General features: G+C 38.6%; 50 protein-coding genes, 1 tRNA gene, 3 pseudogenes and 1 riboswitch (1 of these 55 running past the window's edge). Of the genes and pseudogenes, 7 read left to right on the plus strand and 47 right to left on the minus strand.

The features are described 5' to 3' along the window. Positions 1-276 precede the first annotated feature (276 nt). The 7 genes from DD627_RS01995 to ykzS all read right to left on the minus strand — a co-directional run bounded on the left by DD627_RS01995 (position 277) and on the right by ykzS (position 6,829). Positions 277-1,308, minus strand: coding sequence for a lysylphosphatidylglycerol synthase transmembrane domain-containing protein (locus DD627_RS01995; RefSeq protein WP_260274953.1), 1,032 nt, complete (start codon positions 1,306-1,308; stop codon positions 277-279). 4 nt (positions 1,309-1,312) lie between these two features. Beyond that, complete coding sequence (locus DD627_RS02000) at positions 1,313-2,320, minus strand: glycosyltransferase family 4 protein (protein WP_057785040.1); 1,008 nt, start codon at positions 2,318-2,320, stop codon at positions 1,313-1,315. A gap of 24 nt (positions 2,321-2,344) precedes the next feature. After that, positions 2,345-3,520, minus strand: coding sequence for a glycosyltransferase family 4 protein (locus DD627_RS02005; protein WP_260274952.1), 1,176 nt, complete (start codon positions 3,518-3,520; stop codon positions 2,345-2,347). A gap of 87 nt (positions 3,521-3,607) precedes the next feature. Beyond that, positions 3,608-4,387 (minus strand): alpha/beta fold hydrolase, encoded by a 780-nt coding sequence (locus DD627_RS02010; protein WP_057785037.1) that lies wholly within the window; start codon positions 4,385-4,387, stop codon positions 3,608-3,610. Positions 4,388-4,482: 95 nt separating this feature from the next. Further along, positions 4,483-6,204 (minus strand): phosphoenolpyruvate--protein phosphotransferase, encoded by a 1,722-nt coding sequence (gene ptsP, locus DD627_RS02015; protein ID WP_260274951.1) that lies wholly within the window; start codon positions 6,202-6,204, stop codon positions 4,483-4,485. Further along, positions 6,204-6,470 (minus strand): phosphocarrier protein HPr, encoded by a 267-nt coding sequence (locus tag DD627_RS02020; protein ID WP_057774159.1) that lies wholly within the window; start codon positions 6,468-6,470, stop codon positions 6,204-6,206. The genes ptsP and DD627_RS02020 overlap by 1 nt, the downstream gene beginning before the upstream one ends. Positions 6,471-6,631: 161 nt before the next feature. Continuing rightward, the gene (ykzS, locus tag DD627_RS02025; RefSeq protein ID WP_068805831.1) at positions 6,632-6,829 is read right to left on the minus strand and encodes a protein YkzS; all 198 of its coding nucleotides are present in this window, start codon (positions 6,827-6,829) and stop codon (positions 6,632-6,634) included. Between the two features lie 248 nt (positions 6,830-7,077). On the opposite strand from ykzS, the gene DD627_RS02030 reads away from it, so the two are divergent. After that, the gene (locus tag DD627_RS02030; RefSeq protein WP_260274950.1) at positions 7,078-9,318 is read left to right on the plus strand and encodes an ATP-dependent Clp protease ATP-binding subunit; all 2,241 of its coding nucleotides are present in this window, start codon (positions 7,078-7,080) and stop codon (positions 9,316-9,318) included. A gap of 64 nt (positions 9,319-9,382) precedes the next feature. Here DD627_RS02030 and DD627_RS02035 read toward each other — a convergent pair whose 3' ends face one another. The 10 genes from DD627_RS02035 to recX form a co-directional block, all read right to left on the minus strand. Next, entirely contained in the window at positions 9,383-11,521 is a 2,139-nt protein-coding gene (locus DD627_RS02035) for an LTA synthase family protein (protein ID WP_260274949.1), read from the minus strand. 216 nt (positions 11,522-11,737) lie between these two features. Further along, positions 11,738-13,315: a peptide chain release factor 3 gene (locus tag DD627_RS02040; RefSeq protein ID WP_068805840.1), complete on the minus strand. Its 1,578-nt coding sequence runs from the start codon at positions 13,313-13,315 to the stop codon at positions 11,738-11,740. 10 nt (positions 13,316-13,325) lie between these two features. Continuing rightward, entirely contained in the window at positions 13,326-15,344 is a 2,019-nt protein-coding gene (locus DD627_RS02045) for a CDP-glycerol glycerophosphotransferase family protein (RefSeq protein WP_260274948.1), read from the minus strand. Between the two features lie 17 nt (positions 15,345-15,361). Next, on the minus strand, positions 15,362-15,640 hold the full coding sequence (locus DD627_RS02050) for a hypothetical protein (protein WP_286984568.1): 279 nt from the start codon (positions 15,638-15,640) through the stop codon (positions 15,362-15,364). A gap of 138 nt (positions 15,641-15,778) precedes the next feature. Then, positions 15,779-16,201: a hypothetical protein gene (locus DD627_RS02055; protein WP_260274946.1), complete on the minus strand. Its 423-nt coding sequence runs from the start codon at positions 16,199-16,201 to the stop codon at positions 15,779-15,781. Positions 16,202-16,296: 95 nt separating this feature from the next. Beyond that, a complete protein-coding gene (gene tagD, locus DD627_RS02060; protein ID WP_057784569.1) occupies positions 16,297-16,701 on the minus strand; it encodes a glycerol-3-phosphate cytidylyltransferase in 405 nt (134 codons plus the stop codon). 109 nt (positions 16,702-16,810) lie between these two features. Beyond that, positions 16,811-17,917, minus strand: coding sequence for an AI-2E family transporter (locus tag DD627_RS02065; RefSeq protein ID WP_260274945.1), 1,107 nt, complete (start codon positions 17,915-17,917; stop codon positions 16,811-16,813). A gap of 260 nt (positions 17,918-18,177) precedes the next feature. Continuing rightward, positions 18,178-18,735 carry a DUF402 domain-containing protein gene (locus tag DD627_RS02070; RefSeq protein ID WP_068805852.1) on the minus strand — a complete coding sequence of 186 codons (558 nt, stop codon included), beginning with the start codon at positions 18,733-18,735 and terminating at the stop codon, positions 18,178-18,180. A 300-nt stretch (positions 18,736-19,035) separates the two neighbouring features. After that, positions 19,036-20,238 carry a serine hydrolase domain-containing protein gene (locus DD627_RS02075; RefSeq protein WP_260274944.1) on the minus strand — a complete coding sequence of 401 codons (1,203 nt, stop codon included), beginning with the start codon at positions 20,236-20,238 and terminating at the stop codon, positions 19,036-19,038. 31 nt (positions 20,239-20,269) lie between these two features. Then, the gene (recX, locus tag DD627_RS02080) at positions 20,270-21,085 is read right to left on the minus strand and encodes a recombination regulator RecX (protein ID WP_068805858.1); all 816 of its coding nucleotides are present in this window, start codon (positions 21,083-21,085) and stop codon (positions 20,270-20,272) included. Positions 21,086-21,170: 85 nt separating this feature from the next. On the opposite strand from recX, the gene DD627_RS02085 reads away from it, so the two are divergent. Beyond that, positions 21,171-21,632, plus strand: coding sequence for a flavodoxin (locus tag DD627_RS02085; protein WP_260274943.1), 462 nt, complete (start codon positions 21,171-21,173; stop codon positions 21,630-21,632). Between the two features lie 38 nt (positions 21,633-21,670). Here the strand turns inward: DD627_RS02085 and DD627_RS02090 are convergent, their stop codons facing one another. Together DD627_RS02090 and wecB are read right to left on the minus strand one after the other, a co-directional pair. Then, positions 21,671-22,090 (minus strand): GtrA family protein, encoded by a 420-nt coding sequence (locus DD627_RS02090; protein WP_260274942.1) that lies wholly within the window; start codon positions 22,088-22,090, stop codon positions 21,671-21,673. Positions 22,091-22,095: 5 nt separating this feature from the next. After that, positions 22,096-23,220: a non-hydrolyzing UDP-N-acetylglucosamine 2-epimerase gene (gene wecB, locus DD627_RS02095; protein WP_260274941.1), complete on the minus strand. Its 1,125-nt coding sequence runs from the start codon at positions 23,218-23,220 to the stop codon at positions 22,096-22,098. 296 nt (positions 23,221-23,516) lie between these two features. Here wecB and DD627_RS02100 point away from each other — a divergent pair. After that, a pseudogene (locus DD627_RS02100) lies at positions 23,517-23,705 on the plus strand (aminopeptidase); the annotation flags it as partial. Positions 23,706-23,761: 56 nt separating this feature from the next. Here DD627_RS02100 and DD627_RS02105 read toward each other — a convergent pair. The 3 genes from DD627_RS02105 to DD627_RS02115 all read right to left on the minus strand — a co-directional run bounded on the left by DD627_RS02105 (position 23,762) and on the right by DD627_RS02115 (position 27,662). Further along, on the minus strand, positions 23,762-25,111 hold the full coding sequence (locus tag DD627_RS02105; protein WP_260266958.1) for a nucleobase:cation symporter-2 family protein: 1,350 nt from the start codon (positions 25,109-25,111) through the stop codon (positions 23,762-23,764). Between the two features lie 67 nt (positions 25,112-25,178). Further along, a riboswitch (purine riboswitch) is annotated at positions 25,179-25,278 on the minus strand. Positions 25,279-25,436: 158 nt separating this feature from the next. Continuing rightward, the gene (locus DD627_RS02110; protein WP_260266959.1) at positions 25,437-25,670 is read right to left on the minus strand and encodes a heavy-metal-associated domain-containing protein; all 234 of its coding nucleotides are present in this window, start codon (positions 25,668-25,670) and stop codon (positions 25,437-25,439) included. Between the two features lie 120 nt (positions 25,671-25,790). Further along, a complete protein-coding gene (locus DD627_RS02115) occupies positions 25,791-27,662 on the minus strand; it encodes a heavy metal translocating P-type ATPase (protein WP_260266973.1) in 1,872 nt (623 codons plus the stop codon). A 181-nt stretch (positions 27,663-27,843) separates the two neighbouring features. Between DD627_RS02115 and DD627_RS02120 the strand changes: the two genes are divergently transcribed. Further along, positions 27,844-27,917, plus strand: a tRNA-Arg gene (locus DD627_RS02120). A 240-nt stretch (positions 27,918-28,157) separates the two neighbouring features. Here the strand turns inward: DD627_RS02120 and DD627_RS02125 are convergent. The 6 genes from DD627_RS02125 to DD627_RS02150 all read right to left on the minus strand — a co-directional run bounded on the left by DD627_RS02125 (position 28,158) and on the right by DD627_RS02150 (position 32,724). Beyond that, positions 28,158-28,373 carry a hypothetical protein gene (locus DD627_RS02125; RefSeq protein WP_260274940.1) on the minus strand — a complete coding sequence of 72 codons (216 nt, stop codon included), beginning with the start codon at positions 28,371-28,373 and terminating at the stop codon, positions 28,158-28,160. A 121-nt stretch (positions 28,374-28,494) separates the two neighbouring features. Beyond that, positions 28,495-28,731: a helix-turn-helix domain-containing protein gene (locus tag DD627_RS02130; RefSeq protein ID WP_260274939.1), complete on the minus strand. Its 237-nt coding sequence runs from the start codon at positions 28,729-28,731 to the stop codon at positions 28,495-28,497. A 29-nt stretch (positions 28,732-28,760) separates the two neighbouring features. Beyond that, positions 28,761-29,627 carry a DegV family protein gene (locus DD627_RS02135; RefSeq protein ID WP_260266962.1) on the minus strand — a complete coding sequence of 289 codons (867 nt, stop codon included), beginning with the start codon at positions 29,625-29,627 and terminating at the stop codon, positions 28,761-28,763. Positions 29,628-29,938: 311 nt separating this feature from the next. Next, positions 29,939-31,600, minus strand: coding sequence for a peptide ABC transporter substrate-binding protein (locus DD627_RS02140; protein ID WP_260274938.1), 1,662 nt, complete (start codon positions 31,598-31,600; stop codon positions 29,939-29,941). A 224-nt stretch (positions 31,601-31,824) separates the two neighbouring features. Then, positions 31,825-32,064 (minus strand): preprotein translocase, YajC subunit, yajC, encoded by a 240-nt coding sequence (locus DD627_RS02145; RefSeq protein WP_375710197.1) that lies wholly within the window; start codon positions 32,062-32,064, stop codon positions 31,825-31,827. A gap of 204 nt (positions 32,065-32,268) precedes the next feature. After that, positions 32,269-32,724 (minus strand): DUF2715 domain-containing protein, encoded by a 456-nt coding sequence (locus tag DD627_RS02150; protein WP_260274937.1) that lies wholly within the window; start codon positions 32,722-32,724, stop codon positions 32,269-32,271. A 212-nt stretch (positions 32,725-32,936) separates the two neighbouring features. Here DD627_RS02150 and DD627_RS02155 point away from each other — a divergent pair, with 212 nt between their 5' ends. Next, positions 32,937-33,479: a VanZ family protein gene (locus DD627_RS02155; protein ID WP_260274936.1), complete on the plus strand. Its 543-nt coding sequence runs from the start codon at positions 32,937-32,939 to the stop codon at positions 33,477-33,479. A 54-nt stretch (positions 33,480-33,533) separates the two neighbouring features. Here DD627_RS02155 and DD627_RS02160 read toward each other — a convergent pair whose 3' ends face one another. The 15 genes and pseudogenes from DD627_RS02160 to DD627_RS02230 form a co-directional block, all read right to left on the minus strand. Beyond that, complete coding sequence (locus DD627_RS02160) at positions 33,534-35,387, minus strand: DUF6119 family protein (RefSeq protein WP_260274935.1); 1,854 nt, start codon at positions 35,385-35,387, stop codon at positions 33,534-33,536. A 1,309-nt stretch (positions 35,388-36,696) separates the two neighbouring features. Continuing rightward, positions 36,697-37,725, minus strand: a complete 1,029-nt coding sequence (locus DD627_RS02165) for an LCP family protein (RefSeq protein ID WP_260274933.1) — start codon at positions 37,723-37,725, stop codon at positions 36,697-36,699. A gap of 196 nt (positions 37,726-37,921) precedes the next feature. Then, positions 37,922-39,337, minus strand: coding sequence for an oligosaccharide flippase family protein (locus tag DD627_RS02170; protein ID WP_260274932.1), 1,416 nt, complete (start codon positions 39,335-39,337; stop codon positions 37,922-37,924). Between the two features lie 2 nt (positions 39,338-39,339). After that, on the minus strand, positions 39,340-40,455 hold the full coding sequence (gene glf / locus DD627_RS02175; protein WP_260274931.1) for a UDP-galactopyranose mutase: 1,116 nt from the start codon (positions 40,453-40,455) through the stop codon (positions 39,340-39,342). A gap of 86 nt (positions 40,456-40,541) precedes the next feature. Then, positions 40,542-41,390 carry a dTDP-4-dehydrorhamnose reductase gene (gene rfbD, locus DD627_RS02180; RefSeq protein ID WP_260274930.1) on the minus strand — a complete coding sequence of 283 codons (849 nt, stop codon included), beginning with the start codon at positions 41,388-41,390 and terminating at the stop codon, positions 40,542-40,544. A gap of 50 nt (positions 41,391-41,440) precedes the next feature. Further along, positions 41,441-42,355, minus strand: a pseudogene (rfbB, locus tag DD627_RS02185) (dTDP-glucose 4,6-dehydratase); the annotation flags it as partial. Beyond that, positions 42,334-43,471, minus strand: a pseudogene (gene cps2T / locus DD627_RS02190) (beta 1-4 rhamnosyltransferase Cps2T). The pseudogenes rfbB and cps2T, both read right to left, overlap by 22 nt. 17 nt (positions 43,472-43,488) lie before the next feature. Continuing rightward, complete coding sequence (locus DD627_RS02195) at positions 43,489-44,151, minus strand: sugar transferase (protein ID WP_260274929.1); 663 nt, start codon at positions 44,149-44,151, stop codon at positions 43,489-43,491. A 47-nt stretch (positions 44,152-44,198) separates the two neighbouring features. Then, positions 44,199-44,978, minus strand: coding sequence for a tyrosine-protein phosphatase (locus tag DD627_RS02200; RefSeq protein ID WP_260274928.1), 780 nt, complete (start codon positions 44,976-44,978; stop codon positions 44,199-44,201). After that, positions 44,975-45,727: a CpsD/CapB family tyrosine-protein kinase gene (locus DD627_RS02205; RefSeq protein ID WP_260274927.1), complete on the minus strand. Its 753-nt coding sequence runs from the start codon at positions 45,725-45,727 to the stop codon at positions 44,975-44,977. The genes DD627_RS02200 and DD627_RS02205 overlap by 4 nt, the downstream gene beginning before the upstream one ends. Positions 45,728-45,735: 8 nt before the next feature. Continuing rightward, positions 45,736-46,488 (minus strand): YveK family protein, encoded by a 753-nt coding sequence (locus DD627_RS02210; RefSeq protein ID WP_260274926.1) that lies wholly within the window; start codon positions 46,486-46,488, stop codon positions 45,736-45,738. 18 nt (positions 46,489-46,506) lie between these two features. Further along, positions 46,507-47,655, minus strand: a complete 1,149-nt coding sequence (locus tag DD627_RS02215; RefSeq protein WP_260274925.1) for a serine hydrolase domain-containing protein — start codon at positions 47,653-47,655, stop codon at positions 46,507-46,509. A gap of 219 nt (positions 47,656-47,874) precedes the next feature. Then, positions 47,875-48,699 carry a bifunctional hydroxymethylpyrimidine kinase/phosphomethylpyrimidine kinase gene (thiD, locus tag DD627_RS02220; RefSeq protein ID WP_260274924.1) on the minus strand — a complete coding sequence of 275 codons (825 nt, stop codon included), beginning with the start codon at positions 48,697-48,699 and terminating at the stop codon, positions 47,875-47,877. A 13-nt stretch (positions 48,700-48,712) separates the two neighbouring features. Next, entirely contained in the window at positions 48,713-50,062 is a 1,350-nt protein-coding gene (locus DD627_RS02225) for a DEAD/DEAH box helicase (RefSeq protein WP_260274923.1), read from the minus strand. A 21-nt stretch (positions 50,063-50,083) separates the two neighbouring features. Beyond that, entirely contained in the window at positions 50,084-51,085 is a 1,002-nt protein-coding gene (locus DD627_RS02230) for a Gfo/Idh/MocA family protein (protein ID WP_260274922.1), read from the minus strand. 175 nt (positions 51,086-51,260) lie between these two features. On the opposite strand from DD627_RS02230, the gene DD627_RS02235 reads away from it, so the two are divergent. Next, entirely contained in the window at positions 51,261-51,638 is a 378-nt protein-coding gene (locus DD627_RS02235; protein WP_186806936.1) for a DUF4828 domain-containing protein, read from the plus strand. A 315-nt stretch (positions 51,639-51,953) separates the two neighbouring features. On the opposite strand, the gene DD627_RS02240 is transcribed toward DD627_RS02235, so the two are convergent. Continuing rightward, positions 51,954-52,736: a GH25 family lysozyme gene (locus DD627_RS02240; RefSeq protein WP_260274921.1), complete on the minus strand. Its 783-nt coding sequence runs from the start codon at positions 52,734-52,736 to the stop codon at positions 51,954-51,956. Between the two features lie 126 nt (positions 52,737-52,862). On the opposite strand from DD627_RS02240, the gene DD627_RS02245 reads away from it, so the two are divergent. Continuing rightward, complete coding sequence (locus DD627_RS02245; RefSeq protein ID WP_260274920.1) at positions 52,863-54,188, plus strand: APC family permease; 1,326 nt, start codon at positions 52,863-52,865, stop codon at positions 54,186-54,188. Between the two features lie 86 nt (positions 54,189-54,274). Here DD627_RS02245 and rlmD read toward each other — a convergent pair whose 3' ends face one another. The 3 genes from rlmD to gatB all read right to left on the minus strand — a co-directional run. After that, positions 54,275-55,648, minus strand: coding sequence for a 23S rRNA (uracil(1939)-C(5))-methyltransferase RlmD (gene rlmD / locus DD627_RS02250; protein WP_260274919.1), 1,374 nt, complete (start codon positions 55,646-55,648; stop codon positions 54,275-54,277). Positions 55,649-55,746: 98 nt separating this feature from the next. Continuing rightward, the gene (locus DD627_RS02255; protein ID WP_057782542.1) at positions 55,747-56,748 is read right to left on the minus strand and encodes a diacylglycerol kinase; all 1,002 of its coding nucleotides are present in this window, start codon (positions 56,746-56,748) and stop codon (positions 55,747-55,749) included. A gap of 24 nt (positions 56,749-56,772) precedes the next feature. Then, a protein-coding gene (gene gatB, locus DD627_RS02260; protein WP_260274918.1) for an Asp-tRNA(Asn)/Glu-tRNA(Gln) amidotransferase subunit GatB crosses the window boundary here: on the minus strand, positions 56,773-57,671 show its 3' portion. 529 nt of this gene lie beyond the right edge of the window; 899 of the gene's 1,428 nt are visible here — the last part of the coding sequence; its start codon lies beyond the right edge, outside the window; it ends in the stop codon at positions 56,773-56,775.

The raw sequence follows: 57,671 nt of genomic DNA on the forward strand, positions 1-57,671 counted from the left end.
ACGCAACTATTTAACTTTATCATCAGTTTTTCTAAAAGTCAACAACCAATTTCAACTTTTAAAAAACATTTGATTGTCATTACAAGAAGCTGTGCCTCTCAAAAACGACCTTGAATATCATATCAACTATTCATCACTTGGTCAAGTCAAAAATCCCATTTTTTTATAAATCAGCGTTCAAATCCCTTGATAAGCCTGAACAAAACTAATTAAAACTTTTTTTGGAAACATAAGAAAAACCGCACTTCCACTTAGAAATACGGTTAAAAATTCACTTCATAATTTTTTTACAATCGTTCGATTTAATTTATCTGGTTTAGTCACTAAAGCAAACATACCACCAAACATGCCAAAGTAATAAGTTAATAATCGCCAAATCATCATGGCTAAAACTAATTTACTATTACTATGAATAAAACTAGAGAACAAAACATCAAAACTATATTCCGCCCCACCTGAACCACCTGGAATAGGAAAAATAGAAATAACCATGACAATCAAAACATGTAAGGATGTGACCATAATGACATTTATACCTGTATATCCCAAAGACAACATAATATAATACGGCACTAAGTAGTAAAAGAGAAGTTGAAAGAAAGTCATTATAAAAATTTTAATCAACAGTTTCCACTGCGATTTTATACGGACGCTTTCCAAATAAAAAGTGTCTACCTTCTCATCCAAAGAAACTTTCCACTTAGCATACCGATCTTCTTTTACAAACCATCCAACCGGTATCATAATCCAACTAATCAGTTTTTTTGTAAATCCATGCCAGTACATGACTAACAATAAACCGATGATGACTGCAAAATGAATCAAGAAACCAAACACAACAAACAAAGACAGATAACTCATCTTTGCCGCAATATAATCAAAGCCAATCAGTAAACTAAACATAAAGTTAATCACTATCATAGCTTGAAATACCACAAATTTCATCAAAAGGACAGAACTTGCTCTGCCAGCCTCAACCCCACTTTGCATTAATGCCACAAGTTGTGCCGGTTGGCCTCCTGACGAAAAAGGCGTAATGCCGTTAAACAACTGTTCAATTAGTGGAATCCGAATTGCATCCCGAAAAGAAAAACGGTCTCCGTTACTAACCACAAACATTCGCGTAATGACAGCTTCAATTCCAAAATAAAGCAGCATGCAACCTATCGCCACCAATAACCATTGCACATGAATGTGAACAATGTCATGTAGTAAATGATTGAGATTAATATTCCGTAATGAAAATCCAAATATACCAATACCCAGAATTAACATAAATATCAACACAATTTTATTTCTCTTGGACATTACTCTAGCCCTCTCTTGCCTGACGCATATAAAAGCCGTGCCAAATATTGGCTAAATGTTCCTCTGAATATTGTGCTGAGGCTTCATTAGATTTCTCGTGTAATGTCTTTAATGCATCAGTATTCTTAGTAAGATAACTAATTTGTGCTTGCATTTCACTAACATCCTTTGCCGGCGCATAGTACCCCTCAATTATTGCATGATAAAGATCTAAATCCCGTAATAAAACTGGGGTCCCACAACTAAATGCCTCTAGTACGGACATTGGAAACAGTTCATTATACGATGGCAACAAAAACAAATTGGCCACGTTATAATAGTTGACTAACTCTGAACGATCAATAATTCCTGTAAACTTCAAATTGGCCGGTGGATTATCCACAACTTTTTTCAAATCCGCATAACCATCTGTCATTCTGCCGAAAGAGAACCCCCCTGCCCATATAAAGTGGAGATCCGGATTATTTTTTGCAAGCTTAATAAAATCCTTAACCCCTTTACGTTCCTGGACTTGACCAATTCCCAAAATAACAAACTTATCTTGTTCTATATGCATTTGCCTTCGCAACGCTTGTTTTTTTTCAGAACTCATCTCATAAAACTCGCTTTTGTGCACAAAATTGGGAATGTAGCTTATTTTTTCTTCTGGAATTCCATATGCAGTTAATTTGGGAATAAACGTTGGATTAACCACCACAATATGATCCATCCGTTTATAGAATGCAATTATATACTTGTAAAAAATCCCTCGAAATGGTTGAGGAATTTTTAAACTACCTTCTATTGTTTCGGGCAAAAAATGGACATAACCTATTTTCCTACCCCTGCCTGGCATAAACGTCGACAAATAAAATTGAGGATCAATCGTATGGTAATGACTAATCTCAGAACGTCCATATTTATTAATACTAATTTTAAACTCGTCGGGAAAATGTGTTTTCAGTAATGAAATTAATTCCTCATAAGCACTACCGACACCTTGTCCTTTAACTTTTGTTGCTGAAGAGAACATATTAATTCGCAAATCTTTTCCCCCTTAGTCAGAAAAGCTTGAAGACTCTTCTCGATCTGCATACAGCACTAATGAATCTTTATAAAAATCTACAATTTGCTTACCAAAATGATCCGCCGATATATCATAAAGTTTGCGTTCCCGAGGCTCAGGATCTTCAAAACTAACCGGATGATTTAAGTAATTATCCGCAAAATGCACAAATTGTTTTTCCGTTTCGAAAGTCACTCCCAGTGATGGATCATCCAATAACTGATCCGTATAAGGGCTAGATTTGACGACCACCTTTAGTCCAGCCGCCAACGCTTCAATATAGGTTAAACCCTGCGATTCAGAATCTGAGGCGGATACAAACAGGTCTGCCATTTGATAGTAACGGTACACAATGTCATTATCAATTTCGCCGGTAAACCGCACATGATCAGTAATCCCCAAATTCTTAGTCTGCAGTTCCAAGCTTTCTCGTGCTGGGCCGTCACCCACGATAACTAACAAACTATCTGGAACTGCTTTTAAAATTTGCGGGAAGGTTTTAATAACTTCTTGAATATTTTTTTCATAAGCTAATCGACTTAAAGAAAGTAAAATTTTCTTTTTTTTAGGAAAACCATATTTCTCTCGCCAATCAATTTCTTCATGTTGGGCATAATGATTCACATTAACACCTGTCGGAATCACACGAATAGGTGCTTTAACACCATAACCGTTTAACGTTTTTATCACTCGTTCGCTCGGCGCTACAACTCCCGTTAAATGATAACAAAAAGCTCGCGTACCTTGTTTAACATGATAAGGGCGTAACAAATGCCCATTCGCCACGTAGTGTAAATAGTCCTCATACATTGTGTGATACGTATGCACACATGGAATTTTTAAATTTTTAGCTACAAACTTACCAATCCAGCCTAGTGAAAATTCAGTCTGTGTATGAACAATATCTAAATTTAATTCTTTTGCAACTTGATAGGCCTTGAACAAACCACTTACAGCTATTCTTCGGTCAGTAAAAGAAACGAAAGGAATACTTGCAAAACGAAAAATATTTCTTTCGTACACATTTTTGTCTACTTTAGGATCTGTCGTTGTAAAAATATAGACTTGATGCCCCTGTTTTTCGAGCTGCTCCCTCAAGGTCTTAATCGAGGTCGCGACACCACTAACCTGTGGGTAATATGTATCTGTAAAAATTCCTATATTCACAAGTATCCTCCCCAAAAAACTATAAACTTAATCAAGTTTAATTATATTGGTTTCATACGCGTTATGCAAACAACTCTCTTGTAGCTCTTAATTACCTATAAATTGCCATAACAGTTGATTAAATTTTTCTGATTGCTCAGCCATCACAATATGACCACTTTTTTCAACCATTGCCGTTTTGATTGTACCATTCATCTTTTGAATCTCATCACTAAAATGATAATCAAAGTAAGGACTCTGCTGTCCAACAACTAAAAGCATCGGAATTGACATTCTTTTAATCACATCCCGCCAATCCTGAACAGCATGATTTAGTAACAACGGATAATCAAGCTTTGAGTCAAACGGATAACTCTCCGTCACTTTCTTGACTAATGCAAATGTGTCATCATCAATATGTTTGAAAGTTGACGGACCTAAAGGTTGCTTCAAACGATCTTTGAAATTTTGCCAAGTTAAATTTTTAAACCCAAACTGCCAATCACTTTCATTAATCATTTTCGGCGGCTGATCAACTATGACAATTTTGTGCACGTTCACAGGACCAAACAAAGAAAGATAAGCATAAATCGTTGCCCCACCCATTGAATTTCCAACCAAGATGAAGTCGGTCAATTTCAACAACACACACAATTCATGAACGTCTGCTGCTAATCTAGAAATACGTAATCCCCAATTAACATGCTGCGACAAACCTTGATTTCGAAAATCTAGCCTCACAACTCGAAGACCACGCTGCAATAACAACTTTTTTTGTTGATGCCAGATTTCCTTTGAGCCACCAAATCCCGTCAAAAAAACTACGGGCTGCCCTGTTCCCTCATCTGAATAATCCAACGTCACTAGATCGCTCGTTTCAAACTTCATACTTTCAACTCCATTTTTGTTAATCATTTTTAGTATAACAAAAAAATCTCCAAGGATTTAAAGATCCCCAGAGACTTATCTAAAACTAAATTTTGTTACTTAATTGCATCGTTAACGAGTTTGATGACATCGTCGTTAGTTTCTGCTTCAGTAACGGCCTTATCGGCTAATTTCTTCATTTCTTTGGTGTCCAAGCGTTTCATCAATGAACGAGTCTTCAAAACTGAAGTTGCACTCATTGAGAATTCGTCCAAACCAAGTCCCATTAAAATTGGAACAGCAGTTTGGTCGCCGGCCATTTCACCACACATACCAGTCCACTTGCCCTCTTTGTGAGAAGCATCAATTGTGTTTTTAATAAGACGCAATAGGGATGGATTATATGGTTGATACAAATATGAAACTTTTTCATTACCACGATCTGCAGCAAATGAGTATTGAATCAAATCGTTTGTACCAATACTGAAGAAGTCAACATATTTAGCTAACTTGTCAGCAATCATAGCGGCAGCAGGGATTTCCATCATCATACCAACTTGGATGTTATCACCGATCTTAGTTCCAGCCTTAACCATCTTTTGCTTTTCATCTTCAAAAATTGCTTTAGCTTTCTTAAATTCAGCAACAGTTGCAATCATTGGGAACATGATTGCAAGTTTACCGTAAGCAGATGCTCGCAACAAAGCTCGTAATTGTGTTCGGAACAAATCTGTCCGATCCAAGCTAATTCGGATAGCACGATAACCCAAGAATGGGTTCATTTCGTCCGGAAGTGGTAAGTATGGCAATTGCTTGTCTCCACCAATATCCATGGTCCGAATAACAACTTGTTTGCCGTTCATTCCTGAAACAACTTGTTTGTAAGCTTCAAACTGGTCGTCTTCAGTTGGTAGTTCGCTTGAATCCATGTACAAAAACTCAGAACGGAACAAGCCAACAGCTTCAGCACCATTATCAATAACACCTTTGATGTCATCAGGGGTACCAATATTAGCTGCTAAATCAAAATGAACGCCATCCTTCGACGATGTCTTTTCATCACGAAGTTTTTCCCATTCAGCTTTTTGAGCCAAAAAGTCTTTTTGCATTTTTTGATATTTTGCAACTTCATCAGCATCTGGGTTAACGAGTGCCAGTCCATGCATCCCATCAATCACAACGGTATCGCCAGCTTTAATATCTGTTGTTGCTTTTTCACTTCCAACAATAGCTGGAATTTCCAAAGTACGGGACATAATTGCAGAATGTGATGTTCGGCCACCAATATCTGTAATGAATCCCTTAACAAACTTACGATCCAACTGAGCAGTATCACTTGGTGTTAAATCATGAGCGACGACTACAACTTCTGAATCAATCAAAGCTGGGTTAGGTAATTCAACCCCTAATAAATGACTCAAGACACGCTTTGTCACGTCACGAATGTCTCCGGCACGTTCTTGCATGTACTGATTATCAGTCATTGCTTCAAAAGTTTCAATAAAACCATCAGTGACATCTTTTAATGCTTGTTCAGCATTAACGCTGTCATTCTTGATCTTGTCTTCAATATTACCAATCAATTCTGGATCTGAGAGAATCGTAATGTGGGCCTCAAAAACTTCGGCTTCTTCTTCACCAAGGCTTTTAGCAGCTTTACTCTTAATTAACTCTAGTTCTGCTTTAGATGCGTCTAAAGCGTCTTGAAGACGTTTAATCTCAGCATCTGGATTATCAATTGTTTTCTTATCAAATGACAGATCAGGGTCGACAAGCATATATGCTTTCGCAATTGCAACGCCATCACTGGCAGCAATTCCCTTCAATTGTTTTGCCATTAGTCAGAAAGTCCTTCCTTTTTCATTGTATCTGCAAGAGCTTCAATAGCTTCTTTTTCGTCATCGCCATCAGCAGATACGGTCACATCAGCGTTTTGACCAACACCTAATGACATAACACCCATGATAGACTTCAAGTTAACTGATTTGTCTTTGTAAGTTAACTTAACATCAGCGTTAAATTTGCTTGCTGCCTGTACTAATAAAGTAGCTGGACGTGCGTGAATACCTGTTTCTGCAATAATATGAAAGTCTCGTGTTTCCATTATAAATCGATCTCCTTTAAAAATATAAGTTTAGTAAGGGCTTTCTTTTTAAGTTATAAAACGAACATAGCATTCATCTTACTAACAATTAATCAGCCTTTCCCATTGATGATAGCAATTTCTCGAAATTTTTACAAGCCCTTTCACGAATAAAAGTGAAATTAATGTTCACCGTTTTCATGAGTTTCAAAGTGATAAACTACTTTCCCATTTCGTTGAGCCGATCCAATTACGCGTTTTCGCTGATCATACTTCATATAGATAGGTTGAAATTCTGAAAATTCATCTGGTTCAACCGTTAATTCTTTAATTGTTCCTTGTCTGAGCTGTTCCAATAAATTCGAAAAATCTCGTGCCATTTGATCACCTGCCTTTATAAAGTAAACTCAGTTTAGCTGAAAACGATACAAAGTTCAAATATTGGCACTCTATATGTCAAAGTGCTAAACTAGTTTTTGAACCTACAAAAACGCCTTACAAGTAGATTCGAAGATAGTTATTTTTCGATACAAATTGCTTGCACAATTTTTTCGGCGCGTTATAATATGGTCATGGTCAAAGTTGGTCAAACATTTTTGACCTTGATTCTTTGAAAGGAGTCAGCAAAATGTTATGTCAAAATTGTCATAAGAACGAAGCAACGATTCATTTGTATACCAATGTCAATGGACAACGGATGCAGATTAATCTTTGTCAAAATTGCTATCAACTTCTAAAACAGCAAGAAGGAAATAACTTAGGAAATGGAGGTGCCGCAAACATGGCACAAGACCCATTTGGATTTGGGAATTTAGATGACATTTTCCGCGCAATGCAAAACGGAAATGTTGAAAACCCACAAGGATTAAACCAGCAAGTTCCCCCCACTCAACCAAGCGGTCCTACCGGTAATAACGGTGGTAACCAACGTAATGGCAAAGGTGGTTTGTTAGATCAATATGGTCTGAATTTAACTGAGCTGGCTAAAAAGGGAAAAATTGACCCCGTGATTGGGCGTGATTCAGAAATTTCAAGGGTTATTGAAATTTTAAATCGCCGTACTAAAAATAATCCCGCTTTAATTGGTGAAGCCGGCGTTGGTAAAACAGCCGTTGTGGAAGGTTTAGCTGAACGAATTGTCGCTGGTGACGTCCCTCAAAAATTAATCAACAAACAAATTGTCCGTTTGGATGTCGTTTCATTAGTACAAGGTACTGGAATTCGTGGTCAATTTGAGCAACGCATGCAACAACTTATGAAAGAAGTTGAAAATAATAAAGACATGATCGTCTTTATTGATGAAATTCACGAAATTGTTGGTGCTGGGAATGCTGAAGGTGGTATGGATGCTGGTAACGTTTTGAAGCCAGCATTGGCACGAGGTGATTTTCAACTCGTTGGTGCCACTACTTTAAATGAGTACCGGGATATTGAAAAAGATGCTGCTTTAGCACGTCGCCTTCAACCAGTTCAGGTTGACGAACCTAGTGTGGAAGAATCAATTCGTATCTTACAGGGAATTCAAAAGAAATACGAAGATTACCACCATGTACATTACACAGATGACGCGATCAAGGCTGCAGCAAAGCTTTCTAAGCGCTATATTCAAGATCGCTTCCTACCAGATAAGGCAATCGACTTGCTTGATGAAGCGGGATCTAAAAAGAACCTCACGATTAATACCGTAGATCCAACTACCATTCAGCAAAAGATTGACAATGCTGAAAAATACAAACAAGACGCCTTAAAGGCCGAAGATTATGAAAAGGCCGCTTATTATCGTGACCAAGTTAATAAACTAGAAAAAACTAAGTCTGGCGCAACTAACCAGAGTGAAATTCCAACAGTGACTGATAAAGATATGGAACAGATCATCGAAGAAAAAACGGATATTCCGGTTGGCGAGTTACAAAAACGTGAACAGGAACAACTACAAAATCTTGGTGAAGATTTACGTGCTAAGGTTATTGGTCAAAATGAAGCCGTTGAAAAAATTGCTCGCGCCATTCGTCGAAACCGAATCGGTTTGAATGGTACTGGCCGACCAATTGGTTCCTTCCTCTTTGTTGGCCCCACTGGGGTTGGTAAAACTGAATTAGCTAAGCAATTAGCAAACGAACTATTTGGTTCAGAGGATTCAATGATTCGTTTTGATATGAGTGAATACATGGAGCCACATTCAATTTCTAAATTGATCGGTTCGCCTCCTGGCTATGTTGGTTATGAAGAAGCCGGTCAGTTGACTGAGCAAGTTCGTCGTTACCCATATAGTTTGATCTTGCTTGATGAAATTGAAAAGGCTCATCCAGATGTCATGCATATGTTCCTTCAAATTCTAGATGATGGTCGTTTGACGGATTCTCAAGGCCGGACTGTTAGTTTCAAGGATACAATTATTATCATGACCTCTAACGCCGGAACCGGTGACGTTGAAGCTGACGTTGGCTTTGGTGCTGCAGCAAAAGGCACAACCCACTCAGTTTTGGATAAGTTAGGTAATTACTTCAAACCTGAATTCTTGAATCGTTTTGACGATATTGTTGAATTTAATTCACTCACCAAGGAAAACTTAATGAAAATTGTTGACTTAATGATTGGCAATGTCAATCAGATGTTAGCTGTTCAAGGCTTACATGTGCATGTGACAGAACCAGTTGAAGAGAAATTAGTTGAGTTAGGTTACAATCCAAAGATGGGTGCTCGTCCACTTCGTCGAGTAATTCAAGAACAGATTGAAGATCGAATTGCTGATTATTATTTGGACCATCCAGATGCAAAAAATCTTGTAGCTAAGATTGCTGATGGCAACATTGAACTAACCGTTGAAAATGTGGCTGACACCAAGGCTGCATCTACCAAAAAAGCTTAATTTACAAAAAAACTCATGGTTGAACGAAATTAATCGTTTAACCATGAGTTTCTTATACATAACGTTATTTAGATGAAGAAGAGGATGATGCTGATGAAGATGAAGATGAAGATGAAGAGCTACTGCTACTTGAATCTTCAGACTCCAGTTCTGGTGCATCTGTTTTATAAAGATCTAAGGTTGATTTACCTTTATTTTTCTTCAGTAAACTTGTTGGCTCTTTTTCCTGTGCTTTACTCAATTCCTTAAGACCAGCTGATTTCTTGTAATTATACTTAGTTTTATCAACCGTCTTAAACCAAGAATGCTTAGAGAATCGGAGTAAATCACCGTTGATAACCGAATCAGATAAGGATAATTCTTTATTGACATAAGTTTGAATCTTGGCAACTTCTTTCTTTTCAGTTGCAGTTTTATCTGTGATTTGTTGTCCCATCTTTGTAAAGTACAAGTCATTGCCATACTTAGTATACTTCGGTGAAACAAAGTCCCCATCACGGAAGGCAACAATTTGATTGCGATCCTTCGACAACAAATCTTGCCCAAATTGAATGGCCCCTGGGTCTTTAATTCCCAAAAGATTTGTTAACGTTGGCATTACATCAATTTCGCCCCCATAAGTATGGTTAATACCGCCCTTCAGTCCGGTCATATGAATCATGAACGGTACCTTTTGGAACATGGCCAAATTGTAGTTATCGATTTGTTTTAAACCAAGAATTTTAGCAATGGCTGCTTTGTGGTTGTTTGAGATTCCGTAATGATCACCATACAAGACCAGCATACTGTTCTTCATTAAACCAGACTTCTTCAAATAGCTGATCAATTCACCAATTGATTGGTCCAAATAATGCGCAGTCTGAACATACGGATCGACCGTTGGATCCCCAGTATCCCATTCTTTAATTGATGCATCTTTTTTAGAAATCAAATATGGATAATGGTTTGAAACGGTAATTAATTTTGCATAGAACGGTTGCGGAAGTTGTTCCACGTACTTCATGGCATCCTTCAAGAAAATCTTATCTTTCATACCGTAACCACTGACATATCCTGGTTTGATCTTGTAATACTCTTTACTAAAGAAATATTGATAACCAAATGATTTATAAGCATTATCTCGGTTCCAGAAACTCGGCACGTCCCCATGGAACGAAGCGGTCGAATAGCCATTTTGATCTAAAATAGCCGGCATACTTTGAAAAGTATTGCTAGTTCCATCCATAACCATGGCGGAACCCTCTGCCAACCCAAACAAAGAGTTTTCAAGCATCATTTCAGCATCGGACGTTTTCCCTTGGCCAACCTGATTAAAGAAGTTATCAAAACTCAACGTATCTTTTTCATGATACAGTTTGTTCAAGTTAGGCGTAATTTCTTGGCCATCCCATTTCTTATCAATAACAAATTGTTGCAAACTTTCTAGATGGATGACAAAAACATTTTTTCCCTTTGCCACACCCTTGTACTGGATGTTTGAAGATACATGATGTTTTTTCAAGAACTTCTCAATCGGTTTTAGTTGATCATCTGAGGCCTTCGACTTTTGTTCACTGTACTGGTACGTTTTGATCGCATCATACGCCGTATATGTCTGTAAACCTAGATACTTCACAATATAGTTATTATCGAATGTTCTGGTTAACAACCCTGAACGATTACTATAGGCCATGCCCAAATTTACGCCAAACACACCAATTGATAAAACGGTGGTGGCCAAGGCATAACGAAATTTGAACCGGGTCGTATCAATTTTGATAAACCGCACGAGTAATAACAAAATTAGGAAAATCACATCCACAAAAACCAAAAAATCGGTTCCACGCATGATGCCCATTAAACTTTTACCAAGGTTATCAGATGTCGATCCGGATCCCTTGATTAAATTGAACGTAATAAAGTCTGAGAATTCTCGGTAATACAAAATATTTGCGAACAACCACGTGGATAAGATAGCGTCCATTAAAATCATCCACCAATAAGCCCAGCGTCCCCGAAAATATAAACCAATCCCAAAAAGAAACAAAGCCGTCGCAATTGGCGAAATCGCCAAAATTAGTTCTTGCATATGCCCTTGAACACCTAAACTGAATTTCATTTGGTAGGCCATATAGGATTTTATACAAAATAGAATAACGGCGAACAAGAAAAATCCAAACCGAGTATTTAATCCCCGACGGATCTTATGCCACGCTTGACTCATAGTTGAACCTCCATTACACATCAACAGTGATATTTGAACTTTAAAGCCGTTCATAAACTAAATAAGTATAACTGAAAAACGGTATTTTTAATAGACCTTTACCATGTATTTTAAGAGATTTTTAGATAACTTTAAATTCCAATTACCAAAAACGAATCGCAAAAAAGGGCAAATTCCAAGTTATAAATTGGATTTGCCCTTATAAAACAACTTAAATTACAGCTTAGCGGTTAACTTAATTTTTGGATACTTACCTTTAAACCAACGTTCTGCAAATTCATTTTCAAATAAGAACAATGGCTGATCCATACGGTCCTTTACCAAAAGATTCCGTGAAGAAGACATCCGCTCGTCCAGTTGTTCCGGATCGATCCAGCGAGCAATTTTCTTGCCCATTGGTTCCATAACAACTTCTGAATGGTATTCGTTTAACATCCGGAATTGGAAAACTTCAAACTGAAGTTGACCAACCGCACCCAAAATATAATCACCCGTATTATAATTTGTGTAGAGCTGAACAGCCCCTTCTTGAACCAGCTGTTGAATCCCTTTATGGAAAGATTTTTGCTTCATTACATTTTTTGCAGCAACATGCACAAATAGTTCTGGTGTAAATTGTGGTAATTTTTCAAACTGCACGTCATGTTTCCCTGAATAAATGGTATCACCAATTTGGAAATTTCCAGTATCGTATAGCCCGACAATATCGCCAGCAACCGCCTTTTCAACTGTATGCCGTGCATCAGCCATAAACTGGGTTGAATTTGAAAGACGAATCACCTTTCCAGTTCGATGTAAGGTCACATCCATCCCCCGATCAAATTCCCCTGAACAAATTCTGACAAAAGCAATTCGATCCCGGTGATTGGGGTTCATGTTGGCTTGAATTTTAAAAATGAAACCTGAAAACTCGGGATCATCTGGTTCGATTTTTTCTTCAGCTTGATCCACATGAGCTGCGGGAGCTGGCGCATACTTCAAATAACTGTCCAAAAAAGTTTTAACCCCAAAATTAGCTAACGCCGAACCAAAGAAAACAGGCGTTAAATCTCCGGATAAAATTTTGGCCTCATCAAATGAATTGCCGGCTTCACTAAGTAGCTCCATATCGCCTTCAGCATCTTGATAAGCACTATCTTCAGTCAGTGGATATTTATCTGAGAGTTTACCTTCCGCATCCAGTGGCAAATACTGATTACCCTGTGCATCTTTACGATATAAAACCACTCGCTGGTTATAGCGATCATACAATCCTTGTAGTCCTTTACCCATGCCAATTGGCCAGTTCATTGGATAAGCATCAATTCCCAACACTTCTTCTAATTCATTAACCAAATCTAAAGGCTCACGGCCATCTCGATCCAGTTTATTCATAAATGTAAAAATGGGAATCCCCCTCATTTTACAAATTTGGAACAACTTCTTGGTTTGGGGCTCAATTCCCTTTGCAGAATCAATAACCATGACAGCGGAATCCACGGCCATTAAAGTTCGATACGTATCTTCGGAAAAATCCTCATGTCCTGGCGTATCCAGAATATTGATTCGTTTTCCTTGGTAATCAAACTGCATAACCGAACTAGTTACTGAGATTCCACGTTTCTTTTCAATTTCCATCCAATCTGACTTTGCATAATTACCAGATTTTCGGGCTTTAACGGTTCCAGCTTCACGAACAACTCCTCCAAAAAGCAATAATTGTTCCGTAATCGTTGTTTTACCAGCATCCGGATGAGAAATAATGGCAAACGTTCGCCGTTTTGCGACTGCTTGATCTATTTTTGTTTCGTTCATAACTACCTTCCTACTTCTTAATTGCGTTTACAATATAATCTACTACTTTTCGCGATGAGTCTCCACTATCAATTGCACAAAAACGGTCGTAGAATTGCTGGAAACGGACATTATTGGTCATATCCCCGTTTTGCAATATTTTTCCTATCTCAGTAAACATGTCTGCTTCCGAATGGACAATTTCGCCCGGAAGCTCATGTTCATAATCCAAATAGAAACCTCGCAATTCATTTTTGTACATCTCATAGTCATACGGATAAAACAAGATTGGCCGTTTTAAGTATGCAAAATCAAAGAAAACTGAGGAGTAATCAGTGATCAATAAATCAGAAACTAAATACAAATCACTGATATTAGGATAATCAGAAAGATTTAAAACACAATCTTGAAATTCTGAGACGTCGATTTGATTCGCAATCAAATAGTGCATCCGCAAAATCAAAATCGTATCTTTCCCGTACTTTTCTTGGAATTTCTTCAAACTAAATGGTAATTTAAATGTGTATTTCCCAGTCGTGATAAACGCATTATCTCGATAAGTTGGTGCGTACAAAACGACCTTCTTATCGGCTGGAATTCCCATTTTTTCTTTCAAGTCCTTGATTCGTGCCGCCGTCGTGTTAATTAACTCATCATTACGCGGATAACCGATTTTTAAAACTTGATTCTTATAGCCAAATGCTGATCGAAAAATATTGGTTGAATAATCATTGGGACTAATCAATGCATCCCATCGATTTGCTTCTCGAGTGAAGTTCCGATGATAAGACACAGTATCCGTTCCAGGCATCGTCACCTGTTTAATATCCAGACCTAATTTTTTCAATGGTGTCCCATGCCACGTCTGCAGATAAAAGGTGAATTTAGATTTTTTTACCCATGATGGATAACGGGCATTACTAACCCAACTTTGCGCACGACGCATCACTGATACCCATTTTACACTATCACGGACAACATAGTGCATCCCGTGATCTCGACAAAAGCTTTTGAGTTCCGGATAAATCGACCACACCAAATTATAACCTGGATAGAACTGCTTAAAAACGCGATAAATGGCAAGTGGACTATCAGAAACCTGGCGGCCACCAAAGCTTTCAAACACAACTGTTGGCCGTTGATATGGTATTCGGCTCCGCTTAAATAATTGTTTAATCAGATGCAACCTTATTTTACCGAGAAAAACGCCCGCTAAGCCTAAAGTTAGCTGTGCTTTTCCTGCGATCCGTTTAACCAGTTGTTGCATTGATAGCTTTTCAATTGGCAAGACCAAAGTCAGCCTACTATCATATGCCAAATCCAACTCAACAACATTGCCATTTACATTTTGAATAAAATCACTATCAGGATTAAATTGACTCGCGACACCAAGGCGTTGATGAAAATATTTATCGTTAAAATCATAAGTAATTGCCAGCTCATATTCATTAGCAATCGTCAATTGGGCAAATGGAATTTTAAACTGAAATAGGTCTGGATACTGACTTAAATTTTCAGTAATCCGCAGCATATCTGTCTCATCATTTTTATTTTTAGCTGTAACTACAATGTTTTGTAAACTCTGCACATTAATCTGTTTAGTGCCAAAAAGCATGATCCCATCAGGCACGTGTTGCACATTTTGCAACTCAAACAGATCATCATTAGTTTTGCGATAAACTTCGATATTCACGTAACCAGCAAAATCTGTCTGAAACTTTTGAAACAAGTTAATGTCCAACCATTTATTGTCCACAAACTCATTTTCAACCTGAACCGTTTCAAAATGATCGCCTTCTTGCCACTGTAAATACATTTCCCAAGTGAACCGATTCTGTCCCGGAAAACTACCTGTCAATTGCCCAGAAGGTAGCTGAAACTGCAGCATATTTCTGTCAATTCTGACATGGCTGATCATGAAGCTTTCTAAGGATTCCTGCTCAATAAAAAATAGCCGCAAGTTTTTAACTTGCTGTGTTAACCCGATTAAGTCAATTTCGTATTCTTGTTCTTGAGACCTAGTCTGCACATCGGACAAAATTGCGCGCATTAATGCTGCCCCCTTTCTCAATAATTAAAAGTTTTTAAGGTGCCCAAATAAGGACTCATGGATTCAACCAATTCTAAATCTATAAAAATCCCGGTTGTCTGATCATTATCAATTAGCTGACGTAATTGCCCTGCATAAAATTCAAATACATTTTTATAAGGACGCCAAGTCACATAGTCATGGACACTAAATTGAGAATTTGAGATTTCAAAGCGTACGGTATTCCGTGGCGTGCCCTTAAACAAATCTGATTCCACAATCGCGCCACGCGCCGCAAATTCACTATCACTTGCCACTCTATAATTTCTAAGCCGTGGCTGTTTGACAATGAATTGGTAAAGTTGTTGGTTAGTGTTATTCAAAACTTCATAAATTGTTGGCTGTCCATCTTGAAAATGGACAACTTCTCGAACTCTTTGTTGGTCATCATAATATTATTGCGTTTGTAACGTACCATCCGCAAAGCTTTTAAGAAGCGCCAATCTGTCTTGTCTAAAAATCCGTTCCATGATGAGGTCATGTTTATCAAAATACCTTTCGATCTTTTCATGTTCAGGAAGTTCAAAAGTCCGTTTTTCCGGTTCACCAGAGTGAATTGTATCTAGCGTTTGCAAGCTGACAGCAATCCCCTTTTGTTCATGTAATAAATCAAACCAATTGATAATTTTTGCTTCAGAATTTTCCCTTGCAACAGCCTTGGTCAATTTAAAAGTGACTTTGGCTGCCAAATGATAGTCCAAAATCATGACCAAAACTGTCACCCGAATTTGATTATTCACTAATTTTTTAATCGTTTTTATCAGGTACGGATTCTTTATCGAAACAGCATCCGAAACCAGAACTAAGGCTTTTTTCATCATCAATCCTCTTACCAATCTAATCATTAAAAAAATTTAATTTAATATCATATATAAGAAAAAACTGAGGGATTACCCCCAGTTTTTGTTTACTTTTACTTTTTATTGTCGCTTGCTAGACCAAGATCACGTTTGATTTTAGTCGTTGAAATACCTTCTGTTCGTGGTAAATAAACCACTTCACAATAATCTTTCAGGAAGTCAAACTTACCTTTCCAATCATCGCCCATCACAAAAGTGTCAATGTGTCTTTCTTGGACATCTTTGATTTTTTGATCCCAACCCTTTTCTGGAATAACTTCATCCACATAACGGATAGCTTCCAAAATGTACTTGCGATCTTCGTAACTGGTATAAGCCTTTTTTCCTTTTAAAGCATTAAACTCATCCGTTGAGACACACACGGTTAAGTGGTCGCCCAATGCCTTTGCACGTTTAAGTAAACGAATATGTCCCTTATGAATTAAATCAAAAGTGCCATAAGTAATTACATTTTTCAATGTTCATTCTCCTAAGAATATAATATTAAATACTCACCAATATTACCACAAACAAGCCGCCGTATTCCAGTAAATTAGCGTTATCCTAGTTAATCAAAACTAACTTAAACTAATCTTGATTATTTAAGATCCAAATATGATAAATAAATTCAACTAATACTTTGACAACAGCATAGGCAGGAATTGCCAAGATCATTCCAGGAATTCCCGCAATTTTTCCAGCCGCCAACAACAGAATAATAATGGTTAGTGGATGTACTTGCAAACTCCGACCAATAATATTGGGATAAATCAAATTACCATCCACTTGTTGCACAATCAAAACGACGATAACCACCCAAACAACTTGCATCGTGGAATCCGTCAGAGCAACTAGCAACGCTGGAAAAATTCCAATATACGGACCAACATAGGGCACAATGTTTGCAATCCCAGCTACGACACCTAATAACAACGCATAAGGCTGACCAATTATCATATAACCAATTGCGGTAAACGTCCCCACAAACAAGCATTCCAAAACCTGTCCACCAATGTATGAGGATAACGTGGCGCTCATTTTATCAAACAATTCCACAATCGTATCTGCATTTTTTGCTGGTAACATTCGTTTGATGGAGGGCATTAACTTCCAGCCGTCTTTTAACATGTAAAATAGCATTACCGGCACCGTAATGATCACAACTGTGACACTTGTAATCGTGGCGATTAACGTGCCAATGCTACTCGTCATTGTGCTTAAGATTGACTCTGCATAGGTTCCAATTGAACTATTCATTTTCTTAATGTAGGGATCTAAGTCTACGTTTTTAATCCAATCGGAATGTTCCAAGAAATGCTGTGAGGCCCTTTGTAAATTGCTGGCAATACTTGGTAAACTTTCAATCAACTGCGCAATCTGATTGGCCAATCTTGGAATCATCCATCCCAATGCATACCCAATAATTCCCAGCAACAGAACAAACACAATCACCACGGCCCAGGTATGGCTAATACGAAACTTTTTGTACTTAATTTTTTGAATCAATTTAACTAACGGATTAAGTAAATAAAACAAAAATCCGGACAAAAGGATTGGCACAAACACGGTTGAAATGAAAGTTCCAATCGGCGCAAACAAAAAATTAATTTTGGTACAAACATAAATTAAAGTCGCTACGATCAGCAACTCCAAGGTCCAAAACATCAAGGGGGATCGCCTAATCTTATCAAACATAGCATGGCTCCTTTTTCTCTCTGTGAAAACTAGTCATTACATAAACTTGTTTTCCATTCCATAACGTTTCTATTATAGCCTATTAAGACATCATTTTTCATAACCTTTGCATTACAAGAACAGTAAATTTAAAAAAGTGGCAATTTTTTGTTTTATAAAAACAAACTGACAACATTTGAACTTTTCAAACATTGCCAGTCATATTTATATAGGTAGACCTGAAATCAAATTAATTGGTTCAATTTCTCTTACGATCAAAATTAACGCCGGTTATTCCGTTGAACAAGTTCTAGATAACGATGGTACCAGATATTAATAAATTCGTTTGAAAACGGTCCAATCCCCTGATCAATCCAATCGGTCAGTGTAATGACGCTCGAACGCACAATTTGGTCTGTATCTTTTGGATAGTGCCACTTCCGGCTAAACCGTTCGTATTCATCAACATCTAATAGCTTTCGATCCCCATTCGGATAGACTTTTACATCTAAATCGTAATCAACATATTTAAGTGCTTCTTCATCCAATACATATGGAGAAGCCAAATTGCAATAGTTTGATACGCCGTTTCTGCGAATCATGGTCACCACGTTAAACCAATAATCTTTATGAAAATAAACTATGGCTGGCTCGCGAGTTACCCATCGTCTCCCATCATCTTCAATCACAAGCGTATGGTCGTTACAACCAATAAACTCATCATCGCTATTCTTTAATACCATTGTATCCCGCCACGTCCGATGCAAACTGCCATCGTGCTTATAGCTTTTGATCGCAATATAGTCCCCTGCTCTAGGCTTCTTAGACTTGCGATTCATTCTATGACACAGCTTTCTAATTCTGAAGGTTTTAACTCTTAGAATTCCATCCATTATTATATCAAAAAAGACCAGCAGACGAAAGAACGAGTGCTGGTCATAAAAATAAATTTTGATCAATATCGATTCAAAGTGGTTTCACTATTCTTGATGTAGTATTGTCCCATTCTAAGGTTAATAAAACTATGTCGGTCGTTTCGAAGTTAATTTTTCGCCTCTAACCAAAAAGCGGATCTCCGCCACTCAAAATTAGTCTACAATAAAAAGATTGTTTTCCTAAATCACTTCTAACTTAATCATTTAATACATGCCTTGCATCAAGTTTTGATAAATCTGATGACATTGCTGCGTCAACATTGAATCTTTCCGCCGATAATTACTCAACATAATCACCGCATTTTGTCCGTCGCCGCTAATCATCATGCCGCTTTCTTCACCATAACCAACACCGTGACTCCAATAACCGCCATTTTTTTCGTGATACAAACCGCCCGCATAGCCTATCCGATTACCTGCTGCATCATGCAAAATCTGCGTATTTTCAACACTCACAAATCTAGCCTGCAAAATTGCACGACTAACCTTATAAAAATCACTCGCATTCATATAGACATTTCCTGTTGCCAACTCATTATGCTGATTAGCTGGTGACTCGTGAAACGCATGTAAATAATTAGCAGAATCATCAGAAAATGGTTGATTATGATACGGCGTGGACAACCAATTTGCTCGTTTTGCTAACATGACAAAGCCTGAATGATGCAGGTCCAGTAACCGGATAATGTGTTGATTAAATAATTGATAGTAAGTCCGATGGGTCACCCTCTGCAAAACTCCCGCTAATAACGTGTAATTAACAGGCTGATACGACCACTTGTGATTCTGATTTGGTAAGAATTGCACATGGTGAGCTGCATAATCTACCACCCCGGAACCAGAAAGTGAACGGGTGGAAAAATTGTGAATTCGTAATCCGGTCGTCATATTAAGCATAGATCGAATCGTCATTTTTTTAGCACCTGGAATATTTGGATAGAATTGGGCCAGTCGGTCTGTCAACCTCAATCTACCTGCTTCCACCTGTTGCATTAATAAAGTCGCGGTCATTGATTTTTGCATCGATAAAATTTGATATTCAGATTGTGCCGTATTAAATCCTTGTTTTTGAAAATTAGCATACCCATAGCCTTGATCATAAATAGGTTGGCCATTTTTCACAATTAAGATCGTGCCCACAAACTGGTCGCCACCAATTAAAGGTTCCAGCAACTGCTTTAACTTTTTAGCCTTTAGCGATAACTTCGGCTGTCGGGTCACCACTTTGCGTGGAACAAAGGTTTTTGGTACTAGTTTTCGTGCTGGTATATGCTTCGTTGAGCCACTAAAAAAGATGGGATCACTACGTTGCATCACGCGATGATTGTGATAACCAAACCCGGCGCTTCCAATCAGAATCATTAAAATAAATCCAAACAAAATAACCCGCCATAAACGTTTTTTCATAACTATTGCTCCCCCCATAAAACGATGATACTTATTTTAAATCTTCTTGTTCGTCAATTAATCGATTAATGGCGTCCGACTGGAAACCTTTCCCATATAAGGTTCGCCTCGTGCGCATCTTCCGTTGTGAAAAAGCATAGCGGCGATTACGATTCCAAACTTTTTCAAATTCACTTTTCAATTTCTCGTCTTCCAAGTCAGGGTCAATTTCAAATTCCATTTGTTCAAGAATTTGAGTAATCACATCTCCTGTAAATCCCTTGGTCATCAATCCTTGCCGCACTTTTTGTTTCATCTTCGAAACCGGATCCCGGCGGTAATGGTGACTAAGTTTCTCGCCAATTTCAATCCCGTTAGCGACCTGATCATCTGCCGGATATTCTAATAACGCCTGCTCGATGTCATTTTCTAAAATACCCTTGGTTCGCAAGTTGCGGGTAATCACAATGGGGCCCTTATCAGAAGTCCGAGCCATCGTTCGCACGTAGCTTTGGGCATACTGAAGATCATCCACTAAATTTAATTCCCGTAATTTTTTCAAAGTTGCTTCAATCGTGGGTTCTGGAATTTCTTTTTCCCGAAGCTTTTGCTGAATTTCTTTTTCCGTTCGTAAGTGGCCTGACAAAAACGCCAATGCGCGTGAATAAGCCTTGGAAACATCATCTGCTGCCAAGATTTCTTCTTGCAATTGCTTATCAATTTCCATCCCTTTGAAAATGCGATATTTAATCATCACATCTTCACTAATCGGAAAGGCGTATTGGTCATCTAAAAAGACGTTATAACGTCCTTCTCTTTTTTGCGTGGTAATTTTGGTTACCTTTGGAACTGCTTTTTTTTCTGTCATCGTGAACCTCCTTGCTGAAAACATTCACTAAACTGGATTTGTCTGCTATAATTCTTTAGGACTTATAATGAAAAGAGGAACTCACATGCCAACTGCAAAAGTTGTTTTTGCAACCATTACCGGCAACAACGAAGATTGCGCCGACATCATTACCGAAGCGCTTGAAGATCTCGGCGTCGAAGTTGACGAATCAGAGATTTCACAGACCGATGCCGATGAATTTAAAAATTTTGATATCTGTGTTGTGGTACCTTACACCTACGACGAAGGTGCCCTTCCTGAAGAAGGCTTGGACTTCTATGAAGAACTACCTGATTTAGATTTAGATGGTAAAATCTTTGGCGTAGCTGGATCCGGCGACGTTTTTTATGAAGAATTTTATTGTGTCGCTGTTGATGCCTTTGCCAAAGCTTTCAAAGCTGCTAAAGCTAAACAAGGAGCAGAACCCATTAAAATCAATTTGGCACCTGAATCAGAAGAAGATTTAGATCAATTAGATGCCTTTGCCAAAAGCTTAGTTGATAGCTACAATGCCTCACAAAACTAAAGCCTGTTTAAAAAAGATTGGAACTTGGTTAATCAGTTTCAATTTTTTTTTGTCTCGTGTTGTTTAAAAATAATTAATTTGCTGAACACGTAATTTACGATCACCACGATCACATTATCAGCCACTTTTACTAAAATGGCATTATCCTTCATTAACGAAACGCCAACCCACATAATGATAACTTCCATAAAGTAGGTCAATAAGCGAAAGAAGAAAAAGGAACCAAGTTCACGCCAAAACGCCCGCCAGGTAGTGTAACCTGAGCTAAAAACCCATACTTTATTAGTAAAAAACGCCACCAAAACCGATGCAATCCACGCGATTGCAGTGCCAATTTGGTAATTCCAATTTGTATAAGTTTCAAAAAAGGCAAACACCCCAATATTGACAACTGTTGTAAGAACCCCAAAAACTAAATACAAAATGATGGCTTGATTCTTTTTAATTAAATCCTTCATCCCCATTAACTCCGCTTATCACTAAATTTTTGTTGTAAGAAATCTAAAATATGTTGGGCAGCATGTCCATCCCCATACGGATTTTTGGCAGTGGCCATTTTTTGATAAACTTGTGAATCGTCCAACAATTCCAGCATCGCATCCGTCACTGTTTGTGGATCAGTACCCACCAATTTTAACGTGCCAGCTGTGACCCCTTCTGGACGTTCCGTTTCATCACGCAATACCAAAACAGGTTTGCCCAACGAAGGAGCCTCTTCTTGCACACCACCAGAATCTGTCATGATGAAATAGCTGCGCGCAGACAAATTATGGAAATCCACCACATCCAGTGGGTCAATCAAATGAATCCGGGAATCATCGCCTAGTTCTTCGTGAGCTGCTTTTTGAACGGCAGGACTTAGATGAACAGGATAAATAATTTCTACATCTGTATGAGAATCCACGACTTGCTTAATGGCCTGAAATACTCGGCGCATTGGTGCTCCCTGATTTTCGCGGCGATGCATCGTTAACAAAATTAGACGATGCTCTGGCATTACCAAATCTAGCACAGCGTGATGATAATCTTCACGCACGGTTTCATGCAGGGCATCAATGGCAGTATTTCCCGTAACCGCAATGTTGGCTTCGGGATGGTTTTCCTTAAGTAAATTTTGTTTACTTAAAGTCGTTGGTGCAAAGTAATAGTCGGCCAAAACATCCGTTAATTGCCGGTTCATCTCTTCTGGATATGGCGAATACTTATCCCACGTCCGTAAGCCCGCTTCCACATGGCCTAGCGGGATTTGGTTGTAAAACGCACTAATGCTGGCCGCAAAGGTTGTTGTGGTATCTCCGTGAACCAAAATAACATCCGGTTTCACTTCTTGAATAATGGTATCCAATTTATTTAAAACGCGGCCGGTAATCTCACTTAACGTTTGATTGGGTTTCATAATATTTAAATCATAATCTGGGGTAATTTTGAAAATTTCTAAAACTTGGTCCAACATTTCTCGATGTTGCGCTGTCACAACGGTGATCGCTTCAAATTCAGATTTTCGTTGATTCATTTCTAAAATGATTGGGGCCATTTTGATGGCTTCAGGACGCGTTCCAAATATGGTCATGACACGTAATTTTTTCAAAATAATCCTCCGTAAAAGGTGCCTTTATCGGCATAATTAATAATTTCTCTTGTAAACAAGTATACCGCGCCACTCATCGTTTTTTAAGTCTTAACTGGTCTTTCTGATATTTCTTAGCACTTATTTTGCAATCAACCGCCCATTTCTTGCGTGGAAACGCGTTGGCTATGCTACGATAGAATCGATTTTTATGAAGAGGATTGCCTTTATAAATGAAACAACTTTAACTAAAAAGCTTCAAAAATACGCTAATTTAGTTACTCAGGTGGGTGTAAACTTCTAACCCAGTCAACCGCTTCAACTTGCAGGGCAGCGCTAAAACGTCTCCTGAAGAATTGTCCAAACATGGCATCAATAATAGCCAAGTGCACGTCGACTTCATGGTCAGTTCTGACAAAATGAACATCGATGGCATCAAACAAGATGGCACCATCACCCCAATTTTTAGAAACGGTAACTGGATAAACCACCTTCACCTTCCATAAAATAAATACGCGAATTTCTTTGATCTGTTTTATACAGACTCGAAATTCGCGCATTTTTATTTAGCTTCAGTTTTACGTTGTAACTTAAAGACCAAGTTTAGGAAAACGGCCACAATACTAGTCACGACGACCCCGTTACCGAGAATTAAATACAATTCTGAAGGAAGCGCTTGGAAAATCGTGGGCACACTGGCAACCCCTAAGCCAGCGCCAATGGAAACTGCAGCAACAATCAAATTGCGGCTGTCATCAAAGTCTACGTTTTTCAAAATTCGGACCCCTTGTAGCCCAACCGTTCCAAACATAACTAACATTGCCCCGCCTAAAACTGGTGTTGGCACCACCGTGGCTAATGCGCCGATTTTGGGCAATAAGCCTAAAATCAGTAAGAATAAGCCAGCAAAGTAAATTGGCTTCCGAGTTTTAACTCCGGAAAACTGCACAACACCCACATTTTCAGAGAATGTAGAGTATGGGAAAGTGTTAAAGATGCCACCCAAAATTTGGGCAATTCCTTCAGCGCGATAGCCCCGTTTTAAATCATCGCCGGTTAAATGGCGATTGGTCATATCACCCAAGGCAAAGAACACACCGGTCGACTCAATCATGGTAGTCAAAGCAATTAAGATCATGGTAACGGACGAAGACCACTCAAAGTGTGGTACTCCAAACATGAAGGGTTCTGGAAAACGGAACCAACCACTTTGGGAGACAGTGCTTAACTTGATCATCCCTAAAGCACCTGATAAGGCCGTCCCGGCCACTAAACCAATTAAAACGGCAATGGACCGCACAAATCCTCTTCCCCAAACGTTAACCGCAATGATCACCGCTAAAGTAAAACCGCCAACCAATAAATTATTGAATGACCCAAAGTTATGGGCACTAACAGTTCCTCCGCCTAAATCAGTAATTGCGACGGGCATCAAGGTGAAACCAATGACAATAATTAAAGACCCGGTCACAACCGGCGGAAAAAGTTTGCGCATTTTCGAAAAAATTCCGCTCATCAATAAAACAAATAATCCGGAAATAATAATAGCCCCATACATCGTTGTGATACCAAGATCTTTACCGATTGTCCCAAGTGGGGTAATCACTTGAACCGCGCATCCTAAAACGACAGGCAACCCAATCCCAACTAAGCGTGTTCGGTGAACTTGCAGCAACGTGGCAACCCCACACATGAATAAATCCATTGAAATCAATAGTGCCATCTGGGTAGCTGTAAAATGTACAATCGCCCCGATCAAGAGAGGCACCATGACATCTCCAGAGTACATCGTCAATAAATGCTGCAACCCTAAAACTGCGGCATGCGCCGTTGACGTTGAATTTTCCTGTGGAACACCCTCTCCTGCGTCGAAATCAAGCTGCTCTTGTGCCCATTCTTCTTTTGAAACCAACTCATTGCCTCCTAGGCATATATCCATATCACAGTAAAACAAAAACGATGTCCGCAAATAGACATCGTTTGATGAGTTTATTGCGTATAGTCCAGAATTTACGGTTCTGGGTAGAAACTCGCCATCCTTATTATGGCGTTTATATATGCATTTCGTTTTTAATTACTAAAGTACTATACCACGCAAAATGATCGTTTTCAATAGGCGCCAGCGTGACATCACTCATCTGTGATTAGCATAATCCACACTAAAATTGATACTAGTACGCTACAAAAAGCTTCATCCTGTAGTTCTTAATTAGCAGGATGAAGCTTATTTTAGTTTTTTATTCGGCTGGCTGTTTAACCTTAACACTTTTGACCTCATAGCCAAGTTTTTTAACAACTTCAGCTAACGCATCAGCGGTATTGGCACTGTCATCAAATTCGAGTTTCACCTTGCTAGCGTTGAACAGAACCTTAACCTTTTGAACCCCAGCTTGTTTTTCCAACGCACCCTGAATCTTTTGCATACATGATGGGCAAGTTAATGCACCTAATTGTAAACCTGCTTTTGTCATTTTAAAAACCTCCTAATTTTTTTTAGCAAAAAGCTTTTTCCTAATTGCTATGCTTAAAGTATAACGTGGCTTTGTTAATTAAAAATTGATGCCGATCAAGTTTTGATAACTCTTTTTGATTTATTTTTCGGTAAGTGCACGGTAACGAATGAGGCGCATCGCATTGAAAATAACCACTAAGATACTGGCTTCATGCACAAACATCCCACTTGCCATATAAATATACCCGAAAATCAAACCAATTAGCAAAAAGATAACTGTACCAATCGCAATCGTAATATTTTGACGTGTATTGGCAACTGTCTTCTTAGCTAGCCCATAAGCATGGACGAGTTCTTGGAAACTGGACTGCATTAGAACAATGTCAGAGGTTTCGATCGCGACATCCGTTCCACCACCCATCGCAATACCAATATCTGCGGTCGCAATTGAAGGGCTATCGTTAATACCGTCACCCACAAATGCTACTTTATGGCCCGCATCTTTGAGTTGTTTCACAAAGGTAACCTTGTTTTCAGGAAGTAAGTTAGCATGCACTTCATCAATGCCTAACTGAGTGGCTACGTGTTTTGCGGTGATTTCGTTATCACCAGTCAACATTACTAATTTCTTGATGCCAAGTTGCTTTAACGCGGCCAAGTTTTCCTTAACATTATCGCGAATCACATCTGAAACCCCAATGATTAACTGCACCTGACGGTCTACAGCCACAATCACCGTAGAACTTCCAGTAGCTTGTAAGGCCTGCAAATCACTAACTTCTTGCGCACTTAATTCGAGTTGCTGACTGGTTAATAATTTCTGATTTCCCACCAAAATCTGATGGCCTTCAATCTGTGCTTCAATTCCTTGACCCTTGATTGTATTATTTTCTGTAACTTGCAAATCTTGAAACGCAATTTGATTCTTTTTGGCATAAGTAGTGATCGCCTTGCCTAAAGGATGATCCGATTGACTTTCAAGTTTGGCGGCATAAGCCAATGCTTGGGATTGTTCTGGCGTATAGCTCTTCATATCCGAAACCTCTGTGTGCCCTTTCGTTAAAGTTCCGGTTTTATCAAAGACTAAGGTATCTATTTTGGCAAAGGTGTCTACAACCTCGCCACCCTTAATAAGCACCCCATTTTTAGCACCATTTCCAATCCCGGCTACGTTGGATACCGGCGCACCAATGACTAGGGCTCCAGGGCATCCAAGTACCAGAACCGTGATGGCTAAACGAAAATCTCGTGAAATGAAGCCCACTAATAAAGCTAAAATCAAAACGGCTGGCGTATAGTACTTCGCAAATTGATCGATAAATTTCTCTGCATGAGATTTCGTATCTTGAGCATCTTCGACTAATTCCACAATCTTGGCAAACGTGGTATCATCGCCAACTTTGGTGGCTTTCACTTTTAAGGTTCCGTTATCTAAAATAGTTCCAGAATAAACACTGTCAGATTCTTGCTTGCTAACCAGTTTGGATTCTCCGGTGACACTTGCTTCGTTTAAGTAGCCCGAACCTTCAACAATATCGCCATCAATTGGGACCTGACCGCCTGTTTTCACTAAAACAATATCGCCTTCATCGACATCATCGACATCCGTTTCTTCAATTGAACCATCTGCTTGAACCACCTCAGCAGTTGTCGGTGCCATTTCGGTCAACGTTTTGATTGATTCTCGCGTTTTAGCCAATGTCTTAGCTTCCAAGAAACTGCCGAACAAAAATAAGAAAGTCACAATGGCAGATTCATTGAATTCCTGAATGACAAAAGCCCCTACGACTGCAATGCTGACTAATAATTCAATGCCAATCACACGAACTTTTAAAGCTTCCACAGCGCGAATAATGATCGGCGTTGCGGCTATGATGGAAGCTAGAACAAATGCAACTGTATAAACTAGTTGTAGCCCCATTGTCTCCCCTAAAAAGCCGATTACAATTAATGCAGCTGATGTCCACGTAATAGCATTCACATTTTTTTGAACAACTTGTTCGAATTTCATCATGATCTTTTTATCCCCTTGCCTTTATTTGATAAGTCTAATATAGCCGCAAAAGACAAGTTTGAAATTGATTGCGATCAAGTTTTGTCGATTAAACTCAAAAAAGCTCAGAAAATCACTTTTTCAATTTGGGTTACCTTGATTATCCATGATATCTATGGGAAAATACGAAAGGAAACTTGTCCTCGTGGCTCAACTGGATAGAGCAATCGCCTCCTAAGCGATAGGTTGCGAGTTCGACTCTCGCCGGGGACATCCTTTTGATTAACATAAAGTTTTTTTACACAGCAAAAGTCCTCACATGCTTTCAGAAATGTGAGGACTTCTTTGTATGGCGTAATGAGTAATTTTGTATCTTTGTGTTAGCGATTATATTATCGTCAACTTCAAATAAGATACCAAATTGCTTGAAAGCATGATATCAACCAAATTTATTGTTGCAATTCTCTTCAAACTGATAACTATTTTGTTGAACCTTGCTAACAAAATATATCCTTATTTACGTTCCTCAATCTTTGTGACCGCATAATCCACAATCAAGTTCAACAATCGTCGTGGCATTTTGCCACAAATTTGAAAATCAGACGATTCCGTGAGACTGATAGTGGCCGCTTCTTCGCCGTGTCTGATGACCCGTAACTGGTTATAGTCTTTTTCAACTTCAGTTAAATCTAATACTTCCAACTTTTTTATAAATTCACTAGTTTTCATAGTTTTCTCCTTAACTTTACAAGTTGATTCTATCATATCAGCATTTGGCCAAACAAAAATCGCTAAAGTCCAGTCCACCGAATTCATTCGTCCGGTCAACTTACACTTTAGCGATTTTTAATTACTTGTTTTTCTTAAGATCTTTTAACTTACTTTTCTTAATGCCAGTGACAGCTTCCATGCCTTCACGGGTCACAATCAGTTGTTTGCCAAACTTGCGGATACTACCCTCAGGAAAACGTTTTGGATACTTATTATAGATTGTTCGGACATAATCTTTTTGCTTGCCCCACATGGAACTTGCTTCATGACTGCCCATATAATCTTGATCGTTTAAATCAATTTTTAATTTCTTCATAGATTTTCACTACCTCACTTTTACATGTCCTAATTGACTTCCTTGACCCATAAAATAGCCAATGCTCCGGGTCCAAGATGAGCGCCCAGAACCGGGCCAATTTGTCCTGTCTCAATTGCCGCCACGTTGCTCAATTTGGACTGAATACTTTCCCGCCACTTTTCCACAACAGGTTCGTTATCAGTTCCACTTAAAAACACGCGCACGTTATACGACAGATCCTTTGTTTCTTCAATAAATCGATTAACAATGTTTAATTTAGCTTTTTTCATTGAACGCACTTTGTCGACGGCCTCAATATTATAACGCTCTTTATTCAAAGTAAGTATTGGTTTGACTTTTAGAAGTGAACCGACAAACGCAGAGCCACTTCCCAAACGCCCGCCATGCACCAGATTCTTAAGATCGTCCACAATGAAATACTCACCAAGTGTGGCCTTCAACTCCGTCATTTTGGCTATGATTTCTGTTGCTGACTTCTGTGCCAACGCCATCTTAGCAGCCTGGACCACCAAATATCCCATTGGCTGCACTGAAAGTTGTGAATCAACAACGTGGACCTTAATCTTTGAAACACTTTCAGCAAATTGATGAAGATTATTCACAAAGCCACTAACACCGCTTGCTAGATGGATGCTCACAACTTCATCATAGCCTTTTTTTGCCAAAGCCTGGTAAATGTCATTCATTGCGCCCATAGATGGCGGTGCCGTTGTTGGAAAATTTTTTTCACTTTTTAAACGCTTATAGAATTCAGCATCCGTAATGTCAATCCGTTCGCGATACTGTTGCGCGCCAAAACCTACCGAAATTGGAGCCACCATAATATGCAGCTTCTCGCAAACGTTTTGAGGTAAGTAGGCAGTACTGTCGGTCACAATCGCAATTTTCGTCAATTTCTTTCCTCCCAGATTAAGTAAGTGTTCAAAGTATACCCCTGCTGATCGAAACTTAACGACATCGTTGCTCATGATTTTTCCCGATTGCCTATTTACCGGGTTCTTCGGCTTAACTACTTCGTGACAAGCAAATTTGAACTGTCACAAATTGCAAACATTTTCAAATAATTCACACCATTGACTACCCTGAGTAGAGCCTACCAAGCTCCTGATTAAAAGTCAAAAATTGCGGCTTGTATGACGCAAAATAAAAAGATTCAGAACAATTGCACTGAATCTGTGCAATCTTCTGAATCTTTAATATGAAACTATTTTTCTACGTAAACACCCTTCCAGTTCCAAGGAACACCAGCAGTATTGCATACATAGCCTTTAACTTTTGTATTGATTAATTGAGGAACAACACCATTGTAAAGTGGTGCATTACCTTGTTCGCTCATCAAGATCTTTTCAGCTTTAACCATGTCTTCCCAACGTTTTTGAGTGTTGTTAGCGTCGGCATTGTTAGCCTTATCGATCAACTTGTCATATTCTTTGTTTGCCCAACGACCGTTATTAAAGCTGTTGTCAGATGTGAACAAGCCTAAATCAGAAATTGGATCTGAGAAGTCAGCACCCCAGTTTGTGATAACCAACTGGAACTGTCCCTTAGCGGAACGTGCCAAACGCGTCTTGTATGGAATGGTTTGAACATCGATCTTCAAACCAGGCAACTTATCTAACTGACTTTGTAAGAATTCAGCAGTCTTCTTGCCGGCTTCAGTATCATCGGACATCAAAGTGTATGTGACACTCTTCTTGCCTTCTTGTTTCAAACCTTTTGCCCATAACTTCTTCGCTTTAGCTAAGTCGTAGTTAACACCTTCGCCATTGTAAGCTTCTTTTGCAAAGTCTTCACCAGTCTTAGGGTTACTTGCCAACCCATCGGTGACAAATCCCTTTGGTGCAGTTGAACCATCAGCCAAAACGTTAGTAACTAACTGTTTACGGTTAATAGCAAGAGACATTGCTTTACGAATATTCACATTTTGAAAGGCTTTGATCTTTTTGTAGTTGTATTCAAGATATGAATTACGAGCTTCACGGCCAAGGAAGAAGGATTTGCTGTTCTTCATGTTAGCAACCTGGGTTCCAGACAAAACAGTTTGGTCAACTTGTTTGCCTTGGAAAAGGTTCAAACCAGTTTGCGTATCCTTCACAACTTGATCATTTAACTTAGATAAGTAAACGTGCTTCTTATCCCAGTAATTTTTGTTTTTAACAAGGGTCCACTTGTTGTTAGTCCCTGTCCAACCTTGTAACGTAAATGGTCCGTCATAAACTTGGTACTTACTTTGTGTGGCGTATTTGCTACCGTATTTTTCAACCACTTTTTGATTTTGTGGGAAGAAACTTGGGAAGCCCATTAACAATTTGAAATATGGAATAGCCTTTTCAAGGGTAACAGTCAACTTATAGTCGCCATCAGCCTTAATTCCTAAACTGCTGACTGGTTTCTTGCCGGCTTGGATCTTGTCAGCATTCTTAATGCCACTATATAAGTAAGCATATTGGGCCCCAGTCTTTGGATTATTGATGCGTTGCCATGAATAAACGAAATCTTTGGCAGTCACTTTATCGCCATTACTCCACTTAGCATTCTTCCGTAAAGTAAACGTGTAAGTCTTCCCATCTTTAGAAACTTTGGTCTTGGTTGCAATTCCAGGTAAGATTTTGTTGTTTTTACCTAAACGAATCAAACCTTCACCAACGTTGTTCATAGTATCAAAACTAATTTGATCAGTTGCGATTGAAGGATCAATCGAAGGCAACTCCGATGTCTCTGTCCAGTTCACAACCTGTTTTGAAGCTAAATTATTTTTATCTACTGCCCCGTTACTCTTTGAAGATGAATTACCATTACCACAAGCTGCTAGTAATAGTAAAGGTAATGCCACTAAAAGTGTCACTGATCCCTTTTTTAATTTCATACGCTAAACAACTCCCCTATAATATTTAAATCTGATTATGAGAAATCGTCTAATCAGAATTTAATGACAAAGATACACTCTGAACAGGGCTTTGTCAACAAGATAATTAAATGAATATTAAAAATAATAGGTAAAACTGTGAAAATTATGAATAACATTAAATTATGGCAAGCAAAAACAGCCACATCGGCTGATATGACTGCTTTTCTAACTTTTAATTTTGACTAAGCTTCAATCTTCTTAGCTTCAGCAAAACGGACAATGACACGTCCATGTAAATCATGAAGCTCTTCACTGCGGCTTTTAGCAACAGTATCTGGATCGATATCAATTAAAATTGAATTTTCATAAACCTTACCCACTTGGCCATCAAAGCCTGTTGGTAATAAAGCGGTTTTCTTTACGTGGACCTTATCGCCAATATCAAATGGCTTTTTTACTGGTTCTTCTTCATTTTTTTCCAATTGTAACATCCTTTCTGGTAATCCTTACTCTGCTGTATAGCGTAAACGTGCTTCAAAGGGCAACTTCCTCCGTTTAGCTACGGTAAGCTAACGATTCCAAACCCGAATCATTACCTTACCTAGGCTATACTCGGAAGCTAGCCACCCTTTGAAGCACTCTCTTTAGCATTATAAAGCCTTTCCCTCATTAGGTAAAGTCAGACGCTAGAAATTCTTTTGTCCATTCATCAATTTAATTGTTTTGCGCCATGATAAGCTGTGACGCTCGTTTTTATTCAACTTCTTATAGTAGAGTTGGGCTTCTGGTCCCTGGCCCCACATCGCCGATGCCTTATAGTTTTTACCGTTCTTACCCTTCACATTAACCAATTTGAAGAAGAATCCAAATCCCCAACGTGTATCAGATAATGAATAACTACCTTTATAGTAATATTTGAAGACCATATACTTGCCGTATGTTCTCTCCATCACAGTATGGTGTAGACCAACCATTGATGTCTTTTTTACACTTAAACCCGTTTTCTTCGTTAAATACCAATTACCTCGCATGGCAACTGGAATTGTTCTTCGAGAAGCGGCCTGAGTTTGTGTCGTATTACCAATCATAAATACACCCATTGCCAAACTTACTATTAGTAAAAATCGAATTACTTTTTTCATCAAAACCGCCTCCAAAGTGTTACATTAATATTACATTTTCTTTACAAGCTCATCATATATCATTCTGAATTCGATTGCAATGTTTTTTTGAGGAGTTTAAGAAAGTTCTACGGTGTTAAGGAAAAGTTAACTAAAAAGCGCGGTATTATCGGTTTTAATATGATAAGTTTTGCGATACAATGGAAACATTAAATAATTTTGGAGGTGGTTCAATGGCAGCCATTCAATATTTACCGTTTGTAATAATTTCAGCACTTGTGGCAATCTACAATCTCAGAAAAATGATGCTGAATAAGTCCGGATTTTCTATTTTAGTCAGAACCACCTTCACCATCTACGTGATCTGTGTGCTCTACCTGATCTTCACCCCCGGCTCCTACTCATTTGGGGAAACCTATTTACTGCATACCTATCATATTGGCTATGCTAAAGTGGTCGCCATGCCTTATCAAGATTATGGTGCCCAATCCATCTTGAATGTGATCATGACGATTCCAGCTGGTGTCTATCTTTATATTTTTGCTTACAGGGATCGACCAATCCTCTTTGAAGTCTTCTTCATTGCTTTAGGAATTGCCTTATTCAACGAAGGTGGTCAATTCGTATTAGACCAGCTAGTCCACATTAGTCGAACAGTAGATATTATGGATGTTGTCCATAATGGACTCGGCGTAATGATTGGCTTTTACTTGATGACCCCATTCAACTTCTTATTACAATCCGAAAAAAGTGACCTTCAGAAGGGTAAATTCTGAAGGCCTATTTTTTACTACGTTAACTATTTTATTTTTTCACACTAAGCTTTAATTTTAACGCGACATGTCCCTTGGAGTAACGAAATGAACAATTGGTTTTTGATGCGATTCATTTACAAATTGAGCCCATTCATAAAGCTTTGTCTTAACTAGGATTGATCCAAACTTTGTTAGATCAAAAGTATTTTTTTGAATACTGGTCGTTATCTTGGGCCCAAAACGCGATTTATCATCGGAATTCTTGATTGGGTAAATCCAAACAAGAACATTGTCTTTAGACGCTAGTGCTTCCTGCCAGTGAGCCTTCCCGCCTATTGCATTCATAATATCCGTAACATTATAAGAATCTTCATTATTAATAATTGATAGCGCAAGTATACTCTGTTCCAGACTATACATTGTTGTTGCAGTTGACTCGCCCAGCTTCATAGTCAATAATTCTCTCTTTACTGAGTCATACATGTCTGCCAGTTCAACACCAGGCCCACGATAAGTAAAATTATTACTACTTGGCTTAGCAAAATGCTTGTGTATTTTGCTAAGTTTGTCAGCATTAGCAGCTTGAAGTTCATTCATATAGTCTTCTTCGCTACCCACCTTTACATTCTTCGACTTTTGGTTTCCAAAATTGACTAAAAGCTCCTCCTCATTACAATGAACCTCGATATCAGCTAATGATTCGTTGATTAACGAGAAAAATTCAGCATTAAATGTGCCCCAACGTCCATTCTGCAACATATATGGTTTATTATTATTACAGATTTCTGCTAATATGAACTGTTCAACATGGTAATCGAAAGAATCTCCCGTTACTGCATCAACACATTTAAACATTAACTGATCGACTGCGTATGAAGAATTTATCTTAAGATACTTGCCAATCTGACTCAATACACCAACTTTTCCAGATAAGTCGATAGTAGCCATAGTCTTTCTCTTCAAACCAATTATAAAAATTGACAGCTCCATCTTGTCTAAGAAGACAACATTATTTGCAATATTTGCAAGAAACAACAAAGAAACCGATTGTTTAAAATTTACAGTTGTTTTTCTATTTAACGCGTCAGGAACTTGGACTATTGCATCTGAAAGAGAATTAGCCCCTGCTTTTATAATATCTGTTAACCTTAAATTCAAAGTATTACTTGTATTCTTGTCATCAATATATTGAATTTTTGGAAATTTGCTCAGAGTCGTCTTACTTCGCATTAAATCGTCTATGTTCCGGACTACCTCACATAATCCTTTGCCAAAACCTACTTTTTTATTAGACTTCACCTGTAAAGTTACCCCAAGTGCACATACAACGACGTCCCCATACATATCCCTTCTGTCCGGATAAGCCGTGATTGACGTATATGCCTCAGATGGTAATGCAATATCCCTGCTGGTTCGCCTATAATTAGTGATTGATTGTGACTTATCTTGGCCGAAATAATTGACATGCTTTGTAATGACGTCAGTATGGCGAACCCCTCGCTCTGCAAATTCAATTCCAAAGTTAGGATCTGCTACTTCTTCAACTTTGCGGTATCCTTGGCCAAATGGAATCAAATACACCTTTTGTTCAACTGCTAGTTGTTGTTTCACCAAAAGAATAGTATCTAAATTTCCACCCTTTTCAGGACTAAAACGCGCATAACTATCATCATATTGATTCACAAAATTATCCAGAGTTTTCTGTTTTTCTGTTAATTCACGGTTTTTCTTTTTTACAATTGGCAAAACGGTTACTTTAGTCAAATTACCATCATGAAAAGAATCTGATTGCTCTATACTAAATGATTTTAAAGTATAGTAGGTTCCAACCTTAATTGCCTCATCTGCCTCATCCAAAAATTTTTCTAGACCCAAATTCAAAATGGTTTCTTCCCAATCATATTTAGACCGATAAATAGTTACTTTCATTTTCTCTACTCCAATAATATTAATTTACATTGCAAATAAAATAAGCTTGTCAACTTTTCAACTTTTTTCGATTTTCACAAATATTTTTTTGTTGTAATTCTTTGATAGGGTTATCAAAATTTCACATCAGGTAATGTCCGATAAGTCATAAGAATATTTTTCATTAAAATTGTATATACTCAAATGTGCCCACCTTGGATCAATTAGCATATTTTCATATTTATCGTTTACAGTTATTGGACAGGCGGTTGTGTTGTGTGCCTGTTTTTACCAAAAGTCCTAAGTAACCACTTTATTCAGCGCATTAGAGTTAGCATGCGTCATCGTCAGGTTGATTTCAGCATTCCTATTATCTTTTTACTCGCAAAATAAAACTGTGTTTGCCTAACTTTCTTGATCTAACGTACTTTTAAAGAAGTTTAGTACCGTTTGTCCTGACTTATATTTGTGATCGTGCTCAGCTTTTTCTTAGCCTGTATCTGTATTTTTTCACAAGTGTGCACTTTTTCTGGCATAGTTTTAAATAAGCTGTATCTTGGGTACTCCAAGGTGTGACAAGTATCACTCGACATTTACACTTTTTAATGATCGAATTTATCAGTGGCATTACAAATGAACGCATGCGAATTATAATTAGCTCGAACCAACATTTTCGCCTGCTCTGAATTAATTGTTTCTCCACACTTTCCATAATCATATTGCTCTGTTGGCTGTACGCAATCTAATGTCATCTGTTTATGCCTACCCTTTATTATTTACCAATATTCCACAAACTTAACCATCTAAAATTCTCTTGATTTTTAATAATTTTGAGGGTTGTCATAAAATCTAACAAAACAGTAACGTAATTACAAAACACTACATAAATTTCCAGCCCAATTCGCCTTTTTATAAAATATTAATCACAAAATATTCAGCGACGTGATACCAAAATTTATCGTCTTTGCTTTCCGCCTACATATATTGTATCACTTTTATAAGCTACTACATATAGTAGTACAACTTGGCTCACAAAAATAATACATAATGCTCATAAACATTGTACCTCCTATTTTTCCATAAAGTAGCGTTTAGTGGTCATGTATGAGCTTTTAGACTCTTGCTTATTTCAACTTTTTTAATTCGTGTTGATATTGCCGCCAATCATCAATATTTTTTATAGTAGAATAATAACTTTTTTAGTTGTCACTACAAAACTTAAATATGTTAGTCGAAACAGAAACAGTATGTATGCTGTTTAGACCCGAATAAAAAAGCAATCAACTAAGATTTTCTCCCAGTCAACTGCTTCAAACACATAATCTTCTCTTTAATTTCCCGCATTCACATTATCACTCTGTACGCTACTATCAGAACTAGATGTAGCAGAAACGCTCAATGCGATGTTCCCAGTCGTGGCATGTGCCAGTCCGAGATTCTTTCGATTTAAGTTCGTGACACGTTGTAACTCGCTCTTTGCCATCAACTCCATGCTTTGCCCATTAACTGTCTTGCCAGTTCCTTGTAAATGAGTCTGGGACACCGTCTTCTTTGCACCACGATAATCTTGCGCAAGTGCTGCCAAATCATCAAACGTCAGATCAGTCTTAGTTTGTGACGAAATTGAATCCAAAAAGTTCTTGTTCAACAACGTCTTCACTGACCCTGCCTTACTCATAATAGCCATGATAACCTCTCGTTGACGCGTCTGACGGCCATAATCACCCTGTGGATCATCATAGCGCATCCGCGCATAAGCCAACGCCTTTTTACCATTCATATGCGTTGCTTGGCCCTTCTTAAACGTATATCCATCATAAGTAAAACTAAGTGTCGGTGTAATTGTCACCCCATCAACCGCATTAACGACCTTCTCCATACCACCCATATTCATAATGGCATAGAAATCAATTGGCACATTCAGCATTTCTTGAACCGTCTTAATTGCCGTCCCAGCACTTCCAAACGCATATGCCGCGTTAATCTTCGAAGGTGACTCACTCTCATATCCTGGAATTGTGACGCCGGTATCACGCGGAATACTTGTGATGGTCGTTTTATCCGTCTTAGGATTCATGGTGATCAACATCATCGTATCGGTACGACCTTTATAAGAACGTCCCAATGCGCCAGTATCGGTCCCCATAATCAGGATTGAAATAGGCTTCTTATTTTGAATTTCAGAACTTGCATTCCGTGTTTTTTTGATTCCAGCACTTTGGTAGGTCTTGTCCACAGCATGTTTTAAGTTATAAAACTTACGAGCTGCATAAGCGCCCCCCGAAACAATTAGAACCAATAAAATTACCAAAATAACGTTTCTTACTGTATGTTTTTTTTGTCCATGTTCATGTCTCATGCGTATCCTCCTGTAAAACATCTAGTACTATTGTAAACTTTTGATTTTGAAAATTCACTAAAGTTCCGCAATCTTAAACTTTTTATCAATGTACGGATAGTGATCAACTTCATTATCAAAAAACGCAAATGACCATAAGATTGAACTCATTTATTAAGATCACACTACTGTTTGAATAATACTTACACTATTTTGACTAATTCTTCAATGATTTTTTCAGTTCACTAATTAAGGTAACTTTCAAAATAAGCAAAAGTAGTAAGTAAACTACCATGCCTATGAAAACTTCCCCAAGAAGCATTAACCATGAATTTGCAGCCTTAAGATCAATAAGTTTTACCACTACAAACATAACTAGTCCAGCCACAAAATACTTGTGTGTCTCTTTAAACAATTTCCGAAAATCAATTTGATGTCGTACCGCATAAAGCTGATATGTCGTAACCGTTAATTCAGACAACACCGTTGCGATTGTTGCTCCTAATGCACCCCAAACTAAAATCAATGGAATATTGATTATGATATTTACAATTGCTCCCAGTATTACCGACGTCGTAAATGCTTTATTTTGATTTGTCGGTAATAAATATTGAGTTCCCAACGCGTTACTCCAAGCTATCAAAAGAATAACCAAAGATTCAATCATCATCAAAGGTCTCACAGCGGAAAAACTACTTGTGAAAAACAACGGTACAAACTTATTTGCAATGGCCATCATACCAAACATCATGGGAATAGAAACAATTGTTACAAATCTAAAACTGCTGTACAAATATTCTTTTGTTTTACTAATTTGACCTTTCATAAAAGCATTGGCAACATGTGGTAACATCACAGTTCTCGTGGCAGTCACAATTGCCAAAACAATTTTAATCATTTTATCAGATTGGTCAAAGAACCCTGCAGCTTGAACCGATGTCATAGAACCAAGCATTGTCTTATTAACTACGAGATAGATCTGTGTCGCAATTTGTGGAACAAAAAGTGTGATCGATGGTACCAAGTGTTGCCAGATATGCAAATTCTTAAAATGAAGCTTTCCGATCCTTTTACTAAGGCTAGGAAAAAGCGTCATATTTCCAACCAACAAAGATAAAGATAAAATTAGAATGTAGGCTGTTAAATCAGCAGAAGTTTTCACAAAAGAGAAAATACAAATCAAGGTAATGATTTTAACAACAAAATTACGCAGAACTGTCACGCTAAAATTTTCGATCCCCATAAAGAACCAAGAGATATCAAATGCTGCAGCAATAATAGAAACAGACTGAGCTAAATAGAAAATTTGATATTTTCCAATAACAACCAAAAAAATCAAAAAAACTAAATACGCAAAGGTAATTGTAACTATCCTCATTATAAATATTTCATAAAACGTATTTGTTAACTTAAATTTATTGTCCCGATCAAAGGCTATTTGTCGATTTCCATATAGGTTAACTCCTATACTTCCAAATAAAATAAAGTACTGAATAATAGAATTGGTGTAAGCATTAATTCCTACACCAGTGGGTCCCAATACTCGTGCTAGATAAGGCGTTGTTATTAATGGAACCAATAAAATAAAGATTTGATACGATGCATTATAGAGGTAATTTTTAACTACCTGCATTATTATTCTCCAAATTCCTTTTTAACCGTCTGTAATGCTGCCATTATTGTTTGATCCATATTGTAATAACGATATTGACCCAAACGACCACCAAATAAGACGTTAGGAGCCTTTTTACGTGCCAATTCGACATAACGTGTATACAACTCTTTATTCCGCTTATTGTTAATTGGATAGTAGGGCTCATCACCACGATGCCAAGCTTTAGGATATTCATGTGTAATTACAGTCTTGTTTTTATTACCTTTTCCAAACTCAAAATGCTTATGTTCAATCACTCGTGTATAAGGTGTCTCAGCATCAGTGTAATTAACAACTGCATTCCCTTGATAATTATCTACATCTTTTACTTCAGTCTCAAATTCTAAACTACGATATTCAAGCTCTCCCAATTCATAATCAAAAAACTGGTCAATCATTCCTGTATAAATAATTTTAGTGTCAGACTTAAGATATTCTTCTTTTTTGTCAAAGAAATCAGTATTAGTTTCAACTTCGACAAGATCACTGGCTAACATCTTTTCAATAATTTGAGTGTACCCACCAATAGGGATTCCTTGATACGGATCATCAAAATAATTATTATTATACGTAAAACGGACTGGCAAACGTCTAATAATAAATGCAGGTAATTCAGTTGCGGACTGTCCCCACTGCTTTTCTGTATACCCTTTTACCAGTTTCTTATACACATCTGGTCCAACTAGGGAAATTGCCTGTTCTTCCAAGTTCTGTGGCTTACCATTCAATTTGACACTTTGTTTTTGGTCCTCAATTTTTTTTTCGGCCTCTTCTGGCGTAACTACTCCCCAAAGCTTATTAAAAGTGTTCATATTGAAAGGCATATTATAAATTTCACCATTATAGTTGGCAATGGGTGTATTAATGTAATTATTAAAATCTGCAAATTTGTTTATGTATTCCCAGATTTTTGGCATTTTAGTATGAAATATGTGAGCACCATATTCATGTACTTGAATACCTTCTACTTCTTTTGTATATATGTTACCTGCAATATGATCTCTTTTTTCAATAACTTTAACTTGCGCTCCCCTTTTTGCAGCCTCGTAAGCAAACGTAGACCCAAACAAGCCAGAACCAATCACTAAATAATTCATGAATTTCTCCTCTCAAAGTTACATTAATTAATGACATAACATTCCTGTCAAATTTTCCCGAAGTATATTTTATCACATTTAGATCATTATTTATCAATAATTGCCATCATTTGTTTCAAAGCTTCTTGCCATGCTGGAATCTTAAATCCAGTTGCTTTGGTCTTTTCCAATGAAAGAACAGAGTGTTCTGGTCGGTGGGCTTTCTGAGGATACTCCGCAGAACTCACTGGCTCAACTTCTGTCTTGGTATCTTTCAAGATTTCCGTAGCAAACTCAAACCAATTCGCTTGATTATCATTACTCAAATTATACGTGCCATAAGCAATCTTATTTTCAACAGCATATAACATAAACTGTGCTAACGTATACGTCCAAGTCGGACGACCAACTTGATCATCCACAACAGTTAAAACGTCATGAGTCTTGGACAAGTTCAGCATTGTATAAACAAAGTTCTTACCATACTTACCAAATACCCATGAAGTTCTGATAATGTAGTACTTACTCATTGTGTCACGAACAGCCTTTTCACCTAAACTTTTAGTTCGACCGTATTCATTTTGAGGGTTTTGTTTATCCATCTCTTCATACATACCGTCATTTTGACCATCAAACACATAATCCGTACTGATATAAACTAGAGTTGCTCCAACAGGTTCAGCGGCAGTAGCAATATTTTGCGTGCCTGTCACATTTACTAATTCGTCAATTGATTTTCCCGGCTCTTCCTCTGCAGCATCAACAGCGGTATAAGCGGCGCAATGAAAAACCAACTCAGGCTTATGTTCTTGAAAATAGGCATTCACGCCTTCAGCATTCGTGATATCCAGCTCTTTAGAATCAGTAGCAGTGTAAGAAATCCCCTTTGCATCCAATAGCGTTCTAAGTTCGGTTCCAAGTTGACCATTGGCACCTGTAATTAAAATATTATTCATTTTCAGTTACTCCTTTTATCAAAAAAAGCAGGTTATTCACCCGCTAATAATTATTGGCCGTTTTTAGCATACTTACTTTCAACAGCCTTTTTTTCATCTTTCCACCAATCTTCATGATCTGTGTACCATTGAATTGTATGTTGAAGGCCTGTCTTAAAATCAGTAAATTCTGGCTTCCAACCCAATTCTGTTCTTAACTTAGTGGAATCAATCGCATACCGCATGTCGTGGCCAGGACGGTCTTTCACTTGATCATAAGCATCTTTGGGTTGTCCCATTTGTTCCAAGATCATTTCAAGAACAGTCTTGTTATCTTTTTCACCATCGGCACCAATTAGATAGGTTTCTCCTAATTTGCCTTCAGTCAAAATTAACCAAACGGCACGAGAATGGTCGTTAGTATGAATCCAGTCCCGCACATTCTTACCTGATCCATATAATTTAGGACGAATACCACTCAAAATATTGGTGATCTGACGAGGAATAAACTTCTCAATATGTTGATACGGGCCGTAATTGTTTGAGCAATTAGAAATGGTCGCTTTCAATCCAAACGAACGCACCCAAGCCCGAACCAATAAATCTGAGCTTGCTTTAGACGAAGAATAAGGACTACTTGGCTTGTAAGGAGAATCAGGTGTGAACTTCTCACCAACACCTTCACCATGACCAGGCAAATCTTCCCGTAAAGGCAAGTCGCCAAAAACTTCATCAGTAGAAATATGATGATAACGCACATCATATTTTCGACAAGCTTCAATCAAAGTATAAGTGCCAATAATATTAGTTTGAATAAACGGACTAGGATCAATCAACGAATTATCGTTGTGACTTTCTGCTGCATAGTGCACTACCGCATCAGTATGTTTAACCAGCTTATCAACCAATTCAGCGTCAGCCACATCACCGACAACTAATTTAACCCGATCCTCAGGCAGTCCAGCTAGATTAGCACGGTTCCCTGCTCTGTTATTTGCATTGTAGACTTCTTTTCAAGTTTATTAATGTCCGTATCATTGAAATGATCTACTTTATTAATTATATTTGCTAATGAATTTTTTTCTCTGCTCCAATATAATGCACTATCCTGAGCTACTTCCCTATTGAATCCAACATCAAATAATAAATTCAATTTTGTGCTAGCTAAAGCCTCTAGTAATGAAGGATTAGTCCCACCAACTGAATGTCCATGTAAATATGCATATGCAGATTTACGAATTTTTCTCAAAAGTTCTAAATCATACACGGTACCCACAAACTTAACTCGCTTATCTTGATCAAAATGTGTTTTTTCCTTGAGGTTATCAAAAAATTTGTTGTGCTCCACATTTGTAATGATGACCAAATTTTTGGCAGTAGAGGACTGCATAAACTCACGAATCATTGTTTCATAATTATTCTCTGGAACAAATCTTCCAACAATCAAATAATAGTTTTCAGGCTTTACATTGAATTTATCAAACCAGTCGATTAGTTGCGGCGCACTATCACTCAATTCCGATTTTTTTACATCAGATCCGTAAGCGATAAATGTAGTTCTAGGAGAATATTCTCCATAAACTGAATGAATGTATTTCTCGATGTTTTTGCTATCACAAATCAATAAGTCAGCATTCTTAACCATTAAGCTTTCTGAGAGTTTCCAATACCTTCTCACTGGCAGACTCCATTTTGCACGCATCCACTCATGTCCATCAGGATTGACAAATACCTCCCCACCAATTGCGTGAGCCTTTTTTACAATACCATCCATGAATGGGCCAATTCGACATGCCAAAATATAAAATATTGGTTTCTCAATCCTATGATCTTTGGCATATTTAATCGAATAATTTAAGGCGGCAACATCATAATATATGGCTTGTGCAGGGCCAACGTTTGGAACAAAAACATTAAAACAATCCGCATTGTTATAAGTGAAATGGCCGTATTTTTTTGTTTTGTCTTTCGTTTTACAGGCTATATGATAATGTATGTCGGCATTTTTTTCGATATTTGGTTAAATATTCAACGAAGGTTTCATATCCCCCATAGTTCGCCGGAATGCCTTTAGATCCAACTATAAAAACGTGTCGTTCCAAAATGAGTCTCCTTTAGTTTAGTAAGCGTCGTTAGGAATAATCATAATCTTTACTGTTTTAAATAAAATGATAATGTCAAACATAACACTACTGTGTTCGATATAATTTAAGTCGAGTTCAACCATTTCAGAAAAACCTAAAGCATTACGACCACTAACCTGCCATAACCCTGTACAGCCCGGTTGAACAAGCAAACGTTGTTTATCATAATCTGTATATTCTTTGACTTCACGTGTCAATGGTGGACGTGGACCTACTAAGCTCATATCACCGATCAACACATTATATAACTGTGGTAATTCATCTAAGCTGTATTTACGAATAAATTTACCAACCTTTGTGATGCGGGGATCTTCTTTCATTTTAAACATGGCGCCATCAACTTCGTTCTTATCGAGTAGGTTTTTTATTTTTGCATCAGCGTCTACCACCATTGAACGAAACTTGTACATTTTGAACTTACGACCATCAATTCCCAAACGAATTTGTGAATACATCACTGGTCCTCGCCAATCTTCTGATTTAATACATAGAGCCACAACCAGAAACACTGGACTAAGCACAATTAGCGCTAGAAAACTTGCTACAAAATCAAAGACCCGTTTTACTCCATAATATATATATCGAGTCCGAACCTGATCCTTATCCAACCATTTTTCATTGACATTTTTCATTGACATTGTTCATTTCCATTCTACCCGCTCCTTAATTAACTCCACACTAAATCTCAAAATAATCCCCAAAGCTTTTTCTTTCGTTTTTTACCTTGGACATGGTGAATTTCCCCAAAAATCACGTCATCCCCATTGATAATACTTTTCGCATTTTCTTTGTAAGTTTCGGCAAATCGAACGCCTTTTTCTTTTTCTAATTTCTCAAAAGCTTGCGTCATTTTGAAATTTCTACCTTTAAAATTATGTGCATCCGAAGCAAACACGCACCCTAAGCCGGCATCAATAATTTGTTCCGTAAACTTTTGAACATGTTCTCCAAAAACACCCACGTAACTACTTGCAGTTAATTGTGTCACACAGCCCTGACTCACAAACTCATAAAGTTTATCAGGATCCTGCATAAATCCTTGATTTCGTTCTGGATGAACTAAAACAGGGGTAATGCCTCGTGATTGTAATCCAAATAACATTTTACTAGTATATTCAGGAACTTCATTATGTGGTAATTCGAGAATCAAATATCGATTTCCCTCGTCTGCAAAAAGCACATCATTCTGATTAATTGCCCGTAGCAATTCACCAGTAATGTGAACCTCTTGTCCTGGGAAAACTGTTAACCTGATTTGACTTTTATCCAATGCTTCTTGAAACGCTTCGGTCTTAGTCACAACAGCTGCTTTGTGATTGACATACTGGCCATCCATATGATGGGGTGTTAACAACATGTGAGTAATCCCCTGATCAACAGCTACTTGAGCAAGTCTCAAGGAAGTTTCCATGTCTGGCGAACCATCATCAACACCTGGTAAGATATGGCAATGTAAATCAATCATTTTTTATCATCTACTCCGTAGTAACCACCATAATTGCCGCCGTAGTAACCGCCATAGTATCCTGGTGCTTTATCAGCCTTAAATCGATTCATGACCGTGCCTAACACTTTGGCATGGACTTTATTCAATTGTTCAACAGCATGTGTCACTCCACCTTTTTCAGCGATACCTTGAGGTACAACCAAAATGACACCATCCGCCTTATTTGCTAATAACTGAGCATCAGTCACCGTGTTAATTGGTGGTGCATCAAAAATGATAATATCGTACTCATCTTCCAAACGCTCTATTAAGGTATTAATGTGACGTGAATTCAATAACTCGGCTGGATTAGGTGGGACTGGGCCACTACTAATCACACTCAAATTAGGGACTTCAGTTTCTTGAATAATTTCTTCATAGACCGCATTATTACTTAAATAACTCGATAAACCGGCTGCATTCAAAAGATTAAAAGTGCGATGGGCAGTTGGCCGACGGAGATCAGCATCAATCAAAAGAACTTTTTCATTTTGTTTTGCCCACACAACGGCAAGATTTGAACTAACAGTTGATTTACCTTCTGAAGGTTCTGCTGAAGTAACCACTAGTGATTGAATTTTTTTATCAACCGCAGAGAACTGAATATTTGTTCGAATGGTTCTAAATTGTTCGGCAACTACAGAACTAGGATCAGTTACGGAAACTAAACTAACTCCATGTTTTAAGCTTTCGTTATCGACTTTACTTTTTTTTCTAAATAATGGCATATTTCCACCTAAACCCTTCGTCTTGCGTGGCTTGTCCGTGCTGTACTTTGCGATTGTTCCCTAATCTGTCGGTCAATATCTTTTTGACTCATTTCATTCACAATACCAAGACTTGTTAACCCTAAGTCTTCTGTTAAGAAGGCCTCATCCTTAATTGTTTTATCGTTAAATTCACTGATAAAGGCAAATCCCACGCCCAAGATTAGTCCTAAAACAACGCCTGCCAAAAGATTAATCTTGATCCTTGGGGAAACCGGTGTTGACTTAGAAACTGCTTTAGAAACGATGGTTACGTTGTTGATACTCATCATTTTGACGATCTTTTTCTTAAATACACTTGCCGTTTTATTAGCCACTGCAGCTGCAGTATCTGGATTAGTTGCCGTTGCGTTAATTGTAAATACTTGAGAACTTGTTTCTGTTGCAACACTCACAGAACTATCAGAGGCCCCTGGTAAATTCTTAGTGGCTTTTTTGACTGTGTTTTGAATAACTGGTCCTGTAATAATATCTTTATATGTACTAATCATCGCAATGTCAGCCTGAGTAGTTTGTAACTGGGCGGCTGCCATACTTGAATCCAGCTTTCGGTTTACCAGAATCTGGGTACCAGAACTATATTTGGGCGTCATCACAAAGAACGTAACGATGGCGGCTAATGCTGTGATAACGATTGTTGTGCCTAAAATTAACTTAACGTGTTTGCGAAGTGTTAATAATATCTCACTGATTGATACGACTTCGTTGCTTGTTTGATCCATATGATCCTCCGATTATTTTTAATTAAAAACTGCATTATAAATGATTGATGATGTTTGTGTTGGGGTAATCTCCTTTGGAACGTAATTAGAAAGTAGGACGACACCATTTTTAAAATCTCGACTGAACTTGATACTGTTTTGATAACCACCAAGTTGACCGTGAACACTAAAACTAATTTTATCCCGATAAACTCCACCAGCAAACGTTGATTTAGAATGCACGATTAAACTATTGAGATTTCCTTTATTAATAAACTTTCCATTGAAGATATAGAGATAAGTGGTCATGAGATCATGATCATTCATATATAGTTGATAAGGTCCCAGCTTCGTATTTTGCTGTCTTTCCATCCCTGTAACATAGTTCTTGTCACCAGAATAGTCATCTGCATATGGATTTGCCAAAAGGGAGCGTTTGGCATCATTTAAAGCAAAACCGGAATTCTTTAAATGTAACTTGCTAATTAAATGAGTTTGGACAAACTCCTTATACGACTGACCACTCACTTTTTGGATAATACCAGCCAATAAAACATAATTGACCGCTTGATAACTATATGTACCTGTTATTGCCGTGTTATCTACATGCTTCACATTCCACTGTAGAAGTTTTGAAAAGCTCTGTGTTTCTGGTGCCGTTGCGGTATTGCTTAAGCCAGAAGTCATATTTAATAGCTGCCGAATCGTTACTTTACCAGATTGACTAATCTGTGGATAATACTGACTCAACTTATCGCTTAATTTCAGCTTACCGACTTGTTTGAGATACATAACTGACGCCGCCGTCATAAAATCCTGTGCTGAACCAATTTGATACTTTGTAGAACGCGTATTCTTAGCACCATCAGGATACTTGCTTTGTCCTCGCGTAGACGAATAGGTAACCTGGCCGTTCCGAACAATAATCACTGATCCGGAAATTCGATTAGCTTTCATCGCTGAATCTACTTTTTTTGCTGCCGAATCATTTTTACCTGCTACTGGCACTTGATATATGGTCTTAACTGTATCAGTAGCACCCGTGGCCTTTTCAGTGGCCCCAACCAGCTTTTCATAATAGTGATGAGCCATGCTATTTGTGTTGTACTTAGCTAAGGCAAAACCACCGCCTGCAAAAACGACCAGAACAAGTACAATCGAAAAAAACCACTTCAAGAATCTTTTCATACCGGTACCCGCCTTATATTAAAATACATCAATAAACTAAGGGTATCATTTTTTTGGAATGCGTTCAATGCGTCATATCGCGTATGAAAACCAGTAAAAAAGAAGCAACCATTTTCATTTTCAGAAAACGGTTGCTTCTTTTATTTTTGGTAAATATAAATACATAATATGACAGTATTTGTCTGATTCTTCAAAATGTTACATTTTCATAACAAAAATCTAAACCAACTTTCCAACCGTTTTCATTCGGTAAGCAGGATGAAATACGGGACCTAAAAACTTATTCAGGTCAAACCCATTTTGGATGGCTGCCGTATCAAATTTCTTAGCTAAGTGAACCGCATCTGCCACACTCAACCCATTAGCAAGTCCCCCAACTACCGCCGCGGCAAACGTACAGCCAGCACCGGCATTGCGATCAGTTGCTTGTTTTGTTGAAGACAAAGTTTCAAATGCTTTTCCATCATAAAAGACATCAACTGCCTCGGCACTATCTAAACCTTTGCCACCTTTGACCACGACATTTTTGGCGCCCAATTCATGAATCTTTTTGGCAGCTTGTTTCATCTCATCGAGATTATGCAAAGTTCCCATTCCCGACAACACACCCGCTTCAAACAGGTTAGGCGTTGTCACATCAGCAATTGGCATCAATAAATCCCGAATGGCGTTTGCAGCATCTGGATTTAAGACGTCCGTTTCACCTTTACAGATCATCACGGGGTCAATCACCACATTTTTTAACTGATGATCTTTAATCGCATGATACGCAATTTCAACTGTAGTCTGATCGCCAAGCATCCCTGTCTTCATTGCATCTGGATTACCACCGCTAAACACGGTTGCTAATTGATCTTTTAAAAGTTGAGGATTGACTTGGTTCACATGATGATTCCAATTTTCGGGATCCATGGTCACGATACAAGTTAAGGCGACCATTCCATAAGTACCAAATTCCTCAAAGGTCTTTAAATCTGCTTGCATCCCACCAGCCGCACTTGTATCACTGCCGGCAATTGTTAAAGTTTTTAATGGTGTTGTCATTTTGTTTACTTCCTTATTCAAATCTTTCAATATTTCTATGCCGCATTCCCTTTTTCTTAGAATGCTTTTTATGATTAATCTTTTTCTTCGGTTTGCCACCAACAAACGCTGGTTTAGCTGGTTTGGGTTTCGTGGTACGTTTCTTAACCACCTTTTTAGGCATTGGATACAAAGTCACAGTTTCGTTGCTGTTTACACTTGGCTTGGTGATCACAGCTTCTGTAGCCTTTGCCTCACTACTTTCTGGCTCATCATCAGTCAAGACTTCTCTTTGGTCCGTGAGTTTGCCATGAAGTAAGAACAACGGTTTGAATGTCACACTTGGCACCAGTTTACGCAAATCACGCAAATCATGATCATCACCCATGTTCACAATCATGCCTTCATTACCCATTCGACCTGTTCGACCCGTTCGATGCGTATAGGCAGTTGCATCTTGAGGTAAATCAAAATTAACAACGGCTGGCAAATCCGGAATGTCTAAGCCTCGCGCAGCCATTTCTGTCGTTAACAGTAACTTGGCATCCCCTTTACGGAAAAGTCGCATGGCAGTTGCCCGCTCCGTTTGGACTTGGTGCCCGGCTAACTTCACACTCGAAATGTGTTGGTGTTTTAATTCAGCAGCGACATGTTCCAAAGTGGACACATGATTGAAGAAAACCAACGCTTGAAAATGTTTGAGTTTAGCTAAACGCCGTAAATAAGTCACCTTTTTATTCGAAGCCACCCGGACTAACCCGTGAATCACTTCACCTTGTGTGTCGTCCGTTTGGCGCACATCAAACTGTTCAACGTCCACGCCGAAAATTTCAGATAGTTTTTCCGCAGTATTGGCCTGGGTTGCAGAGAAGAATGCCAGCTGGACATCAACAGGGGCACTCATCACAATTTCACGGACTTCATCTAGCGTTTCACCGTTTAGCAACTCATCCGCCTCATCCACAACGATCGTCTGAATATCTTTAAGCTTCAAACGACTTTCATGAATCAGTGATAGCATCCGTCCAGGCGTTCCGACAACCACCTCCGGATGTTTTTTAAGTCGGTCAATCTGGCGTTGCATGTTTGCGCCACCGGTTAGTGAAGTGGCTTTAATGTTGTTCACGGCCCCCCACTGACGGAAGACATCCGTGGTTTGCACCGCTAATTCTTGGGAAGGTGATAAGATCAAAATCTGTGTACTGCCACCAGGAACGGTCTTCTCTAGCAACGGCACGGCAAACGCGAGTGTTTTACCAGAACCGGTTGGGGCTAACCCGATTAACGAGCGGTCTTCCTTTAATGGCTCATAAACGGCCTTTTGAATCGCCGTTTGAGCTTTGAATCCTTGTTTTTGAAAAAATTGTTCGAATACCCTATCCATTTTTTCCCCTTACCTGTCTATTTATTGATTATCATCCGGGAAAACAATTTTAGCGGATTGACGGAGGTTATACAATAACTTGTTGACGTTTTGACTTAAATCAAGCCATTTCCAGTAATCTTGGTCATTGGCCTTGTCTTGCGGATCATTAATGACACGGGCAAAATCTTTGGCCTCATCGATCATTGGATTATCTGCAACTTTTTCACTAATCAAAGTTTCGTGTCCCTCAGCATCGTGATAGCTAACCGTTTCCAAATCAGCTGGATTATTCATCACAATCGTATCTTTCAGGCCATAAATTTCGGATGGCAGATAAGAATTGCTGGTTTTGCCAATGTTCAACGTGACATCAAATTCGGGATAACTCAAAATTGCGACTCCCTTGCCGTCAACCCGGGTAGGTTCTAAGGATGGATAATAGGTCACATCATCAGGCATACCAAACCAACCGACTGCATCGTAAGCCACGTAAACACCAAGATCTTGTAAAGCACCACCGGCAAACTTCAACGAGAAAACGTTGGGTTCTTTACCTGCCAAAACAGCGTCATAACGACTCGAATACTTCATGTAAGTTAGCGTTGCACCTTGAACCCGGCCAAGTTTGGCAATTTGATCCTCAACGACTTTAAAGTTTGGTTGATGAATTTGCCGAGCGGCTTCAAACAACCGTGATTGCGGATGTTGTTCCAACGTTTGGCGTAACGTCTCCATTTGTTTGATGTTTGAAACAATTGGCTTTTCAATAATGACTGATTTGTCATGTTCAATAGCCAATTTGGCTTGTTCAAAGTGCAAACTGTTGGGTGAAGCAATGTAGACAGCATCAATGTCGTCATTGGCAAAAAATGTTTCTAAGTCATCCAAAAAGATGGTGGCGCCATTTGGTTCACCAAATTTTTTTGCTTTTTCAATGGTCCGTGAATAAACAGCGGTTAATTTATATTCTTGAGTGGCATGAGCCGCATCGACAAACTGCTGTGTAATCCAATTTGTTCCGATAATTCCCAGTTTAATCATAATCCGCCCTCCAATTTTGATTCTTCATTTCCTATTTTATCAGTGTTTCTAGGGTAAGTATATTTAAAAGGACGATCCATTCTAAAAATCGGTAAAGTTTAATCAGAATTACATGCTTTTGCCGTATAAAAATGCTATTCTTAGAGTAGAAATTTTTATCGGAAAGGATTTGATGATGGTGAAGCTTAAAAGTATTGGATTGTTTGCAGCGTCATTTGTCACGGGCATTTTAGCCTCAAGGAAACTGCACGAAAATGACGTTTCAGAAAAACCAGAGAATCCTTTGTTTTTCGTGGGCACCTGGAATTATCGTACAAATGATTCGAGACGGATCCACACAATTGAAATTCGACCAAATTTTGATTTACTGATTGATAACCGGCCAATTAAGGCTAAGGTTGAAAATTGGGATAAGTATACCATCACTTTTCTGGATAGTTATGGGTACCATATTCGAATAAGAGCGAATGATGAGCGTCCGGTATCGATTTATGATGAGACGGAGAATGAGACGTACCCGATTTTGAGGGGAAATTATAAGGTAACAAAATAGAGTGTGGAGCAAGGCGAATAGCTTCTGAGCATTAACTACGGAGAGATAATGATTCGGGTTTGGAATTGTTGTCTCTCCTAGGCTAACTACTCCGCTCCTATGTTGCTTATTAGCACAAATCGCTAATAAGCTTTTATGCTTTGGACGTTGTCCATTCTTGTGGCCAAAGTTCAGGCCGCAAGAATCATGGCGGCGAAGGAAGCTGCCTTGCGGAACACATTTCGGCTATAAAGCTAGGAAACAATCCACCACACAAAAAAACGATTACCACGCAAGCTCCTATGCCTGCCGCAATCGTTTTATTATTTTCTAAAATTATTCAACTTCTTGCCAAGTCTGTTTCTTCCCGGTAAACACAGAAGTGACAAACTTAATTTTTTGCCCAGAAACAGTTAAGTCAGCTGCATCACTGTATTGCACGAATTCAGTTTGTTTCGTTATTTTCAGTTTGTTTAGCTCACTAGCCCCGTCCACAATCAACCATTGTCGACTATCCGATAAATATGGTGTAATCATCTTGTTTGCAATTGTCGGTGTCGTCCAAATAATACATGGCGCGGTATAGTAATTAGCAAGCTCGTTTGTCAGTTCACGTAACTGTTTGCCTTGTTTCGCACTATTCGGCGGATTATCCGCATAGTTGCCATAGTATTGAACTTGAATCGCGATTGGCAAATTACCAACTTTGTGACCCACCATTTTAATGAAGTACTTTGCCTGCTCTTTAGCAGATTTGTTGAAGCTAAACATCATATAAACGCCAACTTTCAAATCTGATCCTTGAATACGATCATAATTTGCCGCAAAATCATCATCAAAATACGTTGTCCCACTTGTTGTTTTTAAATAGGCAAACTTCATCCCAGCCTTTTGAACGGCTTGAAAATCAACGAACCCATCCGTCTGAGATACGCTAATGCCCTGAACTGGATATTTCTGTAAAGCTTGAGTTTGATATTGTCGCCAAAAATGCCAGCCGGTGATGCCCGCTACTACCAGTAAAATAATTAGTAACAGTGCCAGCCATCTGCGCCAATGCCAGTTTCGTTTATGTTTATAGGTGGTACTATAAATCGGTTTGATATCTTGCTTAGCCAAATCAATTCATCCCCTACTTCCGTTTTCCCTATTGTACACCATTTCCATTTTTGATGAGTTTGTCGTTTGTCCTCATGGTGTCTTCTGCTATAATGGAAGAATTGTTGAAAAAAGTGAGGCATTCTGATGCAACAGGAAAACGACGGATTAAAAAAAGAAGTTGGCACCTTTACTGCCCTCGCAACGGTCATGGGGACTGTTATTGGCGGCGGGGTATTTTTCAAAGTTGCTAGCGTAGTGAGCGCAACCCAGTCCGCGGGCATAACCCTAATTGCGTGGGTACTTGGCGGTCTGTTGACTATTTGTGCAGGGCTCACAAGTGCGGAACTGGCCGCAGCGCTTCCTTTAACTGGTGGTGCGGTCAAGTATTTGGAATACACCTATGGCAAACTGCCAGCTTATTTATTTGGCTGGGCTCAAAGCCTGATCTATTTTCCAGCTAACATTGCTGCTTTATCGATTGTGTTTGGAACCCAAATTGTAGCGCTACTGCACTTAAGGGATTCTGTTCAACTACCAGTAGCAATTCTGGCCGGTTTATCCATTACACTAATCAACTTTTTGGGAACCAAAGCAGCTGGTCGCCTTCAATCAATGGCCTTGATTTTTAAACTCATTCCGATAGCCATTATTGTGTTAGTGGGCCTATTTGCACCGAGTTCTACAAATTTGGATTTACTACCAACTGCTTCTGCACATACAAGTCTATTTTCAGCATTTTCTAGTGGCTTGTTAGCAACCATGTTTGCCTACGATGGCTGGTTAGGTGTTGGTGCAATTGCGGGTGAAATGAAACATCCTGAAAAAGATCTCCCACGAGCGATTGGCTGGGGATTAGCATTCATTACAATTATTTATACCTTAATCAATTTAGTGTTCTTAAAAACCCTCCCCATTTCGCACCTTGCCGGTAATTTAAATGCGGCATCTGAATCTGCCATTAAATTGTTTGGCGTGATGGGTGGTAAATTGGTCACCATTGGAATCTTGATCTCAGTTTATGGTGCCATTAATGGTTATACGATGACTGGTATGCGGGTTCCTCTCTCAATGGCCGAAGAGCAGACCTTACCATTCAGTGGTTTTATTCGTAAAGTCAGCAAGCACACTGCTGCGCCATTTGGTGCCGGTATTTTACAGTTTGCAATTGCTCTTCTCATGATGTTTCTGGGCAACTTTGATCTTTTGACGGATATGATTGTGTTTGTCATGTGGATCTTCAGTCTGCTAATTTTTATTGCCGTATTTATTTTGCGAAAACGCGAACCAGATTTGAAACGGCCGTATCGGGTTCCCGGCTATCCGGTAATTCCGATAATTGCCATTGTGGGTGGTTTCTTTATATTAATAACCACGATCGTGACCCAGTTTGAACTAGCTATGATTGGGATGATAGTAACTCTACTTGGGGTTCCAGTGTACTATTTGACTAAAAAATATTATCGTCAATAAATATGAAAAAACAGATGACCATTTAATTTAAAGCTTAATAGCCTTGAATTAAATGGTCATCTGTTTATTTTTAATAAATTAAAGCACTATTTATCTTGTTCCAAAACCGTCACAGATTCCACGTGAGGTGTTTGGGGAAACTGATCCAAAGGCACAACTGGTTGAGAAACATGGTAGCCATTATCCATAAATGTTTGCACATCCCGAACCAAAGTTGATGGATTGCAACTCACATAGACAATTCGTTTTGGTGCCATCTCTGCAGCAGCTGTAATAAACTCGGGTGCTAAACCTTTGCGTGGTGGGTCCACCACAATCACGTCGGGTTGCAAGCCATCGTGTTGCCAATCAGCCATTTTTTCTTCAGCCTTACCAACCGAAAACTTCACATTATGAATGTCATTCAACTTAGCGTTGATTTTGGCATCTTGAATGGCTTTCTCGACAACTTCGACACCGTAAACTTTTTTGGCATGTTTAGCCACGGCTAACGAAATCGTTCCGATTCCACAATAAGCATCAATCACAGTTTCTTTACCGGTTAAACCGGCCTTTTGAATCGCCAGATCGTACAATTTGTCAGTTTGAACTGGGTTCACCTGATAGAATGAATCGGCCGAAATCGCAAATTTCAAACCAAGTAAGGTGTCGTGAATCACACTGCTACCCCATAAAATCTTTTCTTCCTTACCCATCAAGACGTTGGTCTGAGCGGGGTTCACATTTTGAATAATGCTCTTAACTTCAGGAAGTTGTTTGCGAATTTCTTCCACAATCTCGAAGTTCATCGGAATTTTTTTTGCCCGGGTAATCAACACAATCATCATTTCGTGAGAGTAATGGCCACGACGCACCATGATCGTTTTAATCACACCAGTATGATTGGTTTCATTGTATGGTGCTGTATGATATTTACGTAAAATATCACGAACCACCAAGATAGCCTTGTCAATTTCAGGATCTTGGATGTAAAAATCTTCAATCGGTACCAAATCATGGCTGTTACGGCGATAAAACCCAGTTGTTAACTGACCATTTACACTGCGAACCGGGATCTGGGCCTTGTTTCGATAACCATAAGGTTTTTCCATTCCAATTGTTGGACTAACTTCAATATCATCTAAATGAACTTTATAAAATAACTCTTGAATTTGATGTTGTTTAAATTCCAATTGGGCAGGATAAGCCAAATGCTGTAAAGGTGCAATCCCGGTTTGGGTATATTCTTTATCCTTAAGCTCAACCCGATCTGGGCTCTTAGATTTCCATGCTTGGACACGACCAAAGGCATAAGACTTAGCTACTTTGATTACTTTCATAGCAATCTCTTCGCCAGGCAAAGCGTTTGTCACGAAGATTGGAAAATCCTCAATTTTGGCAACGCCCATCCCTTGATAAGTCAAGTCAATGATCGTCACATCGTACGTTTCATTTTTGGTAACTGGTGCTTTAAATTTCATATTTGTCCTCATTTTTCTTTTTCAAGTAACTATCACAAAACCGTCCCATTGAATTATGGGTATCAAAGACCTCACATTCAAGGACGGCTTCTTAAAATTTAATCTTCATCTTCGTCAGGCAAATTCTTAACTTGTTTGACAAAGTTCTCTTCAGCTTTTGCGACCCCTGGCTCTGGTAAATTATAAGCGTCATCCGGAATCTTATCAAGGTTTGCGTACATCTCAATGTGTTTATGCAAATTTCTAAACACCATTGGCGCATCCCCACCGTACTCGCCATCAATATTGACCATGACGCGATCATTGACTGGATTAACCTTGACACGTTTTGGTTTGCGATAAATAATGCGCGGATCATCCATATGATTCCCATTCAACGCTTTAACCATCAAATGCAGAATCGAAACTAAGTTTGAAGCCTTCACAATGATCAACGTAAATCGACCGTCATCTAGCGAAGCATCCGGCACAATTTGTTCAAAACCACCAATTGAATTCGTTAAAGCCAAGAAAAACATTGAGGCTTTACCATTAAAATGTTCGCCATCGTATTCAATGTCCATATCAACCGGTTTAATTTGGGGCAACAACTCTGCGCCCTTCACTAAATAAGCTAAATAGCCAAAAATACTTTTCATGTTGGATGGGACATCATAGGTCAATTCAGTCAGCAATCCACCAGCAGCAATGTTAATAAAATAATTGTCGCCAGCCTTACCAATATCCATTTTAATTCGTTGATCCTTCAAGACGACTTTGGCAGCCGCTACAGGATCTTCCCGAGGAATCTTCAGGGCACGGGCATAATCATTGGTTGTACCAGCAGGAATAATCGCCATCATCGGCCGAAAGTGCAGATCCGCGATTCCATTCACGACTTCATTGATTGTGCCATCACCACCGGCCGCCACAATTAAATCAAACCCAGCTTTGGCCGCTCGGCGGGCTTCATTTTGAGCAGAATTCGGTTCAGGAGTTGTGGCATAAGCACTAGACTCAAAGCCGGCCTCCTCAAACACACTCAAAATGTCGATCATATTTTGTTTTAAGATTTCACGCCCTGAAGTTGGATTATAAATGACGCGTGCTCTTCTTTGCATTTTGGTTCCTCCGAGAAAATCTGATTAACGATTATTTAATTCTTTCATCAAAAGCTCGTTAACAACTTTTGGATTGGCTTGGCCATGAGTCTGTTTCATCACTTGACCGACTAAATAGCCAACGGCCCGATCTTTACCATTCTTAAAATCGTCAACGGATTGCTGATTATCATCCACGATGCCTTTAATAATTGGTTGTAATTGAGCTGGATCTGATAATTGAATCAACCCTTTACTCTTAACCCAGGCAACTGGTTCTTCACCCTTTGTCAACGCTTTGAAAACTTTTTTAGCAATCTTGGTTGAAATTGTGCCATCACTGATCATCTTGATCATCGCAGCCAAGTTATCCGGTGTCAATTTAGTGTCTTGTAAATCAACTTGTTGATCATTCAGATAAGCATTCACATCACCCATCAGATAGTTAGCTGCCATTTTGGCATCCGCACCATTTGCGACCGTTTCATCAAAGAAGTCAGACATTTCTTTGGTCTGGGTTAGCACCATGGCGTCATAATCCTTAAGACCTAACTCACTAACGTAACGGGCACGGCGTTTACCGGGCATTTCGGGCATTGCTTCTTCAATATTGTGAATCCAGTTATCACTGATAGATAAGGCAGGCAAATCTGGTTCTGGGAAGTAGCGATAATCGTCGGACCCTTCCTTAACCCGCATCAAAATAGTTTGGCCAGTTGCTTCATCAAAGCGACGCGTTTCTTGTTGAATGGTACCACCAGATAGCAGAACTTGTTGTTGGCGTTTTTCTTCATAAGCTAACCCTTTACGAACATAATTAAAAGAGTTCAAGTTCTTCAATTCAGTCTTGGTTCCAAACTTGTCAGAACCGTAAGGACGAATCGAAATGTTGACGTCCACCCGCATAGAACCTTCTTCCATCTTCACATCAGAAACACCTGTAA

The organism is Pediococcus sp. (assembly GCF_003533255.1).
Classification (GTDB): domain Bacteria; phylum Bacillota; class Bacilli; order Lactobacillales; family Lactobacillaceae; genus Pediococcus; species Pediococcus parvulus.

Bases quoted from the DNA above. Each gene is read 5' to 3' on its own strand.
- DD627_RS01995 (WP_260274953.1), bottom strand. From the start codon at position 1,308: ATGTCCAAGAGAAATAAAATTGTGTTGATATTTATGTTAATTCTGGGT.
- DD627_RS02000 (WP_057785040.1), bottom strand. From the start codon at position 2,320: ATGTTCTCTTCAGCAACAAAAGTTAAAGGACAAGGTGTCGGTAGTGCT.
- DD627_RS02010 (WP_057785037.1), bottom strand. From the start codon at position 4,387: ATGAAGTTTGAAACGAGCGATCTAGTGACGTTGGATTATTCAGATGAG.
- ptsP (WP_260274951.1), bottom strand. From the start codon at position 6,204: ATGGCAAAACAATTGAAGGGAATTGCTGCCAGTGATGGCGTTGCAATT.
- DD627_RS02020 (WP_057774159.1), bottom strand. From the start codon at position 6,470: ATGGAAACACGAGACTTTCATATTATTGCAGAAACAGGTATTCACGCA.
- ykzS (WP_068805831.1), bottom strand. From the start codon at position 6,829: ATGGCACGAGATTTTTCGAATTTATTGGAACAGCTCAGACAAGGAACA.
- DD627_RS02030 (WP_260274950.1), top strand. From the start codon at position 7,078: ATGTTATGTCAAAATTGTCATAAGAACGAAGCAACGATTCATTTGTAT.
- DD627_RS02035 (WP_260274949.1), bottom strand. From the start codon at position 11,521: ATGAGTCAAGCGTGGCATAAGATCCGTCGGGGATTAAATACTCGGTTT.
- DD627_RS02040 (WP_068805840.1), bottom strand. From the start codon at position 13,315: ATGAACGAAACAAAAATAGATCAAGCAGTCGCAAAACGGCGAACGTTT.
- DD627_RS02045 (WP_260274948.1), bottom strand. From the start codon at position 15,344: ATGCGCGCAATTTTGTCCGATGTGCAGACTAGGTCTCAAGAACAAGAA.
- DD627_RS02055 (WP_260274946.1), bottom strand. From the start codon at position 16,201: ATGAAAAAAGCCTTAGTTCTGGTTTCGGATGCTGTTTCGATAAAGAAT.
- DD627_RS02065 (WP_260274945.1), bottom strand. From the start codon at position 17,917: ATGTTTGATAAGATTAGGCGATCCCCCTTGATGTTTTGGACCTTGGAG.
- DD627_RS02070 (WP_068805852.1), bottom strand. From the start codon at position 18,735: ATGAATCGCAAGTCTAAGAAGCCTAGAGCAGGGGACTATATTGCGATC.
- DD627_RS02075 (WP_260274944.1), bottom strand. From the start codon at position 20,238: ATGAAAAAACGTTTATGGCGGGTTATTTTGTTTGGATTTATTTTAATG.
- recX (WP_068805858.1), bottom strand. From the start codon at position 21,085: ATGACAGAAAAAAAAGCAGTTCCAAAGGTAACCAAAATTACCACGCAA.
- DD627_RS02085 (WP_260274943.1), top strand. From the start codon at position 21,171: ATGCCAACTGCAAAAGTTGTTTTTGCAACCATTACCGGCAACAACGAA.
- DD627_RS02090 (WP_260274942.1), bottom strand. From the start codon at position 22,090: ATGAAGGATTTAATTAAAAAGAATCAAGCCATCATTTTGTATTTAGTT.
- DD627_RS02110 (WP_260266959.1), bottom strand. From the start codon at position 25,670: ATGACAAAAGCAGGTTTACAATTAGGTGCATTAACTTGCCCATCATGT.
- DD627_RS02115 (WP_260266973.1), bottom strand. From the start codon at position 27,662: ATGAAATTCGAACAAGTTGTTCAAAAAAATGTGAATGCTATTACGTGG.
- DD627_RS02125 (WP_260274940.1), bottom strand. From the start codon at position 28,373: ATGAAAACTAGTGAATTTATAAAAAAGTTGGAAGTATTAGATTTAACT.
- DD627_RS02130 (WP_260274939.1), bottom strand. From the start codon at position 28,731: ATGAAGAAATTAAAAATTGATTTAAACGATCAAGATTATATGGGCAGT.
- DD627_RS02140 (WP_260274938.1), bottom strand. From the start codon at position 31,600: ATGAAATTAAAAAAGGGATCAGTGACACTTTTAGTGGCATTACCTTTA.
- DD627_RS02150 (WP_260274937.1), bottom strand. From the start codon at position 32,724: ATGAAAAAAGTAATTCGATTTTTACTAATAGTAAGTTTGGCAATGGGT.
- DD627_RS02155 (WP_260274936.1), top strand. From the start codon at position 32,937: ATGGCAGCCATTCAATATTTACCGTTTGTAATAATTTCAGCACTTGTG.
- DD627_RS02160 (WP_260274935.1), bottom strand. From the start codon at position 35,387: ATGAAAGTAACTATTTATCGGTCTAAATATGATTGGGAAGAAACCATT.
- DD627_RS02165 (WP_260274933.1), bottom strand. From the start codon at position 37,725: ATGAGACATGAACATGGACAAAAAAAACATACAGTAAGAAACGTTATT.
- DD627_RS02170 (WP_260274932.1), bottom strand. From the start codon at position 39,337: ATGCAGGTAGTTAAAAATTACCTCTATAATGCATCGTATCAAATCTTT.
- glf (WP_260274931.1), bottom strand. From the start codon at position 40,455: ATGAATTATTTAGTGATTGGTTCTGGCTTGTTTGGGTCTACGTTTGCT.
- rfbD (WP_260274930.1), bottom strand. From the start codon at position 41,390: ATGAATAATATTTTAATTACAGGTGCCAATGGTCAACTTGGAACCGAA.
- DD627_RS02195 (WP_260274929.1), bottom strand. From the start codon at position 44,151: ATGTCAATGAAAAATGTCAATGAAAAATGGTTGGATAAGGATCAGGTT.
- DD627_RS02200 (WP_260274928.1), bottom strand. From the start codon at position 44,978: ATGATTGATTTACATTGCCATATCTTACCAGGTGTTGATGATGGTTCG.
- DD627_RS02205 (WP_260274927.1), bottom strand. From the start codon at position 45,727: ATGCCATTATTTAGAAAAAAAAGTAAAGTCGATAACGAAAGCTTAAAA.
- DD627_RS02210 (WP_260274926.1), bottom strand. From the start codon at position 46,488: ATGGATCAAACAAGCAACGAAGTCGTATCAATCAGTGAGATATTATTA.
- DD627_RS02215 (WP_260274925.1), bottom strand. From the start codon at position 47,655: ATGAAAAGATTCTTGAAGTGGTTTTTTTCGATTGTACTTGTTCTGGTC.
- thiD (WP_260274924.1), bottom strand. From the start codon at position 48,699: ATGACAACACCATTAAAAACTTTAACAATTGCCGGCAGTGATACAAGT.
- DD627_RS02225 (WP_260274923.1), bottom strand. From the start codon at position 50,062: ATGGATAGGGTATTCGAACAATTTTTTCAAAAACAAGGATTCAAAGCT.
- DD627_RS02230 (WP_260274922.1), bottom strand. From the start codon at position 51,085: ATGATTAAACTGGGAATTATCGGAACAAATTGGATTACACAGCAGTTT.
- DD627_RS02235 (WP_186806936.1), top strand. From the start codon at position 51,261: ATGGTGAAGCTTAAAAGTATTGGATTGTTTGCAGCGTCATTTGTCACG.
- DD627_RS02245 (WP_260274920.1), top strand. From the start codon at position 52,863: ATGCAACAGGAAAACGACGGATTAAAAAAAGAAGTTGGCACCTTTACT.
- rlmD (WP_260274919.1), bottom strand. From the start codon at position 55,648: ATGAAATTTAAAGCACCAGTTACCAAAAATGAAACGTACGATGTGACG.
- DD627_RS02255 (WP_057782542.1), bottom strand. From the start codon at position 56,748: ATGCAAAGAAGAGCACGCGTCATTTATAATCCAACTTCAGGGCGTGAA.